The organism is Pseudomonas sp. S2_H10, from assembly GCF_054668285.1.
In genome coordinates, this window is sequence record NZ_CP162754.1 from 6,662,991 (window position 1) to 6,720,661 (window position 57,671).

46 protein-coding genes and 2 pseudogenes (2 of these 48 cut by a window edge) are annotated in these 57,671 nt (G+C 61.4%); 21 read left to right on the forward strand and 27 right to left on the reverse strand.

Annotation, left to right across the window (positions count from 1 at the left end; translation table 11 throughout):
- The 5 genes from AB4O16_RS30235 to AB4O16_RS30255 form a co-directional block, all read left to right on the forward strand.
- Positions 1-367, forward strand: partial view of a lactonase family protein gene (locus AB4O16_RS30235; protein ID WP_460156608.1) — the final stretch only. The gene continues 803 nt to the left of window position 1, outside the view; 367 of the gene's 1,170 nt are visible here — the last part of the coding sequence; the start codon falls outside the window, past its left edge; it ends in the stop codon at positions 365-367.
- A 155-nt stretch (positions 368-522) separates the two neighbouring features.
- Positions 523-702, forward strand: a complete 180-nt coding sequence (locus tag AB4O16_RS30240; RefSeq protein WP_460156609.1) for a hypothetical protein — start codon at positions 523-525, stop codon at positions 700-702.
- Positions 703-905: 203 nt separating this feature from the next.
- The gene (locus AB4O16_RS30245) at positions 906-1,031 is read left to right on the forward strand and encodes a hypothetical protein (protein ID WP_256678246.1); all 126 of its coding nucleotides are present in this window, start codon (positions 906-908) and stop codon (positions 1,029-1,031) included.
- Positions 1,032-1,146: 115 nt separating this feature from the next.
- Positions 1,147-1,359 carry a hypothetical protein gene (locus AB4O16_RS30250; RefSeq protein WP_460156610.1) on the forward strand — a complete coding sequence of 71 codons (213 nt, stop codon included), beginning with the start codon at positions 1,147-1,149 and terminating at the stop codon, positions 1,357-1,359.
- On the forward strand, positions 1,356-1,613 hold the full coding sequence (locus AB4O16_RS30255) for a hypothetical protein (RefSeq protein ID WP_460156611.1): 258 nt from the start codon (positions 1,356-1,358) through the stop codon (positions 1,611-1,613). Before AB4O16_RS30250 ends, AB4O16_RS30255 begins: the two co-directional genes overlap by 4 nt.
- A gap of 113 nt (positions 1,614-1,726) precedes the next feature.
- On the opposite strand, the gene AB4O16_RS30260 is transcribed toward AB4O16_RS30255, so the two are convergent.
- Genes AB4O16_RS30260 through AB4O16_RS30270 form a run of 3 tightly spaced genes read right to left on the reverse strand, consistent with a single transcriptional unit; the run spans position 1,727 to position 7,202 of the window.
- Entirely contained in the window at positions 1,727-2,323 is a 597-nt protein-coding gene (locus tag AB4O16_RS30260; RefSeq protein ID WP_460156612.1) for a glutathione S-transferase, read from the reverse strand.
- On the reverse strand, positions 2,320-5,961 hold the full coding sequence (locus AB4O16_RS30265) for an AAA family ATPase (RefSeq protein ID WP_460156613.1): 3,642 nt from the start codon (positions 5,959-5,961) through the stop codon (positions 2,320-2,322). The genes AB4O16_RS30260 and AB4O16_RS30265 overlap by 4 nt, the downstream gene beginning before the upstream one ends.
- A complete protein-coding gene (locus AB4O16_RS30270) occupies positions 5,958-7,202 on the reverse strand; it encodes an exonuclease SbcCD subunit D C-terminal domain-containing protein (protein ID WP_460156614.1) in 1,245 nt (414 codons plus the stop codon). Before AB4O16_RS30270 ends, AB4O16_RS30265 begins: the two co-directional genes overlap by 4 nt.
- A 284-nt stretch (positions 7,203-7,486) precedes the next feature.
- Between AB4O16_RS30270 and AB4O16_RS30275 the strand changes: the two are divergent.
- Positions 7,487-8,029: pseudogene (locus AB4O16_RS30275) on the forward strand (ATP-binding cassette domain-containing protein); the annotation flags it as partial.
- 520 nt (positions 8,030-8,549) lie between these two features.
- Entirely contained in the window at positions 8,550-9,905 is a 1,356-nt protein-coding gene (locus tag AB4O16_RS30280) for a lytic polysaccharide monooxygenase (RefSeq protein WP_460156615.1), read from the forward strand.
- Positions 9,906-10,018: 113 nt separating this feature from the next.
- Here AB4O16_RS30280 and AB4O16_RS30285 read toward each other — a convergent pair whose 3' ends face one another.
- The 7 genes from AB4O16_RS30285 to AB4O16_RS30315 all read right to left on the reverse strand — a co-directional run bounded on the left by AB4O16_RS30285 (position 10,019) and on the right by AB4O16_RS30315 (position 17,509).
- Positions 10,019-11,668 carry a BatD family protein gene (locus AB4O16_RS30285; protein ID WP_460156616.1) on the reverse strand — a complete coding sequence of 550 codons (1,650 nt, stop codon included), beginning with the start codon at positions 11,666-11,668 and terminating at the stop codon, positions 10,019-10,021.
- Positions 11,665-13,392 (reverse strand): VWA domain-containing protein, encoded by a 1,728-nt coding sequence (locus AB4O16_RS30290; protein ID WP_460156617.1) that lies wholly within the window; start codon positions 13,390-13,392, stop codon positions 11,665-11,667. The genes AB4O16_RS30285 and AB4O16_RS30290 overlap by 4 nt, the downstream gene beginning before the upstream one ends.
- Positions 13,389-14,471: a vWA domain-containing protein gene (locus AB4O16_RS30295; protein ID WP_160386580.1), complete on the reverse strand. Its 1,083-nt coding sequence runs from the start codon at positions 14,469-14,471 to the stop codon at positions 13,389-13,391. Before AB4O16_RS30295 ends, AB4O16_RS30290 begins: the two co-directional genes overlap by 4 nt.
- Entirely contained in the window at positions 14,464-14,958 is a 495-nt protein-coding gene (locus tag AB4O16_RS30300; protein ID WP_460156618.1) for a DUF4381 domain-containing protein, read from the reverse strand. Before AB4O16_RS30300 ends, AB4O16_RS30295 begins: the two co-directional genes overlap by 8 nt.
- A complete protein-coding gene (locus AB4O16_RS30305) occupies positions 14,955-15,899 on the reverse strand; it encodes a DUF58 domain-containing protein (protein ID WP_160386576.1) in 945 nt (314 codons plus the stop codon). Before AB4O16_RS30305 ends, AB4O16_RS30300 begins: the two co-directional genes overlap by 4 nt.
- Positions 15,900-15,904: 5 nt before the next feature.
- Positions 15,905-16,864 carry an AAA family ATPase gene (locus tag AB4O16_RS30310; RefSeq protein ID WP_110659607.1) on the reverse strand — a complete coding sequence of 320 codons (960 nt, stop codon included), beginning with the start codon at positions 16,862-16,864 and terminating at the stop codon, positions 15,905-15,907.
- 291 nt (positions 16,865-17,155) lie between these two features.
- Positions 17,156-17,509, reverse strand: a complete 354-nt coding sequence (locus AB4O16_RS30315; protein ID WP_460156619.1) for a hypothetical protein — start codon at positions 17,507-17,509, stop codon at positions 17,156-17,158.
- 514 nt (positions 17,510-18,023) lie between these two features.
- Here AB4O16_RS30315 and AB4O16_RS30320 point away from each other — a divergent pair.
- On the forward strand, positions 18,024-22,919 hold the full coding sequence (locus AB4O16_RS30320) for an NAD-glutamate dehydrogenase (RefSeq protein WP_460156620.1): 4,896 nt from the start codon (positions 18,024-18,026) through the stop codon (positions 22,917-22,919).
- A 185-nt stretch (positions 22,920-23,104) separates the two neighbouring features.
- Here the strand turns inward: AB4O16_RS30320 and AB4O16_RS30325 are convergent, their stop codons facing one another.
- The 4 genes from AB4O16_RS30325 to pdxR all read right to left on the reverse strand — a co-directional run bounded on the left by AB4O16_RS30325 (position 23,105) and on the right by pdxR (position 26,470).
- Complete coding sequence (locus tag AB4O16_RS30325; RefSeq protein WP_460156621.1) at positions 23,105-23,815, reverse strand: ATPase; 711 nt, start codon at positions 23,813-23,815, stop codon at positions 23,105-23,107.
- A 228-nt stretch (positions 23,816-24,043) separates the two neighbouring features.
- On the reverse strand, positions 24,044-24,454 hold the full coding sequence (locus AB4O16_RS30330; protein WP_460156622.1) for a cupin domain-containing protein: 411 nt from the start codon (positions 24,452-24,454) through the stop codon (positions 24,044-24,046).
- A gap of 165 nt (positions 24,455-24,619) precedes the next feature.
- Positions 24,620-24,913, reverse strand: coding sequence for an antibiotic biosynthesis monooxygenase family protein (locus tag AB4O16_RS30335; RefSeq protein ID WP_460156623.1), 294 nt, complete (start codon positions 24,911-24,913; stop codon positions 24,620-24,622).
- Positions 24,914-25,036: 123 nt separating this feature from the next.
- Positions 25,037-26,470, reverse strand: a complete 1,434-nt coding sequence (gene pdxR / locus AB4O16_RS30340) for a MocR-like pyridoxine biosynthesis transcription factor PdxR (protein WP_160386564.1) — start codon at positions 26,468-26,470, stop codon at positions 25,037-25,039.
- A gap of 82 nt (positions 26,471-26,552) precedes the next feature.
- Between pdxR and AB4O16_RS30345 the strand changes: the two genes are divergently transcribed.
- The 5 genes from AB4O16_RS30345 to AB4O16_RS30365 all read left to right on the forward strand — a co-directional run bounded on the left by AB4O16_RS30345 (position 26,553) and on the right by AB4O16_RS30365 (position 29,356).
- Positions 26,553-26,678, forward strand: coding sequence for a hypothetical protein (locus AB4O16_RS30345; protein ID WP_256678244.1), 126 nt, complete (start codon positions 26,553-26,555; stop codon positions 26,676-26,678).
- Complete coding sequence (locus AB4O16_RS30350) at positions 26,675-27,118, forward strand: carboxymuconolactone decarboxylase family protein (protein WP_160386562.1); 444 nt, start codon at positions 26,675-26,677, stop codon at positions 27,116-27,118. Before AB4O16_RS30345 ends, AB4O16_RS30350 begins: the two co-directional genes overlap by 4 nt.
- Before the next feature lie 69 nt (positions 27,119-27,187).
- Positions 27,188-28,165: a LysR substrate-binding domain-containing protein gene (locus AB4O16_RS30355; RefSeq protein ID WP_460156624.1), complete on the forward strand. Its 978-nt coding sequence runs from the start codon at positions 27,188-27,190 to the stop codon at positions 28,163-28,165.
- 90 nt (positions 28,166-28,255) lie between these two features.
- Positions 28,256-28,768 (forward strand): GNAT family N-acetyltransferase, encoded by a 513-nt coding sequence (locus AB4O16_RS30360; protein WP_460156625.1) that lies wholly within the window; start codon positions 28,256-28,258, stop codon positions 28,766-28,768.
- A 93-nt stretch (positions 28,769-28,861) separates the two neighbouring features.
- Positions 28,862-29,356, forward strand: a complete 495-nt coding sequence (locus tag AB4O16_RS30365) for a hypothetical protein (protein ID WP_160386559.1) — start codon at positions 28,862-28,864, stop codon at positions 29,354-29,356.
- Between the two features lie 115 nt (positions 29,357-29,471).
- Here the strand turns inward: AB4O16_RS30365 and AB4O16_RS30370 are convergent, their stop codons facing one another.
- The 12 genes and pseudogenes from AB4O16_RS30370 to AB4O16_RS30425 form a co-directional block, all read right to left on the reverse strand.
- A complete protein-coding gene (locus AB4O16_RS30370; protein ID WP_160386557.1) occupies positions 29,472-31,832 on the reverse strand; it encodes a tetratricopeptide repeat protein in 2,361 nt (786 codons plus the stop codon).
- A gap of 225 nt (positions 31,833-32,057) precedes the next feature.
- Positions 32,058-34,571 (reverse strand): spermidine synthase, encoded by a 2,514-nt coding sequence (locus tag AB4O16_RS30375; RefSeq protein WP_460156626.1) that lies wholly within the window; start codon positions 34,569-34,571, stop codon positions 32,058-32,060.
- Positions 34,572-34,777: 206 nt separating this feature from the next.
- Positions 34,778-36,358 carry an arylsulfatase gene (locus AB4O16_RS30380; protein ID WP_160386553.1) on the reverse strand — a complete coding sequence of 527 codons (1,581 nt, stop codon included), beginning with the start codon at positions 36,356-36,358 and terminating at the stop codon, positions 34,778-34,780.
- A gap of 72 nt (positions 36,359-36,430) precedes the next feature.
- Positions 36,431-37,459, reverse strand: coding sequence for an HAD family hydrolase (locus AB4O16_RS30385; RefSeq protein WP_460156627.1), 1,029 nt, complete (start codon positions 37,457-37,459; stop codon positions 36,431-36,433).
- Positions 37,456-38,883 carry a hypothetical protein gene (locus tag AB4O16_RS30390; protein ID WP_460156628.1) on the reverse strand — a complete coding sequence of 476 codons (1,428 nt, stop codon included), beginning with the start codon at positions 38,881-38,883 and terminating at the stop codon, positions 37,456-37,458. Before AB4O16_RS30390 ends, AB4O16_RS30385 begins: the two co-directional genes overlap by 4 nt.
- Complete coding sequence (locus AB4O16_RS30395) at positions 38,880-40,460, reverse strand: VWA domain-containing protein (protein ID WP_460156629.1); 1,581 nt, start codon at positions 40,458-40,460, stop codon at positions 38,880-38,882. The genes AB4O16_RS30390 and AB4O16_RS30395 overlap by 4 nt, the downstream gene beginning before the upstream one ends.
- Before the next feature lies 1 nt (position 40,461).
- A complete protein-coding gene (locus tag AB4O16_RS30400) occupies positions 40,462-41,454 on the reverse strand; it encodes a vWA domain-containing protein (protein ID WP_160386545.1) in 993 nt (330 codons plus the stop codon).
- Positions 41,441-42,031: a DUF4381 domain-containing protein gene (locus AB4O16_RS30405; protein WP_460156630.1), complete on the reverse strand. Its 591-nt coding sequence runs from the start codon at positions 42,029-42,031 to the stop codon at positions 41,441-41,443. The genes AB4O16_RS30400 and AB4O16_RS30405 overlap by 14 nt, the downstream gene beginning before the upstream one ends.
- Positions 42,028-42,966: a DUF58 domain-containing protein gene (locus tag AB4O16_RS30410; protein ID WP_160386542.1), complete on the reverse strand. Its 939-nt coding sequence runs from the start codon at positions 42,964-42,966 to the stop codon at positions 42,028-42,030. The genes AB4O16_RS30405 and AB4O16_RS30410 overlap by 4 nt, the downstream gene beginning before the upstream one ends.
- A complete protein-coding gene (locus AB4O16_RS30415) occupies positions 42,966-43,946 on the reverse strand; it encodes an AAA family ATPase (RefSeq protein WP_460156631.1) in 981 nt (326 codons plus the stop codon). Before AB4O16_RS30415 ends, AB4O16_RS30410 begins: the two co-directional genes overlap by 1 nt.
- An 8-nt stretch (positions 43,947-43,954) precedes the next feature.
- Positions 43,955-44,902 carry a SphA family protein gene (locus AB4O16_RS30420; RefSeq protein ID WP_160386538.1) on the reverse strand — a complete coding sequence of 316 codons (948 nt, stop codon included), beginning with the start codon at positions 44,900-44,902 and terminating at the stop codon, positions 43,955-43,957.
- A 12-nt stretch (positions 44,903-44,914) separates the two neighbouring features.
- Positions 44,915-45,058 (reverse strand): annotated as a pseudogene (locus AB4O16_RS30425) (DUF1254 domain-containing protein); the annotation flags it as partial.
- A 476-nt stretch (positions 45,059-45,534) separates the two neighbouring features.
- Here AB4O16_RS30425 and AB4O16_RS30430 point away from each other — a divergent pair.
- From AB4O16_RS30430 to AB4O16_RS30445, 4 genes are all read left to right on the forward strand, one after another.
- Positions 45,535-48,090: an S-type pyocin domain-containing protein gene (locus AB4O16_RS30430; protein WP_460156632.1), complete on the forward strand. Its 2,556-nt coding sequence runs from the start codon at positions 45,535-45,537 to the stop codon at positions 48,088-48,090.
- Entirely contained in the window at positions 48,090-48,566 is a 477-nt protein-coding gene (locus tag AB4O16_RS30435; RefSeq protein WP_460156633.1) for a DUF6392 family protein, read from the forward strand. Before AB4O16_RS30430 ends, AB4O16_RS30435 begins: the two co-directional genes overlap by 1 nt.
- A gap of 98 nt (positions 48,567-48,664) precedes the next feature.
- Complete coding sequence (locus AB4O16_RS30440; protein WP_460156634.1) at positions 48,665-49,183, forward strand: bacteriocin immunity protein; 519 nt, start codon at positions 48,665-48,667, stop codon at positions 49,181-49,183.
- Complete coding sequence (locus AB4O16_RS30445; protein ID WP_460156635.1) at positions 49,071-49,754, forward strand: S-type pyocin domain-containing protein; 684 nt, start codon at positions 49,071-49,073, stop codon at positions 49,752-49,754. Before AB4O16_RS30440 ends, AB4O16_RS30445 begins: the two co-directional genes overlap by 113 nt.
- Here AB4O16_RS30445 and AB4O16_RS30450 read toward each other — a convergent pair.
- Positions 49,696-50,127 carry a YciI family protein gene (locus tag AB4O16_RS30450; protein WP_460156636.1) on the reverse strand — a complete coding sequence of 144 codons (432 nt, stop codon included), beginning with the start codon at positions 50,125-50,127 and terminating at the stop codon, positions 49,696-49,698. The two genes, AB4O16_RS30445 and AB4O16_RS30450, sit on opposite strands and share 59 nt — an antisense overlap.
- 405 nt (positions 50,128-50,532) lie before the next feature.
- Between AB4O16_RS30450 and tpx the strand changes: the two genes are divergently transcribed.
- The 4 genes from tpx to AB4O16_RS30470 form a co-directional block, all read left to right on the forward strand.
- Entirely contained in the window at positions 50,533-51,033 is a 501-nt protein-coding gene (gene tpx / locus AB4O16_RS30455) for a thiol peroxidase (protein ID WP_150716365.1), read from the forward strand.
- Positions 51,034-51,210: 177 nt separating this feature from the next.
- Positions 51,211-52,527, forward strand: a complete 1,317-nt coding sequence (locus AB4O16_RS30460) for an MdtA/MuxA family multidrug efflux RND transporter periplasmic adaptor subunit (RefSeq protein ID WP_460156637.1) — start codon at positions 51,211-51,213, stop codon at positions 52,525-52,527.
- On the forward strand, positions 52,524-55,628 hold the full coding sequence (locus AB4O16_RS30465; RefSeq protein WP_460156638.1) for an MdtB/MuxB family multidrug efflux RND transporter permease subunit: 3,105 nt from the start codon (positions 52,524-52,526) through the stop codon (positions 55,626-55,628). The genes AB4O16_RS30460 and AB4O16_RS30465 overlap by 4 nt, the downstream gene beginning before the upstream one ends.
- Positions 55,625-57,671, forward strand: the 5' portion of a protein-coding gene (locus tag AB4O16_RS30470) for an efflux RND transporter permease subunit (protein WP_460156639.1). It continues 1,061 nt past the right edge of the window; the window shows 2,047 of its 3,108 coding nt (coding positions 1-2,047); its start codon is at positions 55,625-55,627; the stop codon falls past the right edge of the window. Before AB4O16_RS30465 ends, AB4O16_RS30470 begins: the two co-directional genes overlap by 4 nt.

Here is a 57,671-nt window from a genome sequence, read left to right on the forward strand (position 1 = left end):
GCGGACGCAAATGGTCGATCTGGCCGCCGGGCAGCCGGTTACAGACAAGGCTGCGGCGGCGTTGCATGCCTCGGCTGATGGCAAGTTCCTCTACGTCAGCAACCGTGGCACGGCCAATCAACTGCTGGTGTTTGCCATCGATCCAGCCACCGGCCACCTCAAGGAACTGCAACGCCGGGCGGTGGAGGGCGATCATCCGCGGGAATTCAGCCTCGATCCGAGCGGTAAATTCCTGTTGATCGCAAACCAGAAGAGCAACCAGATTGTCGTCGTCGAACGCGATGCCAGGACCGGTCTGCTGGGCAAAACGGTACAAAAACTGCCGATGGACGCCCCGAGCGATCTGAAGTTTCTACCGCGTCAATAAGCCGCAGGCCCCGGTTGATGGGGCCTGCCTGCTTTTATCAATGACGCTGATATTTGGTACTGCTACAAAGCATTTCAAGGCATGAACCCTCGAGGCGTAAGTTTGCTTCACGGCCCCATCGGGCAAGCAAGCCAACTGAATCGAGGAATACCGCCATGAACTTCAACATCTTCTCTGTCATCGCCGCTTCCGCCATCTCCGCCACCGTTGCGCTGCCAGCCAGTGCCAACACTGAAATCAGCGACAGAAAAGCCCACACCCAGAGCTACACCCAGAAATACCTGCAACAAAGCGCCAACTTCTACGCCGCGCTGGATCACAAAACCCAAGCCTGAGCGGTTATCCCTGCCTTTATGCAGGAGCGAAGTCACTGATGATCGACAGCACTTGTGTTGAAAACGATCAGAGTGATGTCGCTCCTGCATAACGCATTCGCGACAGTATCAGTTTGCCATCAACGTCGCGCTTGATATCACATTGCCGCAGGTTTAAATTGACGCTGATTTTTTGACTCCTCCTCACGGCAAGGATCGGCAGCATGGTGACGCGTCTGGCATTGGTTCTTCTGTTTCTCTATTCGACCCCGATTCTGTCGGCAGCGGACGCTGTTTCCAGTGAACCTGAGGCTGCGCGCGAGCGCTTGATGAGTTTTATTGAAGACTGAAATAGTCTGGTTCAATGATCAACGAAGCTGATGGTCACTATGGATATCCCTGAGTGGTTACCCAGGCTTTTTTGATCGATTCTGTGGGCATTGAAACACGCCTGCGGAGAACATCATGGCCAGCGCAATTCTCACTTCTGCCAAACACGGCGCCTATGTGGCGATCGGTCTGTACCTTGCCATGGTGCTGGTGGTCAGCCTCTCGGCCCAATCGCAATTCACCTTCGAAGCACCGATCCAGGTCGCTCATCCCGGTATCCAGTTTGAACACCGCGCGCAAAACACGAGCGTCGATCAGGCTGAACTCGCAGGAGTCGCCGGCGCATGAAAGGGTGCAAGCTTTTGATCATCGCCTTCCTGGCACTCATCACCAATGGCTTTTCCTTGCTGGGGATCGGGCAAGGCTCGATAGGCGGTGTGGCCCGTGCCCTGGAGGCCAACCACAACATTGCACGCAATATCGAGACCGCCAAGGCCATGGGGTTGCTGGCAGGCAATCCGCCGGTCAGGAATGAAGGGGTGGTGTTCGGCCCGTTCCAGGTGGATTGTTCGGCGATCGGGATGTGCGGGGTGTTGGCCTGAACCTTCGAGACACCGCTGACCCTTGTAGGAGCCGGCTTGCTGGCGATGGTGTGTCAGGCACCACAACGTCAACTGACACTCCATCGCCAGCAAGCCGGCTCCTACAGGGGGAGTTATTTCTTCATGATCGATGTGAACAGGTCCGACTCCAACAGCCGCTGTAGCCATGCCCGCAAGCGCAGGTAAGGCGTCTGCGCGAACCACTCGCGGTCCACATGCGCAAACTGCCGTACGAAGGGCATCAACGCCACGTCGGCCAGGCTTGGATGATCGGCCAGCAAGTAGTCGCGTCCCTCCAGCAACGCCTCCAGCCTTCGCAAAAACACCTCGCCCTCACCACGATAAACCTCCATCGGCTGCTCGGGATAACGCTCGGCGTACTTGTAGCGATTCAAGTGCAGCTTGAACACCTGGTCGTTCTGCTCGATCAGCGGGGCGATTTGCGCCGCTGCGTCAGGATCATCCTTGAGCAGCCAGTCCTGCGGATCATTCTGTGCCAGCGCCCAGCGCATGATGTCGAGGCTTTCGTCGATCACCCGGCCATCGGCGCTCAGCACTGGCACCGTGCCTTTGCCCGACAGCGCGAGCATCTCGGCGGGCTTGGCTTTCAGGCTGACTTCGACGATGTCCACGGCCACGCCCGAATAACGCAGGGCCATGCGTGCACGCATGGCGTATGGGCAGCGGCGGAAGGAGTACAGCGTGTTCATTTCACCTCCAGGGTGCTCAGGCCGTTGCCCTGGCGACGGACCTGGATCTGCACCGGAATCCGTTCATGCATTTCCTGTACGTGGGAAATCACCGCGACCTTGCGGCCCTGGGCCTGCAAGCCGTCGAGGGCGTCCATGGCCAGTTGCAGGGATTCCGGATCGAGGCTGCCGAAGCCTTCGTCGATGAACAGCGACTCGATTTTCAGCGTGCTCGACGCCATCGACGCCAAGCCGAGGGCCAGTGCCAGCGAGACCAGGAAGGTCTCGCCACCGGACAGCGAGTGCACCGAGCGCAGTTCGTCGCCCATCTCCGTGTCCATCACCAGCAAACCGAGCATGCTGCCGCCGCGCTTGAGGCGATAGCGGCGCACCAGCTGGCGCAGTTGCACGTTGGCGTGGTGCACCAGCAAGTCGAGGTTGTAGGCCTGGGCGATCTTGCGGAAGGTGTCGCCGGTGGCGGAGCCAATCAAGGCATTCAGGCGTGCCCAGCGCTGGTATTCGTTGTAGGCATCGGCAATCTGCTGGGCCAGGGCCTGGTTGGCGTTCTGCCGACGTTGATCTTCGGCCTGTTCGGCGCGCAGTTCGGCGCAGTGTTGCTCGCTGGTGGCGGCGAGGTTTTGCAGGTCGGCCAGCGCACTGGCCAACTGCTCGGCATCGAGGTTGCCGTTGTGTTGTGCCTGATGAGCAACCAGGCGCTTGTCCCGCTCCTGCACCAATACCTTGGCCTGTTCGATGGCTTTTTCGCTGTCCTGCAATTGCTGGCGCAGTTCGCTGACCTGGGTGTCGTCGACGCGCAACAGGTCTTCGAGGCCGCCGTCATCCAGCTCGGGATGGCGGGCACGCCAGTCACCGATTTTCCCGGACAGGTCACGCTCTTCGCCTTCCAGTGCGTGCATACGCTCTTGTTGGGCCTTGAGTTCGGCGGCGATTTGCACGGACTGCGTGAGCACGCTTTGCAGCGTCTGTGTCGTACCGGTTTCGGCGCTGCGTGCCTGTTCCACGGCCTGTTCCAGTTGCTGTTGCCAGTGCTCGGCGCTGCTGTGTTCGCCGAGTAGTTGCCCGAGGGTGTGCTGGCTCGCCTGTTGCTGCTCGGCCAGCCCGGCGAATTGCTGTTCGGCGGCCTGCAATTGCTGCACGCGACTTTGCTGGCGATCCTGTTCCTTTTCCAGGTTTTGCTGGCGCTGCTGCTGCTCGGCCAGTTCTTCCTTCTGTTGCTCGAGTTGCGCCAGGCGCTCGGCGATCCGTCGGTCGAGCTGCATGAAGGTCGCGGCCGGCTCGACGCGCAGTGCTTGCAGGGTATCGGCCGGTAACAGGTTGGCGAATGCGCCGAGCTCTTCGTCCAGGCGCTGGCGATCATTGTTCAGTTCGCGCTGTTGATTGCTCAGGTGCTGGGCCGCTTGCTGGTGCGCGCTTTCGGCATGACGCAGTTGCTGGGTCAGGCGTGCGGCGTCCTGTTGCAGGGTGAGCAGCGCGCTCTGGCGTTGCTCGTCCTGGCTGATGCTCTGGTTGAGCTGACTGTTTTGCTGGATGAGCCAGGCATCGCGTTTAGCGGCATCCTGATTCAGCAGTTGGGTCGCCAGCGGATGCGCTTCCAGACTTGGGGCGATGGCTTGCTGCTGGGTCGCCAGATGCTCCTGCTGTTGCAGCAGTTCCTTTTGCTGGGCGATCAGCCCGCCGACTTCGGCGCGCAGGTCGGTGAGTTTTTCCTTGAGCAGGTCGACGGCCTTCTGCGCGTTGGCCTGCTCGCTTTCATCAAAACGGCCGAGGCTCTGCAGCAGGGCTTCTGGCTGATGATACGGATGTTCGTTGCTGCCGCAGACCGGGCATGGCTGATCGTCCTGCAGCTGCGCGCGCAGCTCTTCGACACTGGCACTGCGCGCCAGACGCTGGCGCTCCAGCAGTTCGCGCGTGACGTTGAGGGTCTGTTCGGCAACGCTCAGGTCAGCCTTGGCCTTGACCCCGTCCTGGGTCAGGCGTTCGCGTTCCTGTTGCGCGGTGAGCTGGCGCTGTTGCAGCTCGGCACCGCGTTTGTCCAGGTCCTGCTGGCTGGCCCACAGGCGTGCAAGGTCTTCGACGGCGCGCAGTTGCTTGCGGTTGTCCTGCAACAGACTGCCCAGAATGCCGATCTGCTCGGCGACAGCGTCCGGTTCGGCGCCGGCCTCCTTGAACAGCACCTCCAGTTGTTGCTTCTGCGTGGTGAGCGCTTGTTCGGTGCTCGCGGCGTTTTGTTCGAGGCTGGCCAGTTCGGCCTGGCCCTGATTCAGTCGATTGCCGATCAGCATCAACTGTTGCAGGCGATCACGGTAGGCATTCCAGGCATCGCTCAACGGAGCCAGATGGGTGCTTTGCTCCAGTCCGGTGGCGATTCGCTGCAAGTCCTCAGCGCCACGGGCTTGCTGATCGAGCAAGGTCTGAATCGTGCCCTGGCCCTGGGTGCAGGCCTGTTGCGCCTGCTGCCTGGTTTCGGCGCTGAGGGCGGTGTCCTTGACCAGGCGGGCGAGGGTGCTTTGCGCTTCGAAGGCCTGGCGCAGCAACGGCGCGCTGGTGGTTTGCCGTTGTTGCGCTTCGCTCAAGGCGATCCGGGCGGCGCTGAGCTTTTGCTCAAGCTGCGCCTGACGCTCGCCGAGTTCGCCGTACTGCTGCGCATGCCGGGTAATGTGCGCCGCCAAGGGTGTCAGCAGCGCGTCGACCTCGGCTTTACGGGCGAACTGGTGACGTTGCGGGGCGAGTTGTTCGAGGCGGGTGAGCCGCAAGCGCTCACTGGTCAGGGCTTGCCAGTGGCTCTGCGCCGATTGCAGTTGCTCGGTCGCGGCCAGATGCTCGTCTTGCAGGCGACGCAGGTCCTTGAGCCAGGTGTCCTGCAGTTCAAACTGCTTGAGCTGTGCTTGTTGGGTCTTGAGCTGCTGCTGCGCCTGGTTGAAACGCTCATCCAGTTCCGCACGGGCTTCGGGCGACAGCGGCGTCACTCCGCTGGCCTGATCCTGCAGCAGCTTGTGTGCCTCGCGGGCTTCCTTGGTCTTGTCGAAGGCACGACGACCGAGGCGTGTATAGAGCGCCGTGTCGGTGAGTTTTTCCAGCAGTTCGCTGCGGTCGTTGTCGTCGGCCTTGAGGAAAGCGCTGAACTCGCTCTGCGCCAGCAGCACGGCGCGGGTGAACTGTTCGAAATTCAGGCCCAGCGCGGCTTCGAGCTGAGCCTTGTATTCGCCTTTTTGGCTGGCGAGCAATTGATCCTGGTCGATGTCGCGCAAGCTCTGGCGGCTGGCCTGCAGCTTGCCGCCGGCCTTTTCCCGGGCGCGATTGGCTTCCCAGCGCGCGCGGTAGCGGCGGCCGTCGACGCCGACGAAATCCACTTCGGCGTAACCTTCGCCCGTGCCGCGACGCAGCAGGGTGCGCGGGTCGCCGGTGCCGATTTCACCATCGGCGTCCGGCACCTTGGCGTCGCGGCCGGTGTTGTTCAGGCGCGGTACGGCGCCAAACAGCGCCAGGCACAATGCATCGAGCAAAGTGCTTTTGCCGGCGCCGGTGGGGCCGGTAATGGCGAACAACCCGGCACTGGCCAGGGGTTCAGCGGTGAAATCGATTTCAAACGGCCCGGCCAGCGAGGCGAGGTTTTTCAGGCGGATCGCAAGGATTTTCATGGCTGTTCGCTCTCCATCTGCACGTCCTGCAACAGCTCGGCAAAGTCCTTGAGGGTCTGCTCGTCGACCTCGCTGCCGTAGTTGTCCTGCCAGGCACGGCTGAACAGTTCCTGCGGCGTGAGCTGGTCCAGTTCGATCAGCGTGCTGCCTTCGTCGGCCCCGTCCCGTCCGCCGTTGCCGGCGTACTCGGCGGCGATGCGCACCAGGCGCACGGCCTTGCCTTGCAGGGCGGTTTCAACCTGATTGCGCAGGTCGGGCTGAGGCTCGTCGAGGCGCACCCGCACCTCCAACCACGGCTGGCGCTGGATGTCGGCCAACAGGTCGATGTTCGGCAGGTCCGCCAGTTGCAGCAGGATCTCGCTCAACGGCGCCGGGCCGATGCGTTGCAGGTTGACGGCACGGGGGATCAGTTTCGGCTCGACACTGACCAGGGTTTCGCCGTCGAGCTGGATGTCGAGGATCTGGTGCTGATAGCCGATCTCGGAGAACGACAGTGGAATCGGCGAACCGCTGTAACGGATGCGCTCTTCGCCGTTGACCTTCTGCGGCTTGTGCAAATGACCGAGGGCGACATAGCTGATGCTCGGCCCGAACAGGCTGGCGGGCAGGGCTTCGGCATTACCGATGATCAGGCTGCGCTCGGAGTCTTCCGACACCGAGCCGCCGGCCATGTGCGCGTGGCTGATGGCGATCAGTGCCTGGCCTTTCTTGCGCTTGGCGTTGGCGGCCTCGATCAGCCACTCGTGGACCTGTCCAATGCCGCGCAGGTAGTTGTCACCCAGATGCGCGCCGGTGACTTCGGCAGGGCGCAGGAACGGCAACGCCAGGCACCAGGCGACCGTTTTACCCTTGGCATTGGGCAGCGGTAACAACAAGCGCTCGGCGTCCAGTTGCCCGTCATCGAGCCACAACACACGACCGAGCGCATGAGTGCGCAAGCGCCGCATCAACGGCGCCGGCAGTTCGATCCGTGAACCGGAATCGTGGTTGCCGGCGATCATCACGATGGTCAGCAAGGGCTGCTGTTCGTGGGCGCTGACGATGAAGTCGTAGAGGCGTTCCTGGGCTTTGACCGGCGGATTGACCGTGTCGAAGATATCGCCGGCGATCAACAGCACGTCCGGTTGATCCAGTTTCAGCTGGCGCAACAGCCAGTCGAGAAAACAACCGTGTTCGAAATCGCGATCCTGGCCGTGCAGGTTTTGCCCCAGGTGCCAGTCGGAGGTGTGAAACAAGCGCAAGGCGGACTCCGCTACAAAATAGGTGATGGCCGCGTGAAAAATGAAGGCGGCGAAAGGGGGGAGAGTTTACTGGCAAAAGGTCGGGAATGCAGAAGGCAAAAATCCGCCGGGTGCTGTTGCTCACCAACAGGGAGTGGTTCAGTGCCTATCCGGCCGAATGAAAAGGAAGTGTCATGACTCAACGGTTACTGCAACTTGATCATGTGTCGTTCAACCTGCCCGACGGGCGTGTGCTGTTCGATCACTTGAACCACACCTTTAGTACCAGGGCCACCGGCATCGTGTTCGGTTACGCGGCGCCGATCAATTTGACGCTGACGGGGCCTATGCGCATGGCAATCCTGGGCGCCAATGGCAGCGGCAAGTCGACCCTGTTGCGAGTGATCGCCGGCCAACTGCCGGTGCGCCAAGGCGAACTCATCCGCAGTTGCCATGTCGGCTGGCTGGATCAACACGCCGGATTGCAGTACCCCGAACGCACGGCGGTGCAATGGCTCTACGAGAGCAATCCTGAGTTGCCCGAAGCCGAGGCACGAACCCGTTTGGCGCAGATGGGGATTGATGCTGACCGTGCGATGCTCAAGACCTGCCGGTTGAGTGGCGGCGAACGCCTGAAAATAGCGCTCGCTGCCCAGTTGCATGCACGGCGGCCACCTCAGTTGCTGTTGCTGGACGAACCGGATAACCATTTGGATCTGCCCAGTCGAATAGCGCTGGAGCAAATGCTCAATCAGTATCAAGGGGCATTGATCGTGGTTTCTCATGATTGCGCTTTTTTACAGGCCATTCATCTGGACGCCGAGTTGCATCTCAAAAGCCAGGGTTGACCGTGTCAAAGATATCGCCGGGGATTAGTAGCACCAGGCAACTCGATGTGCCTGAAAAATAGTAGAGGAGCGCTTCGCGCCCCAACGGGGCGATGCGGCGTTCCGACAAGCCCCCTCGCCACAACAGCTCATTCATCCATCGAGCGGGACTATTTCGGATAAAGCGGCGGCAACCCACTGTCACCGACCGGATCCTGCACCCGTTCGGCCATCGGGATCGCCTTGATTACCCGCCACAACTCGTCGCCTTGCCAGTGCTGGCCGGTTTCGCTGAAAGCGCGCCGTTCAGGCCACAACGCTTTCAGTCGGCAGGAAAACTTGCGACCGTCTGTCCCTACTGTCAGATCTGTCAGTAGGCGTTCTGGCGAGCCCGGTATTTAATGGATTCGAGCATGGAGCCTTACGGTGCAATCGACAGGGTGTGCCTTTCAACAGAAGGGAGGCGAGGTAGGTCGTGCGGTGCCTGAAGTGGTTAGGGCGTTACATGTGATTATCGAAGCTACCTTAATGGAGAAACACTATGTCACAGGGTCGCCCGAACGCTATCAGTAGAAGTAACAGTCCGAAACATGGCCACGTTTTTTCCCCCTCTTCACGGGCTCATTTCGAATGGCTCGCGGGGCGACTCGACGAAGGGGCTCTGAATCAACGCGAGTCCGGCAAGTTTTTTCCTCTAACTGCCGGCGGAGTCAGGGATGTTTTTGCCAAAGATGACGACGCCAACGTCCCGCCGCCTCGGGATGGAAAAATTGCCAGTGCAGATCAACTGACCGGCGCATTACTGGATGAACCAGGAAGTCACTGGCAAAAACATGATGTGAGAAGTGGCGAAACGCTGGATATTTCCTGGCATTTCAGCGCGAAGCACGCTACTCGGCGCTGGAACTATTTCATGACGAAGGCAGATTGGGATCCCGACGAGGTCTTGTCGCGCAGCCAGTTTGAAGAAGTGCCGTTTTACACAGCGCAAATCAACCTGCAACCGCATTGGGCCCATGGCGAGCAAATGTTGCCCACTTCACCCACCACGCATGCCGTCCCACTACCGAAACGGGATGGGTACCAGGTCTGTCTGGCGGTTTGGGAAGTTGCCAACACTTCGATGGCTTTTTACCAAGTGATTGATCTGAATTTTCTGCCACCGGATGGCGGGGGTGAACTCCCCGATACACCGACCGGACTGGTCGCAGTCAAGGTCACTGACAAGCAGGTACTGTTGCAATGGAATGCAGCAACCGGCCCGTTTCCGATCGCTTCCTACCGCATTTTGCGTAACGGAAGCTTTCTGGTTGATCTAGACGCTCCGAATCTTGCTTTTGCAGATAACGGCGTGGCGCCTGAAAACCAGTACAACTATGCCATCAGCGCAGTCGATGATAACGGCAATGTCTCGGCGCCGAGCCGGCCAATTCAAGTGCAGACCTTGCCAGAAGGTGGAGAGGGACCTACCGCACCGACGAACCTGCACAGCATGAGCCAGACTGCGCAAAGCATCAGCCTGATGTGGGGTGCCTCCACCGGCAGTGCGCCAATAATGGATTACCTGATCGAACGGGACGGCATTCACATCAAATCCGTGAGCGCCGCTCAGACCTCTTTTGACGATTCTGGCCTTTCACCCGACACCCAATACCGTTACGCGGTGAAAGCCCGCGACCTGAACAACAAGCTTTCGTTGTCCAGTAACGTCCTGAGCGTCAGAACCCTGGGTGGCGGGGGCGAGTATCCGGCGTGGAAGCTGGGTACTGTGTATGCAAAAAATGACGTGGTACGCCACATAGGACAGAACTGGTCCTGCATTCAGGCACATACGGCACACGTAGAGGAGTGGGCGCCAGGAGAGGGCGACAATGTGCTTTGGAAAGAACACGCCTGATCTGTTGACGGGTTCATTGTGAATGGCTGAAAGGCGTTAAAGATCGCAGCCTGCGGCAGCTCCTACACGGCGGATAACCTGTAGGAGCTGCCGCAGGCTGCGATATTTTGATTTTACTTCGGATACAGCGGCGGCAACCCGCTGTCACCGACCGGGTCCTGCACCCGTTCGGCCATCGGGATCGCCCTGATTACCCGCCACAATTCGTCACCCTGCCAATGCTGGCCGGTTTCGCTGTACAGCGCGCCGTTCAGGCCGTCGAGGGCGTTGGACAGCGGTACGAAGCGGGCGGCCATGTCGGCCAGGGTTTCCGGTTGTTGCCGGGCCCAGGCGTCGAGGGCCTGGCGGGTGGCGTGGGAGTCGTTGGCCTGGCAGGCGCGCTTGAGCTCGTCGAGCACGGTGCGCGGGCTTGGGCCGGTTTGAGCGACACGCGCCACCGCCGGTTGCCAGCGGCCACGCCACCAGAGGCCGAAGCCGAGCAGGGTGGTGCAGGCCAGAACCAGGGTGCTGAGCTTCCAGCGCCAGAGGGCTTCGCTGTCGGCGCTGGCGTCGACCGGCAAGGCACCGGCCGGGGTATCGACCACGAGGCTCGGGTTGGCCGCCACATGCAGCGTGCGGGCGGGCAGGCTGCTGTGTTCCAGATGGTCTTCGAAGGTGTTCCACCAGACCACGTCGACGCTGGGTAGCTCGATGGCGCCGGTCCGTGTCGGCACCAGGGCCTCGCGGTCTTCACGACTGCCGACCAGGCCGCGTTCGCCGTTCTGGTTGCCGAGCACCGGTTGATCCGGATAGCGGCGCAGGCCGCCGACATCGGTGCCGGGCAGCGGTGGCAGCTGGGTGCTGGACAAACCTTCGGCCTTCACCGTCAGGCTACGGGTCAATGAATCGCCGACCTGGGCGTGGTCCGGTTCCGGGTTCCAGCTTTCGCTCAGGGTCAGGCTGCGTGCGGGCAGCCAGGGCGCGTCCGCCGGGTAGGTGATGGGTTTGGCCTTGACCGTCAACAGCAGTTCGGCCGAGGTGACGCGCATCAGCTTGCCGGATTTCGGCCCCTGGGCGCTGTCCTGTGAGGGCTGAGCGTCGACCAGCGCAGCGTTGAAGACCTGTGCCGGAATGATCAGTTCGCCACTGTGTTGCGGGTAGATCGCGTAGCGCATTTCGATCACACCGTGGCGCAGGCCATCGATATCTTTTTCGTAGGTGCGCGAGTCGCCCAATTGTTCGATGCGAGCGTCAGGTATCTGCGGCGGCGGCAGGCTGCTGTCGTCGTACAGCGACACCGAATGGTAGATGCGCAGGGTCAGGACTGCCTGGGCCTGAACATACACACTGGTTTGATCGAGGCTGGCATCGATGAACACCGGCGCGCGTTTGTTCGGGTTGTCCGGTGTCTCGCTCTCGACCACTTGCAGAGTGATCGGCTGGCTCTGCAGTTCGCCCAGTTGCAGTGGCGGAATCACTACGCTGCCGTTCTGCCGGGGCAGAAGGGTGACGATCCAGCGTGTGGTGGCCCGGTTTTCACCGCTGAGGGTGTTCAGCTGGTTGACCTGGCGTGTGCCGCGCACTTCGAACAGTGGCTCCAGCGGTGCCAGGTCGGGTTTGCCGAACTGAGTCACGTCGGCGGATTCCAGGGTCAGCTCGACCGTCTCGCCCGAGCTCAGGCGACTGCGGTCCACACTGGCGGCCAGCTCTGCTGCCTGTGCCTGGGCAGTGCAGAACAACAGGCCATGCAGCAGCGCGAGTAGTAAAACGGTGAAGCGGGTCATCGAGTGTCTTCCTGATCCTGATGTTGTTGCTGTTCGTACCAGAATTTGCGCCTGAGCAGTTCACCGGGGTCATCCGGGATCTGTCGCAACCATTGCTCCAGTGCCTGCTGCTGTTCACCTTCGATGCTGTCGGTGGCCGGGCGCAAGGGCGGTGTGGTGTGTTGCTCGTCGCCCAACTCACTGCCCGGCACTTCGTTGGCCCCGGGCTTGGGCGGCGACGTTGACGGCGCTTTGTCAGCGCCGGTTTGTGGTTCCGGCGTCTGCGGCTCGTCGCTGTCCGAAGTCTGCGATGCGACACCGGGTGGCGTCTGTTGTTGCGTGGCCTGGGGTTCTTCGCGGTCCGGTTCCGGGGCGGGCGGTTTGTTTTTCTGCTTGAGCAGATCTTCCACCAGCGCCTTGTTGGTCAACGCCGGGCGCAAGTCCGGTTGACGTTCCAGCGCCTGTTCGTACGCATCCAGGGCGGCTTCCAGTTCACCGCTTTTAGCCAGGGCATTGCCCCGATTGTAGTGGGCATGGGCATCGTTGCCTTCAGCGAACCGCTCGGCGGCGCCGGCGTAGTCACCGGCTTCATAGAGTGCCACGCCTTGCCACTGGTGGTCCTCGAAACGCCGGGCGGCTTCGGCCGGGCGCTTTTGCTTGAGCAAGTGCAGGCCTTGTTGATCGGGACGCAACCACAGGTCGGCGAGGTCGAAGGCATAGCTCGGTTGAGGCAGCGCCAATAGCAGCGGCAGGCACAGCAGCCAGCCGCGGCGACCCGCGCAGGCCGCAAGCAGCAGGAGTGGGAGCAACAGCCAGTAACCTTGATCGGCCCAGGTGTCCAGACGCAGGGTCTGGCCGTCGTTGCGCAGGCTGCGTGGGCCGTCGAACAGGCCGAGGGCATGCAGGTCACTGTCGTCCAGGCGCGCCTGGCGATAGCGTCCGTCCAGGTCGTTGGCAAAACCTTTCAAGCCTGGCTCGTCGAGACGCGGCACGAGAATGGCGCCTTGTTCATCCTTGAGGAAACTGCCGTCCTCCTGGGTGATGGGCGAGCCTTCGGCGGTGCCGATGCCGAGCATCAGGAATTGAGTCGATTTGCCGTCGAGCGCGTGACGGATACCCAGGCGTTCCTGTTCGGTCAGGGACGAACCGATCAGCAGGATCCGGCCGTCGCCCAGAGCCGCTTGCTTGAGCAGCGCCAGGGCCTTGGTCACAGCCAGGTCGGCGCGATGGCCAGCCTCTGGCATCAACGACGGTTTGAGCGCATCCAGCAGATTGCGGCTGGTGGAAAGATCATCCGACAGTGGCACCAGCGTGTGGGCACTGCCGGCGTAGACGACGATGGCGGTTTGCGCGTCGCTGCGAATCTGCAGCAGATCGAACAGCTTGCGTCGGGCCTGTTCGAGCCGGTTGGGCATGACGTCGGTGGCGAGCATTTCCGGGGTCAGTTCGAGAATCACCACCAGCGGGTCGGCAGGCTTCTGACTGGTCTGTTCGACGCGCTGCCAGCTCGGACCCAGCAGGGCGAGCACGGTCAACAGCCACGCGAGACCGAGGGCAATCCACGGCAGTTTACTGTCACGGCCACTGCCGCCACTGAGCAGGGTCGCGTGAAAGGCCGGCGGCAGAATCATTTGCCAGCGCCCGGCGCGCTTCTTGCGGTGCCAGAGCTGCCAGAGCAACCAGCCAAGCACCGGCAGCAACAGCAGCCACCAGGGGCGGAACCAGTAAGGCCACAGCATGCTCATCGACGCCTCCGCAGGCGCAGGCGCTTGAGGCGCTGGCGCCAGTCAGGCAGCAATTGGGCCTGCAGGAACAGGTCCCTGGTAAACAGGCGTTGCAAGGGGTTGTCCGGCCAGAGTACGGGGGCCACCAGCAGCATGCTCAACCACAGCGCCAGGGCCAGCGGCCAGTGGTACAAGGCTTGAGTCGGGCGGGCCTGGGTGGGTTGCTGGGCCACGGGCTCCAGTTGGTCAAGGGTGTCCTTGATTGCCTGTAGTTCCTTGCCGTCGCGTGCCCGGAAGTACTGGCCACCGGTGGCCTCGGCGATTTCCTTGAGGGACGGCTCGTCCAGGTCCAGGCTCGGATTGACGCCGAGAAAGCCGACCGTGCCACTTTGCTCCGGATCGGCCCCGATGCCGATCGGATAGATTCTCACACCTTCCCTGGCTGCCAGGCGTGCCGCGGTGAGCGGGTCGATTTCACCGCCATTGTTGGCGCCGTCGGTCACCAGTATCAGCACGCGGCTGGTCGCCGGACGCAAACGCAGGCGCTTGAGGGCCAGGCCGATGGCGTCGCCGATGGCGGTGTTTTTCCCGGCGATGCCGATGCGTGCCTCATCGAGCCAGACGCGCACGGTGCGGCGGTCGAAGGTCAGCGGTGCCTGCAGATAGGCCTGGCTGCCGAACAGGATCAGGCCGACCCGGTCACCTTCGCGGCTTTCGAGAAAGTCGCCGAGCAGATGCTGGACCAGTGCAAGGCGACTCACCTCTTCGTCCTGCCACTGCATGTCAGGGAAATCCATGGACCCGGAAACGTCCACCGCCACCAGCAGGTCACGGCCGCTGGCGGCAATCGGCAGGGGTTCGCCGAGCCACTGCGGGCGCGCTGCCGCGACCAGCAGCAACAGCCACAGCAAAATGAACGGTGCCTGCTGACGCCATGCTGGCAGATTGGCCCGGGCGCGTCGCCCGGCGAGGCCTTCCAGATCGCTGAGGAAGCTGACCTTGAGTGCCGGTTCGCCACTGTCGGCCACCGGCAATACGATGCGCATCAGCCACGGCAGCGGCAGAAGGGCAAACATCCACGGCCAGGCGAACTCAAACATGCTTGCGAATCCATGTGTCGACGGCCTGGGTCAGGCCGGCGATGGCCTTGTCGTCGAGCTTGCACTCGGGTTTGTAGGCGCCCTCGACCAGCACCATCCAGCGGGTCAACCCCGCCGCCGGGCAACGGTTGTCGAGGAACGCCAGCCATTTGCGGCCGTTGAGGGTATGGCTCTGGCTGTAAGGGTAGTGGTTGCGGCACAGGCGCTTGAGCAGGCCGTTGAGTTGCTGCAGCCAGGCGCCGGCCGGCGCACCGTCGTAGGGCTTGGGCATCAGCGCCAGCTCCGCCAGGGCGGCAACGCGCACCGGGTCGAGCGGCTGCTCGGCACGTACCACGGGGCTTTTTCTCGGAATAAAGCGACACAGCTTCCACAGGCCCAGACCGATCAGTGGCACCACCAGAAGCAGCAGCCACCAACCCGGTGCCGGAGGCCAGAACTCCACCGGTGGCGGGGATATCAGCGGTTGCAGTTGATCGAGGCTGCTCATCGGCCTTTCCCCGGTTTCTGTGGGTTCAGGTATTCGCGCAATTGTTCGACCATCTCGCTTTGTGTGCTCAGGGGCATCATCAGCACCCGCAGTTTCTGTGCGAGCAGCTCCCAGCGAGCGATGCGTGCTTCGGCCTGGGCCCGGTAGGTCTGGCGCAGGTCGAAGTTCAGCGTGTCGAGCTCCAGTTGCGCACCGCGCTCGGCGAAACGTAAAAGGCCGGCGGCGGGCAGGGCATGATCCAGCGGATCGGACAACGGCAACAGCAACAGGTCGCAATGGCGCGATAGCAGGCTCAGCTGTTGCTCGGCGCTGTCGGAAAGGGCGCGTTCGTCGCAGATCACGATCACCAGGCTGCCCGGGCGCGACACTTCCCGCGCGCGGCGCAGGGCAATGCCAAAGGCGTCGCGGTCCGGCTCGCCTTCGGTGGTCAGCGACTGATTGACCCGCACCAGCCGGTTGAGCAGCTGCAGCAGGCTTTGCTTGCTGCGCCGAGGCTTGATTTCGTAGTGCTCGTTGTCGCCGTAGACCAGCCCGCCGACCCGGTCGTTGTGCCCCAGGGCAGCCCAACCGATCAGGCTTGCGGCCTGGGCGGCCAGCACCGACTTGAACATCAGGCCCGAGCCGAAAAACAGCCGGCGGCTTTGTTCGACCATGATGAAGATCGGCCGCTCACGTTCTTCGTGGAACAGCTTGGTGTGAGGTTCCTGGGTACGGGCGGTCACGCGCCAGTCAATGGTGCGCACATCGTCGCCGGCCTGGTAGACCCGCACCTGATCGAAGTCGACGCCACGGCCGCGCAGTTTCGAGTGGTGCAGGCCGATCAGCGGGCTGCGCTGGCTCGGCGTGGAAAACAACTGCACTTCGCGTACACGATGGCGCATCTCGATCAGGTCGGCGAGGCTGACACGGATACCCGGCTCGGGCGGCAGGCTGGTGTTCATCGGGGTCAAGCGACGGCTACGACGTCGAGAATCCGCTGGACCACGCGGTCCTGATCGATGCCGGCGGCTTCGGCTTCAAAGGAAAGAATGATGCGATGGCGCAGCACGTCGAACAGCACGGCCTGGATGTCTTCCGGGCTGACGAAATCACGCCCGGCCAGCCAGGCGTGGGCGCGGGCGCAGCGGTCCAGGGCAATCGAGCCGCGCGGACTGGCGCCGTAGGCGATCCATTCGGCCATCTCGGGGTCGAACTTGGCCGGGATGCGGGTGGCCATGACCAGTTGCACCAGGTATTCCTCCACGGCGTCGGCCATGTACAGACCGAGGATTTCCTTGCGCGCGGCGAAGATCGTCTGTTGGGTCACCCGACGCTCAGGCTTGGCTTCGCCGTTCAGGGCTTCGCCGCGGGCCTGTTGCAGGATCTTGCGTTCAACCGTCGCGTCCGGGAAACCGATCTTCACGTGCATCAGGAAGCGGTCGAGCTGCGCTTCCGGCAGCGGGTAGGTGCCTTCCTGCTCGATCGGGTTCTGCGTGGCCATCACCAGAAACAGTGGCGACAGCTCATAGGTGCTGCGCCCGACACTGACTTGCCGCTCGCCCATGGCTTCGAGCAGCGCCGACTGCACCTTGGCCGGGGCACGGTTGATTTCGTCCGCCAGTACCAGGTTGTGGAAGATCGGGCCTTGCTGGAACACGAAACTGCCGGTTTCCGGGCGGTAGATTTCCGTGCCGGTAATGTCGGCCGGCAACAGGTCGGGGGTGAACTGGATGCGGTGGAACTGAGCCTCGATGCCTTCGGCGAGTTCTTTGATGGCCTTGGTCTTGGCCAGGCCAGGGGCGCCTTCGACCAGCATGTGGCCGTCGGCGAGCAGGGCGATGAGCAAGCGCTCAACGAGCTTTTCCTGGCCGAGAATCTGCGTTGAAAGAAAGGTTCGCAGCGCGAGCAGCGCTTCACGATGTTCCATCGATGACTGTTCCTGCAAAAGGGTGGCCGAGGACGTTCGGAATGCGCCAGGGCCGGGGGCGTTACTTTAATCCATCGCGGGGGGCGGCGACTAACGGCATTTTGCGCAAAGTGCGGGAAATGGGTGGGGCAATCGCTGGATTTTTACAGCGGGGGAGTTTTGGGTCGACAGTTCAGGCCCCATCGCTGGCAAGCCAGCTCCCACAGGTTTCAGCGGTTTGAATGCGATTTGTGCAACACATCAATCACTGTGGGAGCTGGCTTGCCAGCGATGAGGCCCATCCGAACGCCATTAAACTTCGCTAATGAAGGTGCCAGTACCCTTGAGAATGTTCTTCAAGGTCAACTCAACTTCCACCAGATCCCCGGCATCGGTGCTATGAGTGATCTCCAGCACATCATCCCCATTCAGCGCATCGGCATCCGCCGCGGCGATTTCGATCTTCAACAGGGCAGGGCTCAGGGTGACCTTCACGCCGTCGAGGGTCGAAGGCTCGCCATCGAGGGTGATTTCCAGTTCGTCCTCGTCCGGGTAGCGGCTCATCAGGAACATTTCGCCCTGGTCGCTGTGGCAGCAGAGCATGGCCATGTTGTCTTCTTCGTCGTCGCAAGGGTTGACGATCAAGAGGGCGGTTTTCATTTTCATGGGAAATTCCTGGCTCGACGGGCGTGGTAAACGCAACAAAGGGCGATTCTGCCAGCCTGCGCATATTTCTGCTCGTGCGAGTGTCGATGACCGGGTCGTGAACGGGCAGTGTGTTACTGGTCATTTCTGGTACGGATGTCCCGTAAAACCGGATGGATAACCGTCGTTTTCCTGTGCGAATGCTAGTGTTGTTCGATGCGCATGCCTTGAGCAGCGTACCGATGACCGAATATGTCGCAGCACCGCAAGCATGGGCCTTGCCGCACTCGTTAAGCTGCGCAACGGATGAGCACCCGTAAAGACATTGCGCCGCACCCGGCCCAGTCGTTTTTGCAGATGCCCATTCACGGAAGGTGAATGTGACCTGAGTGTCCCGTCCAGCTTCACCCACCTGTCACCCTGTTTCCTCTGCCCGAGAATCAGGAGCCGGGTGACGGCTAGCTTTGAAACGTAGCCCCGAAAGGGGTTTCACGCGACGCTTTCATCAATAACAAGCCCAAGCGGAGTACCACAGATGGCGTTCTTCACCGCAGCCAGCAAAGCCGACTTCCAGCACCAACTGCAAGCGGCACTGGCGCAGCACATCAGTGAACAGGCACTGCCACAAGTGGCGCTGTTCGCTGAACAATTCTTCGGCATCATTTCCCTTGACGAGCTGACCCAGCGTCGGTTGTCCGACCTTGCTGGCTGCACCCTTTCTGCATGGCGCCTGCTTGAGCGCTTTGATCACGCGCAGCCGCAAGTGCGCGTCTACAACCCCGATTACGAACGCCACGGCTGGCAGTCGACCCACACCGCGGTCGAAGTGCTGCACCACGACCTGCCATTCCTGGTGGACTCGGTGCGTACCGAACTGAACCGCCGTGGCTACAGCATCCATACCCTGCAAACCACCGTGCTCAGCGTGCGTCGTGGCAGCAAGGGCGAGCTGCTGGAAATCCTGCCTAAAGGCACCCAGGGCGATGACATCCAGCAAGAATCGCTGATGTACCTGGAAATCGACCGCTGCGCCAACACCGCCGAGCTCAATGTCCTGAGCAAAGAGCTGGAGCAGGTGCTCGGTGAAGTCCGCGTGGCCGTCGGCGATTTCGAGCCGATGAAGGCCAAGGTCCAGGACATCCTGAGCAAACTGGACAACAGCCAGTTCGCCGTCGATGCCGACGAAAAGAACGAAATCAAGAGTTTCCTGGAATGGCTGGTGGGCAACCACTTCACCTTCCTCGGCTACGAAGAGTTCGTGGTCAGCGATGAAGCCGATGGCGGCCACATCGTCTACGACAAGGACTCCTTCCTTGGCCTGACCAAGCTGCTGCGTGCCGGCCTGACCTACGATGACCTGCGCATCGAAGACTACGCCGTGAACTACCTGCGCGAACCGACCCTGTTGTCGTTCGCCAAGGCCGCGCACCCAAGCCGTGTGCACCGCCCGGCTTACCCGGACTACGTGTCGATCCGTGAAATCGACGCCAACGGCAAGGTCATCAAGGAATGCCGTTTCATGGGCCTGTACACCTCGTCGGTGTATGGCGAGAGCGTGCGGGTGATCCCGTACATCCGCCGCAAGGTCGAGGAAATCGAACACCGCTCCGGCTTCCAGGCCAAGGCTCACCTGGGCAAGGAACTGGCGCAGGTGCTCGAAGTGCTGCCGCGCGACGACCTGTTCCAGACCCCGGTGGACGAGCTGTTCAGCACCGTGATGTCGATCGTGCAGATCCAGGAGCGCAACAAGATTCGCGTGTTCCTGCGCAAAGACCCGTACGGTCGTTTCTGCTACTGCCTGGCCTACGTGCCGCGTGACATCTACTCCACCGAAGTGCGCCAGAAGATCCAGCAAGTGCTGATGGATCGCTTGAAAGCGAGCGACTGCGAGTTCTGGACGTTCTTCTCCGAGTCCGTGCTGGCCCGCGTGCAGCTGATCCTGCGAGTCGACCCGAAAAACCGTCTCGACATCGACCCGCTGCTGCTGGAAAAAGAAGTGGTGCAGGCCTGCCGCAGCTGGCAGGACGACTACGCCGCCCTGACCGTCGAAAGCTTCGGCGAAGCCCATGGCACCAACGTGCTGGCTGACTTCCCGAAAGGCTTCCCGGCCGGTTACCGCGAGCGTTTTGCAGCCCACTCGGCTGTGGTCGACATGCAGCACCTGCTGAGCCTGAACGAAAAAAATCCGCTGGTGATGAGCTTCTACCAGCCGCTGGGCCAGGTGTCCGGCCAGCGCATGCTGCACTGCAAGCTGTACCACGCCGATACCCCGCTGGCGCTGTCCGACGTCCTGCCGATCCTGGAAAACCTCGGCCTGCGCGTGCTGGGTGAGTTCCCGTATCGCCTGCGTCACAACAACGGCCGCGAGTTCTGGATTCACGATTTCGCGTTCACCGCCGCCGAAGGCCTGGAGCTGGATATCCAGCAACTCAACGACACGCTGCAGGACGCCTTTGTCCACATCGTGCGTGGCGAAGCCGAGAACGACGCGTTCAACCGCCTGGTGCTGACCGCCGGCCTGCCATGGCGCGACGTCGCGCTGCTGCGTGCCTACGCCCGCTACATGAAGCAGATCCGTCTGGGCTTCGACCTGGGCTACATCGCCAGCACCCTGAACAACCACACCGACATCGCTCGCGAGCTGACCCGGTTGTTCAAGACCCGTTTCTACCTGGCGCGCAAGCTGTCCGGCGACGATCTGGAAGACAAGCAGCAACGCCTGGAACACGCGATTCTGGCTGCCCTGGACGACGTTGCAGTGCTGAACGAAGACCGCATCCTGCGTCGCTACCTTGACCTGATCAAGGCCACCCTGCGCACCAACTTCTATCAGACCGATGCCAACGGCCATAACAAGTCGTACTTCAGCTTCAAGTTCAACCCGCACTTGATCCCTGAACTGCCCAAGCCTGTACCGAAGTTCGAAATCTTCGTCTACTCGCCGCGCGTCGAAGGCGTGCACCTGCGCTTCGGCAACGTGGCCCGTGGCGGCCTGCGCTGGTCCGACCGTGAAGAAGACTTCCGTACCGAAGTCCTGGGCCTGGTAAAAGCCCAGCAAGTGAAGAACTCGGTGATCGTGCCGGTGGGTGCGAAGGGCGGCTTCCTGCCGCGTCGCCTGCCACTGGGCGGCAGCCGTGACGAGATCGCGGCCGAGGGCATCGCCTGCTACCGCATCTTCATTTCCGGTCTGCTGGACATCACCGACAACCTGAAGGACGGCGCCCTGGTGCCACCGGCCAACGTCGTGCGTCATGACGACGATGACCCGTACCTGGTCGTGGCCGCGGACAAGGGCACTGCAACCTTCTCCGACATCGCCAACGGCATCGCCATCGACTACGGCTTCTGGCTGGGCGACGCGTTTGCGTCCGGTGGTTCGGCCGGTTACGACCACAAGAAAATGGGCATCACCGCCAAGGGCGCGTGGGTTGGCGTACAGCGCCACTTCCGCGAGCGCGGCATCAATGTCCAGGAAGACAGCATCACCGTGGTTGGCGTCGGCGACATGGCCGGCGACGTGTTCGGCAACGGCCTGTTGATGTCCGACAAGCTGCAACTGGTCGCTGCGTTCAACCACCTGCACATCTTCATCGACCCGAACCCTGAGCCTGCGAACAGCTTCGCAGAACGTCAGCGTCTGTTCGATCTGCCACGTTCGGCCTGGTCGGACTACGACACCAGCATCATGTCCGAAGGCGGCGGCATCTTCTCGCGCAGCGCGAAGAGCATCGCGATTTCCCCGCAGATGAAAGAGCGCTTCGACATCGCGGCCGACAAGCTGACCCCGACCGAACTGCTGAACGCCTTGCTCAAGGCGCCGGTGGATCTGCTGTGGAACGGCGGTATCGGTACTTACGTCAAGGCCAGCACTGAAAGCCACGCCGATGTCGGCGACAAGGCCAACGATGCACTGCGCGTGAACGGCAACGAACTGCGCTGCAAGGTCGTGGGCGAGGGCGGCAACCTGGGCATGACCCAGCTGGGTCGCGTCGAGTTCGGCCTCAATGGCGGCGGTTCCAACACCGACTTCATCGACAACGCCGGTGGCGTGGACTGCTCCGACCACGAAGTGAACATCAAGATCCTGCTGAACGAAGTGGTTCAGGCCGGCGACATGACCGACAAGCAACGTAATGAGTTGCTGGCGAGCATGACCGACGAAGTCGGTGGTCTGGTGCTGGGCAACAACTACAAGCAGACTCAGGCCCTGTCCCTGGCGGCCCGCCGCGCATTGCCGCGGATTGCCGAATACAAGCGTCTGATGAACGACCTGGAAGGCCGCGGCAAGCTGGATCGCGCCATCGAGTTCCTGCCGGCCGAAGAAGCCATCAACGAGCGCGTCGCTGAAGGCCATGGCCTGACCCGTGCCGAGCTGTCGGTGCTGATCTCGTACAGCAAGATCGACCTCAAGGAGCAGCTGCTGGGCTCCCTGGTGCCGGACGACGACTACCTGACCCGCGACATGGAAACCGCTTTCCCGCCAACGCTGGTGAGCAAGTTCTCCGCGGCCATGCGCCGTCACCGCCTGAAGCGCGAAATCGTCAGCACCCAGATCGCCAACGACCTGGTCAACCACATGGGCATCACCTTCGTTCAACGACTCAAAGAGTCGACCGGCATGAGCCCGGCGAACGTGGCCGGCGCCTACGTGATCGTGCGTGACATTTTCCACCTCCCGCACTGGTTCCGTCAGATCGAGAACCTGGACTACCAGGTTTCCGCCGACGTGCAACTGGAGCTGATGGACGAGCTGATGCGCCTGGGCCGTCGCGCCACGCGCTGGTTCCTGCGTGCCCGTCGCAACGAGCAGAACGCTGCCCGTGACGTCGCGCACTTCGGTCCGCACCTGAAGGAGTTGGGTCTCAAGCTCGACGAGTTGCTCAGTGGCGAGATCCGCGAAACCTGGCAGACCCGCTATCAGGCGTACGTCGAAGCCGGGGTGCCGGAGTTGTTGGCACGCATGGTGGCGGGCACTTCGCACCTGTACACCCTGCTGCCGATCATCGAGGCTTCCGACGTGACCGGCCAGGATCCGGCCGAAGTGGCCAAGGCCTACTTCGCCGTGGGCAGCGCGCTGGACATCACCTGGTACATGCAACAGATCAGCGCTCTGCCGGTTGAAAACAACTGGCAGGCCCTGGCCCGTGAAGCGTTCCGCGATGACGTCGACTGGCAGCAACGTGCGATCACCATCTCGGTCCTGCAACAGGGCGACGGCACCCAGGACGTGGAAACACGTCTGTCGCTGTGGATAGCGCAGCACGAGAGCATGATCGAACGCTGGCGCGCCATGCTGGTGGAAATCCGTGCCGCGAGCGGCACCGACTACGCCATGTACGCGGTGGCCAACCGCGAACTGCTGGACCTGGCGTTGAGCGGTCAAGCGGTCGTGCCTGCCGCTGTCGCCGCCGAGCTGGAACCGGCTGCCTGATCAGGCGTTGAATGAAAAAAACCCGCATCGAGAGATGCGGGGTTTTTTTTGGTCTGCAGGTTTTGAGGTGTCTGGGCGGGCCACATCGCCAGCAAGCCGGCTCCTACAAGTTTTGCGTCGGTCGCATATTGTATGAACAACACATCCCTGTAGGAGCCGGCTTGCTGGCGATGAGGCCATTCGTCTTAATACACCTTCTTGTCCGGCATGTTGTTTGTCATCGACACATTACTTGTCGGTCTGGTCAGTAAATTATTGAGTGACTGGTCAAAGTTTTGCAGCGCCCTTACTTGCACGCTCTGTTGTTCATTAATATCGGCAACTATGTCCTCGCTGCGTTTGAAGTCGGCCCATACCGGACTGAGTGCCTTGGCGTCATGACCTTGTGCAGTACCGATGTAGTTAAAGTTCTTGTCGTAGAAGTCCGCACTGACATCCGACTGGATATCCGAACTGCGCGATGTGATCAGTTGACTGCGGGTGTCGACCACGGCCATCACATCCGGTTTCGCCGCCCTGAGGCTCTGCATGTCCGGATACACGGTCACCGAGCCGAACTGGCGCTGCAGGGAGGCCTTGACCCAATCCACGGCCATGTCCGGCCTGGAGGTGCTCACGTAGGCGTCATGAATCGGCTGTACCAGCAGGCTCTGGCCGAAACCGGTGCCAGCGTTGGCCTGGTAGTCGCGAAGATAGGCGCGGTTGTCCTGGGTATTCTGGCTGTAGACAATGCCCAGCGAGACATCGCTGCCGTTGGTGATCAGGGTGCTGGCGCTGCGACCTACCGGCTCGGTGAAAATGCCATTGAGCGAAGGCCCCCCCGTTGGCGCGGTGGGAATCGAGCAACCGGTTAAAACAACAGCCATGGTCAACGTACTGGCAAGTGCAAGTTTCATGGTGTTTCTCCAGTGAAACAATTCAGTCGAAAGTTGAAGTTACCGGTGCTGTGCCGGCGGTGACTCCAGACTAAACCCAGGATGTTTTATTTAAATAGCCAATTTCCGTGCTTATCCAGTGACCAATAGTTTTGTTCGGTTTAAACGTCTGCGGTTAATTGCCTCGGGAAATAAAAAGGCCCGAATTCGTGATTCGAGCCTTTTTATTTATGGCTGTACGTTCAGCCATCAGTGTTCCAAGGGGATCAACACTTTCTCGTCCGGGGCCAAGACCATGAACACCAGCAACTTGGCCGGCTGGGTCGCGCTGGCGTTTTTCGACACCAGGTGTTCCGACCCCGCCGGCTCGTACCAGAACTCGCCGGCCTTGTAGGTTTTCGCCGGCTCGCCTTTGACCTGGGAAACGATTGCGCCCGAAAGGACATAGGCCATGGCGGTGCCATCGTGTTTGTGGGCGATGGACGACTGACCGGGCTGGTAATCGACTTCAATCATCAGCGCTTTTTTGCCGGGGGCGTTTTTCAGCATCTCGTCCTGCAGGACGGTGACCTTTTCCGAAGGGTCGTGGGCAAAGGCCGATGCGCTGAGCATCAGGGCCAGGGCGGCAAAAGGGGCAGCACAGACGCGCAACATATTCATGGTTCTTACCTGCGGTGGGTGAGTTGTCATGAACAACAGTAGTGCGCAAGCGCCAGCGATCAAACAGCCAATATTCGGGAAGGCGAGGGGACCAATCAAAGAAAATGCGGGGCCAATGGCGAAAAAATGTGGCGAGGGAGCAAGCGCCCTCGCCACAGGAATGGGTCAGACGATCGGGAAACTGTTGAAGTCCACGGCATTGGCCAACTGACTGTCGATCAGGTTGATAAAACCCTGGACCTGCGGGCAGTTGAAATGCGATCGCATGGCCTCTTCCGATTGCCAGCGCGCGCTGACAGTCCAGCGATTGGTGTCCTCGGGGCAGCGGTCGACCATATAAGTATCGCAGCCCGGTAGTTCACGCAGGGTTTCGACAATCTTTTGCAGTTGCCTACCCAGTTCATCCGAGCGGCCGGCGGCGGCCTGTACCTGTACGGTATTGATCACTTCTTGGGACATTGCTCACACTCCTGAATCAGGCCGGACGAATCCTGCTCATTGAGGGATAACGCCTATGCAGGATAGGCCTGCCCCCCGGGACCGCCAATAGCCAATCGCCGGATAAAGCCGCAGGCCAATCCGTCAGGCCACCTGCTGCAGGATGTCGCGCAAACGGTCCAGGGCGATGTCGATGTCGAGGGTCTCGATGGCGCCAAAACCGAAGAAAAGCCCGGCCCTGGGCGCTTGCTGATAGAAAAAGCTGTCGATGGCATAGAGCCCGACTTCGACTTTTTTCGCCAGTTCGATCACCAATGGAATATCCATCGGCACCTTGCACATCACCACCATGTGGAATCCGGCGGTGGACGGCACCGCCTCGAACCAGGGCGAAAGGTCACCGGCCATGCGCGCCAGGATCCGCTCGCGGCGCCCGGCATAGATCGTATGGCAGCGGCGGATATGCTTGAGCAGGCAGCCTTCGGCGATGAACTTGGCCAGCGCCCATTGTGGCAGGGTCGAGGTGTGCAGGTCGGTGAGCTGTTTGGCGCGCACCACGGCTTCCAGGATCGCCGGCGGCAGGATCGCATAGCCGAGCCGCAGTTCCGGCAGCAGGGTTTTGGAGAAGGTCCCGACATAAGCGACGATCCCCCGTTCATCCATGCTTTGCAGGGAATCGGTGGGGCGGCCTTCGTAGCGAAACTCGCTGTCGTAGTCATCTTCGATGATGATCGCGCCCAGTTCATGGGCCTTGGCCAGCAGTGCGACCCGGCGCGCCTGACTCATGGGCATGCCGAGGGGGAACTGGTGTGAAGGGGTGACGTAGATCAGCCGCGTGCCACGGGGAATCCTGTCGACCACGATGCCTTCGGCGTCCACCGGTACGCCCATCACCGTGGCGCCATGGGTGCCGAACAGCAGCCGCGCCGGCGGGTAGCCGGGGTCTTCCATGGCGACCAGGCTGCCCGGGCTGATCAGCACCCGGGCGATCAGGTCCAGCGCCTGCTGTGCGCCGTTGCACACCACGACATCTTCATCCTGGCAATTGACCCCGCGGGAGAACGCGATGTGCTGCGCAATGGCGTTGCGCAGGGCCGGCAAGCCCTCGGGCAGGCTGTAGTAACCCTTGGAGCCGGCGATCTGGCGCAGCGCATGGGAGGTGCAGCGTCGCCAGTCATCCTGGGGGAACTGGCCCTTGCTGGTGGCGCCGCCAATGAAGTCGTAGCGCAGCGAGCCTTCCAGGGTCGGATGACGCAGAAATACCGGCAGATTGCGCCAGGACTCGATCACGTCAAAGCCGCCAAGCTCGGTGTGGTTCTGTTTTCTCTGCACCTTCGAAGTGCGCGCATTGACGTAGGTGCCTTTGCCAACCACCCCGGTGAGGAAGTTTTCGTAGGTCAGCTGGGCGTAGGTGTCGGAAATGGTCTTGCGCGAAATGCCCAGTTGTTCGGCCAGCAAACGGCTGGGCGGCAGTTGCGTCCCGGCGCTCAGGCGACCGGACTCGATGGCGCTGCGCAGTTGGTTGTACAGCTGGCCGGCCAGGTCCTTGCGGCCGTTGATGACAACATGTAGTTCCATGCCGGCGAGGCTCCGAGGCTGTTGAGGCGCATGTGCGTCGCGCAAGATTACCCTTATCCGCTCATTTGACAGAAGTTGCGCAGTGGAAAAACCGGCAATTGGTCTGGCGGCGGTGGTCAACGGGGAAATCGCGCAATTGGATCTGTCATGCCGGCGTGCCGGCGGCTACCGTGAAAACACACCACAGCTGCACGAGATCGCTCCATGACCCTCCGCCTGGATTACTACAGCGCGTCCCCCAAAGCGATGAAGGCGATGATCGCCATGGAGGCCCTGACCAGCAGCCTGAGCATCGAGCAAGGCCTGCTGCACCTGATCAAGATTCGTGCCTCACAGCTCAATGGCTGTGCCTTTTGCACCGACATGCACTCGGTGGATGCACGGCGCCTGGGCGAAAGCGACCGGCGTCTGTATTCCATTGTGGTCTGGCGTGACAGCAACTTTTTCAATCCGCGGGAAAGGGCCGCGCTGGCCTGGACCGAGGCGGTCACCTTGCTCTCCGAAAGCCACGTGCCGGACGATGTCTACGCGCTAGCCCGGGAGCAGTTCAATGAAAGCGAGATGGTCGACCTGACCATCGCCGTCACCACCATCAACAGCTGGAACCGCCTGGCCGTGAGCTTTCGGCAAACACCGGCGGCTGAATGATTGTCACAGCAGGTTCATGAACGATGCGCAGGATGGAACTGTCAGTGTCAGATCGACAGGGAGTCCTCGATGTCATTCATGGAAACCAGCGCCCACCAAGGGCGTACCGAGTATCGTGCAGCCGACGATAAAAACACCTCCTGGCGCCAATTGGCAGCGGGTATCGAACCCGAACTGGCGCTGTGTTTCACCGTCAGCGCCCGTTGCGGTTGTTTCATGCAGGCCGCCCGCAGTCTCAACATCAAGGCCACCCGCCTGCGCAGGCAACTGGTGCTGTTGGAGGCGCAGCTCAAGTGTTCGCTGTTCAATCATTCGGACAATGGATTCAGCCTCAGCCGCGATGGCTTGCGCTTGCACGCACAATTGATCGCCCTGGCCCATGAACGCGATTTGCCGGTGATCGAGCAGCCGTTGATTCGTCTGGCCGTGGCCGACTCGATCCTGCACGACATACTCGGGCGTGACCTGGTGGCACTGCTGCGGCGCAACGCCAGCGTGCGCCTGGACATCATCACGCTCGACAGCGAATTGGCCTTGCAGGCGGTCAGCGCCGACGTGGTGGTGTGGCTGGGCGAGACCGGAACGCCGTTGCCGGGGCCGAGCTTTGCCACGACCGAACCTCGGCTTCTGGCGCAGCTCGAGTACTTGCCGCACATTGCCAAGCGCTACTCGCGGGTGGCTTCCAGGCCGGAATGCCTGGATGACCTGGCCGACTTTCTGCTGGTGCAATGGCAGCAGGACAGCCAGGTTGAAAGCTTCCGGCCATGGAATGCCCAGGTGGAACAGCGCCTGGCCGGGTCAGTGCAGCTGCAATCCTGGGAGCTGATGCTGGAGATGATCCGCTGCAGCGCCTGCATCGGCCTGCTGCCGCACTACATGAGCCACTTCGACCGCGGGCTGATTGCCTTGCCGGGCCTGTTTGGCCAGCCGATGCGGCGTCAGGTGTGGATGGCGGTGAACGCCGAGTCACAGGGTGAAGCGCAGGTAAAGATGATCGTCGAGTTGATCGAAAACACCTTCGCCGAGCGTCGCGAATGGTTCGAATGAAGATGTGTCGGCAAGCTGCAATCCCTGTGGTGAGGGGGGTTCGTTCGGGATAGAGTAAGTGGCCATGTCTGCTTCAAGGATGATTCACCCATGACCGCCTCCGAACCCGTTATCACCCTCGAACGCTTCAACGAATCCCACATCGAAGGCATCACGGCGCTGTACAACGATCCGGCAGTCGCCCGGCAAACCCTGCAAATGCCGTTTCAGTCCAGCGAGCTCTGGCGCAGTCGCCTGGCGCCGGATAACGAGCGTCTGGTGAAAGTGGTGGCCCTGCATCAAGGCGCGGTGATCGGCAACATTGGCCTGGAGCAATTCACACGCATTCGTCGCAGCCATGCCGGCAGTTTCGGCATGGGCGTTGCGGTGGCGTGGCAGGGCAAGGGCGTAGGCTCGAAGCTGCTGGCGACGGCACTGGATATCGCCGACAACTGGATGAACCTGCAGCGCGTCGAGCTTTCGGTGTTTGCCGACAACGAAGCGGCCATTTCCCTGTATCGCAAGTTCGGCTTCGAAACCGAGGGCCTGTTGCGTGATTACGCCGTGCGCGACGGCGTGCTGGTGGACACCTTGAGCATGGCGCGCCTGCGTCGCCCAGGATGATCGCCTGGGCCTCGCGCTTTTAATCGCACGCTGGCAACGCGTATCTGCCATTCTGAAAGTCCGCAGTACTGCTTCAACCAAAGGAACACCGCAATGGACGACGTACAGCAACTGGGCGAAATGCTTCGCCACTACGCAGAAAGCGAAGCGCACAAGAAGCAACTGTTTGAGTCCCGGTCGGCCGAGTGGGCAGCGCGTATCGGTGAGCTGTTCGATCAGATCGGGCAATGGCTGGAGCCGGTGCAGGCGCCCGACCTGCTGGAAGTGAGACGCGAAGCGTATGTCGCCTCGGGTCCGAGCATTCCCGTCGAGACATCGCCATTCAAGACCGAGAAACTGTCCATTGTGATTGCCGGCAAACCGGTGGAGTTTGTCCCGGAAGTGATGGGCGCGGGTGGCCAGATTTCATTGGCGGTGATGGGCTTGACCGCGGCGCGTTTCGGCAGTGTCTCGCTGGTTTGCCAGCCACCGTCCACCAGTTGGCAATGGCGCAAGACCAATGGGTTGAAGGACCCGGATGTGTTCCCGTTCGAGGCGAACTTTCTCGCGCAGCAGCTGCAGGTCCTGATTCCCCGGGATCGTGCCTGACCACTGTAGGAGCGGGCTTGCCCGCGATGGCGGACTGTCAGGCGACATCGATGTTGACTGTACCGACCCTTCGCAGGCAAGCCCGCTCCTACAGGTAGTCGCTTTGAGCGCGGCATCATTTCAACGCCGGATCCCCCATGTTCATTTTCTTCCAGCCCTGCAACAGCACTTGCGCCTTGGGCTCCCGGCCGTTGTCCAGGTAGTACTGGATCAACGACAAGCGGGCATTGCGGTTGGCCGGTTGCACCTTCAACAGCCGCTCCAGCTCCTCGCACGCTTCATCAATTTTACCGCTGTCATGCAGGGCCACCGCCAGCACGTAGCCGAACTGCCCGCTCTGTGGTTCCAGTTTCGCGGCCTGGCGCAGGTACGGCATGGCTTGAGCCGCCTGGCCCGCACGAATCAGCGCGAGGCCCTGGGTGTGTTGCAGCAGGCCTGAGTCGGGGTGGTCCTTGAGGCTTTGCGCCAGCAGGGCATGGCCTTCCTGACTGCGGCCGTTGGCCTCCAGCCACTGCACCAGCGTCACCAGCGCCGGGAAGAAATCCGGGTCGCGTTGCAGGGCTGCGCGCAGGAAACCTTCGACTTCGGCATTGCGACCGCTGGCCTGATACAGCATCGCCAGGTTGAGGTTCGCTTCGGCGCGCTCGAGCAGGTTTTTCTGTACGGCCTCGTACTCGGCGATGGCTGCATTCCAGCTGTCCTGAGCCGTGCCCAGGCCGTTGCGCGCGACGCTGAGCAAATCCCTTGCGGCGGCGATGCGCACGGCCCTCACAGGGTCGTTCAACAGGGGCGTCAGCAGGGGGGCGCGTTCCGGCGGCGGCAGGAAGGCGCTGATCGCGCGAATGGCGCTCTCACGCACTTGCGGTGCCGGATTGCCGAGGTCCTTGGTGGCCAGTTTCAACGCCTGTTCGCTCGGGTACGCCGGCAGCTCGGCGAGCAGCGTCGCCCGTTGGATGGCCGGCAGATTGCTGCGTTGCAGTTGCTCGAACAAGGCCTCGGCAGCACCGGCCTGACCGTTGCGAATCAGCCACAGGCTTTCATCGTAGCGGGGCGCTTGCAGTGCACTGGCGTTGGCGCTGTTCCACAGCTTGAACTGCTCGGTGACCTTGTCGCCGGCCTTGCCCTGGTGACAGGTCAGGCAGGCGTCGGGCGTACCGAGTTTTTTTGCTCGCTCCGGGTTGGGAATGCTGAAGCTGTGGTCATGCCGGAAGTCGTTGCCCATGTAGAACTTGCCGGGCATATGGCAATCCACGCACTGCGACCCCGGTTGGCCCATGGTGTGGCGAGTGTGTTCGATGGAATCGTAGTTTTTCGCTTGCAGGCCCTTGCCGTCGACGCCTTCCACGGTGGTTTTGCCGGCAGTGTTATGGCATTGCAGGCAGACGCCGTTGCCTGGCGCCTTCAACTGCGTGCTGTGCGGGTTGTGGCAATTGCTGCAACGCACACCCTTGTCGAACATTTTGCTCTGGGCGAAGGAGCCGTGTTCGAACACTTCGTCCTTGATCTTGCCGTCCAGCGCATACAGCTCACGGGTCAGGACACTCGGCAGGTAGTCGTCCATCAGGCGCTTGCCGACCGTGTAACCGTCGTCCAGTGGCGCGCGGCGCGAGTGGCAGCGGGCGCAGGTTTCGATTTCGGTGGTGGCGTTCTTGTCCTTGAGGTCGACGGCGAAACCGGCATGGATCAGGTCGGTTTTCTTCGCCGTCCATTCCAGGTGACTGGACGCCGGGCCGTGACAGGCCTGACAGCCGACACCCAGGCTGTTCCATTGACTGTCGAAAGTGTTTTTCGCCGCATCGAAATTGCGCTTGAAACCGGTGGTGTGGCACTCGACGCACATGAAGTTGGCGTTCTGGCTCGGCTTGCTCCAGTGCAGCGGGTTCTTGAAGTTCACACCCTGGCCCGGATAGAGATGAAACCAGCGGTGCTTCTCGGTATCCCAGGCCACGCCGAGGGCCTGCAACCGGCCTTCGCCGACCTCGATCAGATATTGCTGCAGCGGTGCGATGCCAAAGGTGTAGGCGACCTTGAAATCGGCATTCTTGCCATCGATACCCGGCGTGTTGACCCAGAATTCGTCGCCCTTGCGCGAGAACACCGTGGTCTCTTTTTCGGCCTTGAAGGTGACGTTGTTGAAGTCGCCGAGCAGGGTGTCGGCGCTGGCTTGCTGCATCGCCAACTGGTGATGGGAGCCTTGCCAGTCCTTGACCTGCTCGCCGTGGCAACCCTGGCATTGCTGCTCATCGACCATTTTCGCCGGTGCGACAGCGACCGGCTGCGGTTTGGCCGGTTCGGCCACAGGCGCGCTGACAGGGACAGGCTTGAGTGGCGTGGGCGTACTGCTGAGCAAAAACCAGCCGATGCCCGCCACCGCCAGCAACAAGATGCCGATGGTGACAGGGAACAGATAACGGTTGATCAGGTTCGGTGGCGAATCAGGGTTTGGGGTTGCAGCTTTATTTTTTTGGTTCGGCATTACGACTTCCATGGTCCAGGTGCGATTGCCGTGCGGCGCGCGTTGAAGCTTGGTGCAGCTTTGCCGGATGGCCGGCGTGTGTCAAATGACGGATGCTGTGAAGCGGATGGCCCCATCGCGAGCAAGCTCGCTCCCACAGGTTTCGGTGTCGATCACTACATTTGGACACGACATAAACCCTGTGGGAGCGGGCTTGCCCGCGATGGCGATCTGTCAGGCGCTGCATCACTCCCCGCCAAACCAGCGGTAATACGGATTCCCCGCATCCCCGCGCATCACTTCGCGCATGTCCCTGGCCCAGGCATCACGGTCACCGTCGTAGGCATGCAGGCTGGCGCGGTAGAACTGCATCAGGCGTTGCTGCTGGGTATTCATGCGCTCGATGAACCCGGCGTCGGCGTTCAACACCGTGGGCGGCTGATGCAGGTCGAGCAGGGCGGGCAGCACTCGGGTAATTTCCTTGGCCCGCACCCACGGCGCGTATTCGATCTTCGGCTGATCGTCCGTCACCGCTTGCGCGTCGCCGGCGAAGCGTTCCAGCCCCGCCCGGTCGGTCACCCAGGTCGCCAGCAATGATGCGGCCGACCCGATGCCGACATCCTGCAAGGTGCTGCGCACGCTGTCCTGCTGGAAGCGTGCGTTGATCTTCGCCACATCCAGTTCAATCGGCTCCATCGACCCCACCAGCAGCATCTCGTGGAATTCGCTGGTCCACAGGGTCGCGTAAGGGAACACATCAAGGAAGCTTTGCACCAGTGAGCGCGAATCGTCGATGTTCTGCGTCGGCAGCGGCAACCATTGGGCGACCAGGCCCTGTTTGTGCAAACGGCTGGCGGCCAGTTGGTAGAAGTCCCGGGAATACAGGTTGACCACGCCGGCAGCGGAGGGCGGTGGCGGTTCGAGGGTGATCAGGTCGTAGCGTTGCGGATTGCGCAGCAGTTCCTGGCGACCGTCACGCAAGCGCACGTCGACACCCGGGTCGGAGCCGGCATTGAAGTTGCCCTTGAACAAAGGTGCCGCCTTGACCACCGAAGGCAGCAGTTCGGCGACCACCCGCTGTTCCAGGCCGGGGTAGCGGGTCAGGGCGCCAGCGGTGATGCCGGTACCGAAGCCGATCACCAGCGCCGAACGCGGTTCACCGTTGTGGATCAACAGCGGCAACAGGGCCTGGATACGCATGTAGCGCAGCGACGGCATGGCATCGCCGGTGTTGGACACACCCTGGATATACAAGCGCTGGAAGGTGTTGCGGCCCTTGCCCTGGCTGACCACGGCGACCGTGCCGCCGCGTCCTTCCTCATAGAACGTCAACGTACCGTTGCGTGCACCGGGCAGCAGGCTGGCAAGTTTGTCGACCGGGGTGAACACAGCGAAGGCCACCGACAGCAGGCCTATGGCGACCACCGCCTGGCGCCGGCCTTTCTTGACGCCGTGACCCTTGCGAACGGCAACGTAGGCGATGGCGGCAGCGATCACGGCCAGCAAACCCAACGTGCGCACCAGCCCGAGCAGCGGGATCAGGACAAAGCCGCAGAGCATCACACCGACAATCCCGCCCAGGGTGTTGAACGCGACGACTTCGCCGACATGCCGGCCCACGTGTTCGCGACCGACACTCAAGCGCAAGGCCAGAGGGAAGGCCGCGCCCAGCAGCAGGGTCGGCACAAACACGATGCACAGGGCGGCGACCGCAAAACGCGCGCTCATGCCGGTGAGCTCATTGGCACCCAGCGCCAAGACCCAGCTTTCCGCCAGGCTCTGGCCCAGCACCAGCCAGCGTCCAAGCACGGCGATTTCCAGCAGGGCGATCAGGCCGGCGCCGGCGATCAACAGGCCGAACACGCCCCGGGGATCACGCAGGCGATCGATCCGACGGGCCAGCAACATGCTGCCCAGAAACAATCCCGTGAGGTAGGTCGCCAGCACCACGGCGAACGCGTAGGTGCGGGTACTCATGAATTGCACGATCGATTGCGACCAGACCACTTCGTAGCCCAGTGCCACGCCGCCGGCGATCGAATACAGCCACAGGGCCAGGCGATCCGGGGCTTTTTCACTGTGATGTTGCACCGGCGCATCGACGGCTGCCCCGCGCTGGCGCTGGAACCACAAGGCCCCTGCGGCCGCCAGCAGGTTGAGCATGGCGGCGGCCAGCGCGCTGCCGCGAACACCGAGGGTGGCAATCAGAACGAACGCGGCGAGCAGGGTGCCCGCGATGGCCCCGGCGGTATTCGCCGCATAAAGCTGCCCGCCGGCCTTGCCCAGATGTTGCGGGTCAGAGGCCAGGGAGCGCACCAGCACCGGCAGGGTGCCGCCCATCAACAGCGCGGGAATGCCCACCAGCGCGAACGGCAGTACCCAGGCCAGCAACCCGACGTGTTCTTCCAGCCAGGCGAACGGGCTCGCCGCCAGGCTCATGGCGAAGGTCGCGCCGACACCGAGCACGGCCACCAGCACTTCCAGGCCGGCGTAGAGCAGGAACGGTTGCTGCATCCGGTCCGCCCAGCGGCCGAACAGCAAGCCACCCAGGGCCAGCCCGGCAAAAAACGCGCTGATCCCGGTGGTGATGGCATAGACCTCGACGCCCACCACCAGCGACAGCTGCTTGATCCACAGCACCTGATACACCAGCGCCGCGGCGCCGGAGACGAACAGCAACAGGGCGGGGATCAACAACGCAGGGGAGGCGACTTGAGGGGCAGGTATGGCCGACGACTTGCTGGCGACACGTGAGGTCATTGCGGATTGCCTTTGCAATTCAAGAAAACTGCGACTGTGCGGGCCTCATCGCGGGCAAGCCCGCTCCCACACTGGATCTTCGGTACGACAAAATCCCTGTGGGAGCGGCGGTGCGGCGATCCGACTTGCCCGCGATTGGGGCCAATACAGTCACAAGTCGAAAACAGTACCGCTCGCCGGTGAAGGCGAGCGGCGGTCCAGCGGTCTTACTGTGCAGCTTTCATTTTTTCAGCGATTTTGGCGTCTACCGCAGCACGGATCTGGTCGATGCTGAAGCTGGCCGGTCTCTGGCTAGGTGGATATTCGATGAAGGTCTGCAGGAACGTCGCCGATTTTTCGACGGCTACAGCCGCCAGGTAGACGTTCTTGGTTTGCCAATCGTAATACTGATCGGACACCACGTCGGCACGTTCGTACGGGTCCATGCGCAGGTTGAAGATCTTCGGTACGCGCAAGCATACGAAGGGTTCGCTCCAGACCTTGAAGCCGCCCGGTGCACGCTGTTCGCAGAACACGGCTTTCCAGTTGTCGAAACGCATCGACACCAGCACGCCGTCATCGTTGAAGTAGTAGAACTCCTTGCGCTCACCCTTGGGCGCCTGGCCGGTCAGGTAGGGCAGTTGGTTGTAACCGTCCAGATGCACCTTGAAGTTGTTGCCGCCGGAAGTCGGAGCCCAACCCTTGAGCAGCTTGTTTTTCACGTCGGCATCGCCAGCGGCAGCCAGCAAGGTCGGGAACCAGTCCATGCCCGAGAACATCTCGTTGGACACTTCACCCGGCTTGATCTTGCCTGGCCAGCGGACCATCGCCGGAACGCGGTACGCGCCTTCCCAGTTGGAGTTTTTCTCGTTACGGAACGGCGTGGTTGCCGCGTCCGGCCAGGAGAACTGGTTCGGGCCGTTGTCGGTGGTGTAGACGACGATGGTGTTGTCGGTGATTTTCAGGTCATCGAGGGTTTTCAGCAGTTTGCCGACGTCGCCGTCGTGCTCGATCATGCCATCGGCGTAATCGTTGCCGGGCATGCCGCTCTGGCCCTTCATCGATTCACGCACGTGGGTGAACAAGTGCATGCGGGTGGTGTTCATCCAGACGAAAAACGGCTTGTCCGCCTTGGCCTGCTTCTCGATGAACGCTTGTGCGGCGGCGGTGGTTTCGTCGTCGATGGTTTCCATGCGCTTGGTGTTCAGCGGGCCGGTGTCTTCGATCTTGCCATCGGCGAAGCTGTGGATCACGCCACGCGGGGAGTAGGCCTTGACGAACGCAGGGTCGTCCTTGGGCCAGTACGGACGCTCGGGTTCTTCTTCGGCGTTGAGGTGATACAGGTTGCCGAAGAATTCGTCGAAACCATGGTTGGTCGGCAGGTATTCATCCTTGTCGCCCAAGTGGTTCTTACCGAACTGACCGGTGGCGTAGCCCTGGGACTTGAGTGCCTGGGCGATGGTGATGTCGCGTTTTTGCAGGCCGACCGGTGCACCCGGCATCCCGACTTTCGACAGCCCGGTACGCAGCGCCGACTGTCCGGTGATGAATGTCGATCGCCCGGCGGTGCAGCTGTTCTCCGCGTAATAGTCGGTGAACATCATGCCTTCTTTGGCGATGCGGTCGATGTTCGGAGTCTTGTACCCGACCACGCCCATGGAATAGGCGCTGATGTTGGTCTGGCCGATATCGTCGCCGAAGATCACGAGAATGTTGGGCTTTTCAGCGGCCCCGGCGGTTGCCGAAAACGCCATGACCGTAGTCGCCACCAGGGCGAGTTTCGGTATCCACTTACGTATGCGAGTCATCTGACTGGCTCCTTATGCTCACTTGCGTCGCGTACTGCGACAAACGTTTATTGCGGTCCTGCATTACGTCTTTTATTGCACTTGCTCGGTTGTGGCGGCATCGAACGGGTAGATCCGACGCCATTCGGACGCCATGTCGACGACCGTCCAGCCACGTTTGTTCGCTTCGTCCAGGGCTTTGTCCAGGCGGCCGATCTGCGACTCCCGGTCGTAGGCCCATTCGCGTTTGGCGTCGGTGTGATGCACCAGGCCCATGAAGCGTTTGCCGGGACCGGCGGCGGTCCACTGCAGCATTTGCAGGTCGCCGTCGGAGTTGCCGAAGGCGAGGATGGGCCGACGCCCGATCACCGCGTCGATGCTCACCGGTTTGCCCGGGCCATCGTCGTTGTGTGCCAGTTTTGGCGTGCGCAGGATCGACGCCTTGCCATCCTTGTAGTCAAACGTTGTGACGAATGTGGTGCCGATGACCTGCTCGGGTGGAACGCCGTAGACCTTCTCGGCGAAGGCGCGCATGAACCCGGTGTCGCCGCCGGAAACGATGTAGGTCTTGAAGTCCTGGCCGCGCAGGTAGTCGAGCATCTCCAGCATCGGCTGGAAGATCATCTCGGTGTAGGGCTTGCCGGTTTTCGGATGGCGGGCCTGGGTCAACCAGGTCTTGGCGTAGTCGTCGAAGGCTTCGGTGGTCATGCCGGAGTGGGTCGCAGCGACGATTTTCAGCAGGCCTTCCATGCCGGTGGCGGCCAGGGCCTTGTGATCGTTTTCCAGCACTGCTTGGAACGGTTGGGTGGTTTTCCATTCAGGGTGCTGCGGCGCAGTGCGCTTGACTTCCTCGAGGGCGAACAGCAGCTCGAAGTACATCGGCTGCTCGCTCCACAAGGTGCCATCGTTATCGAAAACGGCAATGCGGTCCTCGGGTTTGACGAAGTCCTTGCTGTTCTGGTCGGTGACAGCCTGGACGAATTCGATGATCTGCTTTTTCGACGGGCCATCGTTCCACGAGGGCAGTGGCTCGGCGGCCTGCACCAGCAACGGCAGGCTGAGCGCCAGCGTCAGCAGGAAACTGAATGCGCGGTGATGGCGCAGCGATATCGAATTTGTCATGGGAAATCCTTCTCGTGAACGGGGTTGAGCGGATGAAGTGCAGAAGAGACGCACTCGCTGTTGCGCCCGGCCTGACTATGCAGCGTAGACAAGGATTCCTTGATTTGGCGCAGCGCCTGATCTTTGGTGGGCTCACGGCCGTAGCAAGCGCGCAGGAACGTTTGCAGGCGTGGGCCGAGGTTCGTCAGTTTGAGGCCCTTGCGGCTGCGCCGGGTCCACAGGTACAAGGCGCTGAGTTGCGTCGGTTTGCCCTCGATCTGCGCCGGGATTTGCCGCCACGCGTAGTCGGCGGAATCGAGCCAGGCGGCGTGTCGGGCGCGGCGTCGAACCTGCCAGTTGAGGTAGATGCGATGCACGGGCGGACGGCTGAACCAACCCAGTGCCACCACCGCCAACACCAGTGCCAATAGTCCGAACCAGTGCCCGGAAAGGTGCAGGCGATTCTGTTGGCCGAGTTTTTTCAGGTCTTCGGTGATGGAAAAAACCGGCTTGTAGGCGCTGTTGGCCGCCGCGTCGAAGGTCACGGCAGGCACTGTGGCCGTGCGGGTTTTCTGGCTGCCGGCGTCCCACCATTTCAGTTCGACGGCTGGCAGGCTGTAGTGGCCTTGCTGGTCGATGCGGTAGGTCACGCTGTCGATGCGCTGGCCACCATTGAAGTTGCCGCGACCGTCATCCAGATTGCGGATCTGCGGCGCTTTCGGGTAGCGGCTCAGGCCCTTGATGGCGTCCAGCGTCGGTGTCGGCAGTGCCATGGCCAGGGCACCGTCGGCCTGCAAGGTCAGTTCCCGGGTGATGCTGTCGCCGACCTTCAGCGGCGTGGCCGAATGGATGGTCTTCTGGGTAAACCGCAGTCCTTGAGCCACCAGTACCGCCTCACCGGGCTGGAACCCCGGTGGTTGCGCGGCGTTGAAATGCAAGGGCTGGCTCTGGGCGCTGAGTGCCTGACTGGCCTGCCCCGGTGTGGCTTGTACCGTCAGCGCCGGAATGTCGAAGCCCTGGGCCAGGTTCGGGGTGATCAGGTAGCTGTAGCGCATGCCGCTGAAGGATTGGCCGTCGAAGGTCTGGTTGATGTGCTCGGCATGGCCGTCCGGCGGCATCACCAATGCGCCGGGCAGTTTCAGGTCGGGCAGGTCGGGGGCGCTGGTGAACCAGGTGTCGGTGAAGACATCGAGTTGCAACTCGACCAGGCTGCCGACCATGACGGGGTCGGCGGGTTGCAGGGTGGCCTGGACTTTCAGTTGAGGTTCATTACCCCAGGCTGCGAGGCTGATCAGGCATAGAAGCAAGGTGCCAATTGCTGCGGTGGTTGATCTGACGCCATCGCGGGCAAGCCCGCTCCCACACTGGCTTTGTGTGAGCCACAGATCCCCTGTAGGAGCTGGCTTGCCGGCGATGGCCGCGACTCGGTCTCGAAGACAGCTCATGGCTTGGCCCCCGCCTGATCCTGCAGGCTGAATTTCTGCTTGAGAAATTTCGCCGGCGATGTGGTGAGGTTCTGCAACCACTGCTCATCCGATGCCGCTTGCTGGGTCTCGACCTTTTTGCTTTGGCCTTTGCCCGGGGCCTTGTCCATCTTGATGTCGTCGGGCTTGACCTCCGGCGCGTTTTTCTCGGCGCTTTCGGTGTCTTTCTCCAAGGCGATAGCCAAGGCCAGGTTGGCCGTGGCTTCGGGGAACTGTGGTTGCAACTTCAGCGCCTGCTGATAGGCCGCGATGGCCTGATCGAACTTGAATCGGCGCACGTAGATGTTGCCCAGGTAGAAATACGCCTGCGGCGTGTCGAGGCGCGCGAAGCTGGCCAGGGCCAGGTCGAAATCCGCCGCGTTGTAGGCGGCAACGCCTTTCCAGTACGGATCGACAAACAGCGCCGCCGCCTGAGGGTAGTGCTGATGTTCAAAGGCCCAGCGACCTTGCTGGTCACGGGTAAAAAAGGCATCGGTCAGCGCATTGGCCTGTGCCGGCGCCGGTTGCAGACCCAGGCCCACCGCCAGCAGCAAGCCAGCCATCCAGTTCACGCTCCAGCCCCTGCGGACGCTGAAGAAGGCGATCAGCAACAGCGGCCAGCACAGCCAGTAACCGGCGTCTTTCCAGTGCAGTTCGCGCTGCTCGTCACTGGCTGACTGGAAGTGTTGCTCGGCGTGCAGTTCGATCCAGTCCAGGTCGTCATCGTTGAGGGTCAGGCTGCCCAGCGGGGCATCGACGGCCGAGGCCAACTGCTTGAGGGCGTCCTGGTCGAAACTGCCGAGTTGCGGGCGACCGTTGCTGTCGATGCGAGGCTGGCCGGCGGCATCGTGGATGATCCCGCCGTCGGTGCTGCCAGCCGCCAATATCAGCACCTGCAATGCGCTGTCCGCCAGTTGCTTGTCCAGGCCCGCCAGCGCCGAGGTGTCGGCGCCATCGGTGATCAGCAGCAGGGTGCCGGGGGTTTTTTCGGCGGCGAGCAGGCGCTTGGCCTGTTCGATGACCGCGCTGACGTTTTTCCCCGGTTTGCTGATCAGGTCGGTGCTCAGGGCCTGGATGAAGGTGTCGAGCAACGCCGGGTCGTCGGTGGCGGGCAACACCAGGTGCGCGCTGCCGGCGTAGGCAATCAAGGCATTGCGCGAACCGGCGCGGCGCTGGATCAGGTCGTGGAGCTTGTGCTTGACCGCTTCCAGGCGACTGGGCGGAACATCGCTGGCGTCCATGGAGGGCGACAGGTCGACGGCAATAATCAGCGGCGCGCGGTTTTCCAGAAAGTCCGGCCGATCCTGTTCCCAGGTCGGCCCGGCCGCCGCAACGGAACCCAGTACCAGCATGGCACAGAGCAGGTGCACCGGACGCAGGCGTTGATGGTCCTGCGCAGTGATCAGCAGGTGCGGCAGCAGGTGCGCGGCGATGTTGCTGCGCAAGCGCCGCTGCAGGTCCTGATTGCGCCGCCACAGCAACGGCAGCAGGGCGCCGAGGAGTGCGAGCAACAGCCACAGGGGGCGCAGGAAATGGAAGTCGCTGAGGTTGATGTCCATGTCAGGCCTCCTGCCGTTGGCGCGCGAACATCAGGCGCGGAAGGAGCAGGGCGCCCAGGTGATAAATCGCCAGCAGGGCGATGGCGGCGCCCAGCGGCCACCAGAACAGATCGCGTTTGGGCTGATGGCTGAGGGTCTTGACCTCATGCGGGGTGAGTTTGTCCAGGGTGCTGTAGACCTGATCCAGGGCGGTGCGGTCTTCGGCGCGGAAGAAGCGTCCGCCCGTGGCCTGGGCAATGTCCTGCAAGCCTTGCAGGTTGACCTTGGCTTCGCCCTCGGCATTCGGGTCGCCAATGCCGATGGTGTGGATCACCACGCCTTTGGCCGCGGCCATGGCGGCGGCGTGGTCCGGGGTGATGGCGCTGCTGGTGTCGTTGCCGTCCGTGAGCAGGATCAGCACTTTTTCCTGTTCGTGGGCCTGGTCCAGCAGTTTCAGGCTCAGGCCGATGGCGTCGCCGATGGCCGTGTTGGGGCCGGCCATGCCGATGCCGGTGTCGTCCAGCAACAGTGACAGGCTGGCGTGGTCGAGGGTCAACGGCGCCTGCGGATAGGCCCCGGTGCCGAACACGATCAGACCGATTCGATCTTCTTTGCGCTTGTCGATGAACCCGTGCACCACTTCCTTGACCGCGGCCAGGCGATTGATCTTCTGGCCGTTGGCGTCGGTGAAATCGGTGGTTTCCATCGACTGGGAAATGTCGATGGCCAACATCAGGTCGCGCACTGGCTGCTGGCGTTCGATGGGTTTTTCCACGAACACCGGCCGGCTCGCCGCCACCAGCAATAATGTCCAGACCAGCAGATTGAGGAACAACTGCCAGCGGTTGCTGCGGGTGCCGGCCTGGCTCGGTGCCTGGCCGACGGCACGGCTCATCGCCGCGAAAAACGGTACGCGCACAGCGCTGCGCGCTTCACGGTAATCGGGCAGGTAGCGATAGCCAAACCACGGCAGCGGCAACAGGATCAGCAACCAGGGGTAATCAAGCTGCCACATGATGACGCTCCACCCAGGTTTTGCAGGTGTTGAACAGTTGCTGGCGCTGGTCGTTCGGCAGGGCCTGCAATGTTGCGTCAGGCGCATAGGCGAGCTGCGCCAACTGTTGGCTGAAGTCGGCGGGCAGCGGCTGTTTGCTGTGCCGCTGCAAAAACGCCTGCCAGTCCTCATTCCCCAGCGCCGCAGGCCCCTGTAGGAGCTGGCTTGCCAGCGATGGCGGTGTTCCAGCCGATATCAATGTTGAATGTGAGCGCCTTATCGCTGGCAAGCCAGCTCCTACAGGGTTTGTGTGTTGTCGGGAGGGCATCGAGAGGGCCACGCGTTTGAGCAGCTCCGGAAGTTCGCGCAACGCGCTCAGGTCACTGCTGCGCTGCTGCAATTCCTCCAGGCGCAGTAACGCCTCGCGCCGATAACGATCGCGCCGCCATTGCCAGTACCGCCGTGCGCCTGTGACCACCAGTGTGATGATCAACAGTGCGAGCAACGCCCACCAACCCCAGGTTTGCGGTGCGTAACTGACCGGCGCCGGCAGGGCCATTTCCTTGAGTTGGTCGATGCTCGGGATGTCGGGATTCATCGACGCCCTCCGGCGAGTTTGCCCAGTTCGGCGCGCAGTTGTTCGTGGGCCTCTGTGGCCGTGCTGAACATCATCAACGGCACCTGGCTGCGGCGCAGCAATGTCGCGACGTCCTTGAGCCGGCCGCTGAGAAAATCCCCGAGTGGCTGGTGCACCTGTTGCCGATCCACCGCCAGCTCCACCTGCAATTGCCCCTGGGTGATCAGCAAACGACCGTTTTTCGGCAGGTTCAGTGCCAGCGGGTCATAGACCTGCATGGCGATCACATCGTTATGGGCCGCCAGTTGCCGCATCAGTTGCAAGGTGCGTTCGCCGGCGCCCGCGAAGTCGCTGACGATGCAGATCAGGTGATCGTGACCGGCCACGGCCAGGCAATGTTGCAGGACCTTGTCGAGCTGGTCCTCGCCTTCGGCGTCCGGGTTGGCGGCATTCAGTTCCTGGTTCTGCCGGGCGATGCGGCTGCACAGTGCTTCGATGCGTTTGCGACTGCGCAGCGGGGCGATGCTGTCGATGCGTTGATCGTTGAACACCAGTCCGCCGACGCGGTCGCCGGCGTTGAACACCATCCACGCCGCCAGGGCGCCGAGCTCGGCGGCGACGGCGGATTTGAAGCTGCGTTGCGAGCCAAAGAACATCGACATGCGCTGGTCGACCAGGATCAGCGCCGGGCGGTCGCGCTCCTCGGTGAAGGTTCGAACCACCGGTTTGCCGGTGCGCAGGGAGGCGCGCCAGTCGAGGTGTCGCAAATCGTCCCCCGGCTGATAGCGGCGCAGCTCATCGAAGTTCAGGCCCCGGCCACGCAAACGCGAAGCGTGGTTGCCGGCCAGGATGCTGCCCTGGGGCTGACGCGCCAGAAAACTCAGGTCGCGGGCCTTGAACTCCAGTGCCATCAATTGCGCCAGAGAGACATACACCAGGCCATCGACGCTGTTCATCAGGCCGGAACCGCCACTTTATCGAGCAGGCGGTCGAGCACCTGGTCGGCGCTGACGCCGTCGGCCACGGCGTCGTAACTCAGTTGCAGGCGATGGCGCAGCACCGGGTGCACCACGGCGCGGACGTTGTCCGGCGACACGAAGTCCTGCCCCTGCAACCAGGCATCGGCGCGGGCGCAGCGATCCAGTCCGATGCCGCCACGCGGGCTGGCGCCGATGTTGATCCAGCGGCCGAGGTCGGCGTCGTAGTCGGCCGGGTGGCGAGTGGCGTTGATCAGATCGATCAGGTAGCGGTCGATGGCCGGCGATACGTGCACGGCGCTGACTTCACGGCGCGCGGCGAAGATCACGTCCTGAGACAAAGAGAAGCCCTGCACCGCAGCCGTCCTGGCGCCGAGTGCCTGTTCTTCTTCACGCAGCAGACGCAGCACCTGGCTTTCGTTTTCCGCGCTCGGGTAATCGAGCAGCACCTTCATCAGGAAACGGTCCATCTGCGCTTCCGGCAGCGGATAGGTGCCTTCCTGTTCGATCGGGTTCTGGGTGGCGACCACGATGAACAGCTCGGGCAATGCGTGGCTGTTGCCGGCCACGGTGATCTGGCGTTCTTCCATGGCTTCCAGCAATGCCGCCTGGACCTTGGCCGGCGCACGGTTGATCTCGTCGGCCAGGATCAGGTTGCCGAACAGGGGACCTGGCTGGAAGCGGATTTCGTTCTTGCCTTCGACCTGATGCAGCACCTCGGCGCCGGTGATGTCCGACGGCAGCAAGTCCGGGGTGAACTGGATGCGACTCATCTTTGCGTCCAGGTGCCTGGCCAGTGACTTGACCGTGCGCGTCTTGGCCAGGCCAGGCAGGCTTTCGAGGAGCAAATGCCCGTTGGCCAGCAAGCCGACGAGCATCTGCCGGATCACCTGGTCCTGGCCGAGCACCGCTTCGGCGATGCTGGCTTGCAGGGCGTTGAGGTCGTTGAGTGCGCTCATGCGGTCTCCTAGAAAAATGCCAGGGTCATGTTGACGCTGATGCCATTGCCTTCAGGGCGGTTCTTGGTGTCGAACTCCGGCACCCAACGCAAATTGAAGTTGGCCTGGGCGTCGGCGAACTTGCCGGTCCAGCCCACGGCCGGGCCGGCACCGACGGAGCGGCCACGGAAGCCGCTGGTGGCGCCAGACCCGGAGTCATCATTGATCTGCTGGATGTATCCGGCGGCCACACCGGCGGCCCAGCCATTGCCGAAACCATGGGTCCAAAGGGCGTCGAGGGTGAACAGGTCACCGTTCTGATAATCCGTGGCGTCGTTTTCGCTGTAGAACTCAAGTCCACTGGACAGGGTGAACTCACCGCCCTTGCCGTCCAGGTGAGTGAAGGCCACGGTGGGCATGAAGGTGTAGGTGTTCTGCCCGGGGTTGGCCAGACGGTCGTCGTTATAGGCCCCGGTCGGCACGTAGATCGGCAGCGAGAACGAGATGTGGTTGAGTTCGTCGAAGTGATAGCCGGCGGCAATCGGTGTCACCAGCATGTCGGCGAACTGGGTGCCGCTGTCCGAGGTGCCCAGGGTTCTGCCGCGAGGGCCGGTGATACTCGCGGTGATGTCGGTGTACTGCACCGGAACGCCAATGGCCGAGGCGTAGTTCCAGCGACCCTTGCCGGTGTCCCAGACATGGGTGAAGTTGGCCATGGTGTAGGACACTTTCATGTCCAGCCCGTTACTCACCGCGCCAACGATCGGCACCTGGGCACTGCCCTTGAGGTCGCCGTCGTACCAGATGCTGGTCAGGGACATCACCCAGCCGGGCTCCGGCGGCACGATACCGGCGTTGGAAATCACTTGTTGTCCGGTGATGGGGCGGCCGACGCCACCCTCGACCGCCAGTACCAAGGGGCTACCGCTGACCATGCACAGCGCCAACAGGGGGCGCACTACAAAAGGCCTGATCATGACTGACTCCACTTATTTTTTTGAGATGACCGGTGTCGGCAGCGCAACTTTCCATTGGCCGCTGGTGACTTCCGGTTTTGGCAGATAAAGGCGCAACACGCCGTAGAACGGACGGTTGGGTGCCGAGAGACAATTGTTCTGAAAGTCAGCCGAAGGCCTTGCGGCGGGCGACAGGGTGGACGGGCTGCGGGAGTGTGCCCGGGCATAAAAGCCGGGCGAATGCAGATTCGCCGATAGACAGGCGCGCATCTCAATATTCTTCGACATGATTCCCCCGATTCCCTGGTGGCTCATTGGGTACTCGACCTTATTTTTGGCCGTTACTCCGTAATCCTTTTCTGAACGAGCCGTAGGACGCGTCAGATAGAGTTAAGCATCTAAACATGGGTTAGCCAGTCGAATGAATTAATTCTTTCGTTTTGTGTGCGGATTCTCGTTGTTTTTGTGTACTAAAAAGTTAATACGGATCAGTGAGTTGGGAGCATAAGCTAAAAGCACTGACACGGTTGAGAGTGGTTCTAATCCATCCGATCGCTCATTGATCCCGTAAGCCAGTCGCATCCTATACATATGTACCGCACCTGACCGCTGCCCTGTAAACAAGCTGTGCCCTACAGACAAGGAGAGACTGTATGGCACAGCGAACATTGCACGATGGATCAACAGGGGATGTGGTCATCAGGTCGGGGCCACCGGCTTCCGGTGGCGGCGGGGGCGGTGGTGGTTCAGGCGGCAACCGGGTCGGCGCGTCAGGGGCCTTTGGCGGTGTCAGTCAACGTACAAAAGACGCCAGAAGACGGGTCAAGCAAGCGTTTCTTGCCGCTGAGGCTCGCAAGCGCGCCGAGGCCGCAGCCGAGGCAGAACGGGCTCGGGAACAGGCTCGCGTGCAAACGCGAGAGCAATTGCTCGCAGGCTGGATACCTCGATACACCAGCGTCAGGGCAGCTATCGACCAACGCTTTTCTGCAAAAAACCTGCAACTGGCGCCCTCGCTCGAACAAGAAATCCTCGCGGCTCGACAGCACCATGACAGAGGTTCGAGCAGCGAGCGTTGGCAGCTGTATTTAATCAGCAAAGAAAAAAGCGAAATAGACGGGTTGATTACCCGCAAAACATCAGAACTGATTGAAAGGAAGGCGGCCGCCCATTCTTTCGATGGGCACGATGCGCTTTCGCGTTCGACGAATGATTACCTGGCGCGGCTGGATCAGTTCGGCGACGGGCTCGAGAGTGGTCATCAGATCTGGGAAAACGCCTACAACGCCGCCCACGAAGCGAGATTGTTGTCGGCACAAATCAATGCGCTCTCGGAAAAGTCCAGCGTTCTGTCCCGGTACCATGCTGAACAGAGCATTGTCTGGCGGGAGAGGGAAGCCCTCTGGGAGCGTCAGCGTCAGTACGCCGTGCTGCGTGAGGCGCGCGTTCGGTTCAAGCAGCAGGCTGATGCCGATGCACGGGTAGAACGGGTCAATCAGGCGAATACCCTGCGGTTGCCGGGTACGGCGTCGATGGCTGCTGCTTCGGTGCTGTTCAACCCCAATGGGGTATGGATTGCTGGAGCGGCTGATGCCTTGGCACTGGCGGTAACGCGGTCAATAACTGCATTGGGGGGTGTCCTGGTGACGCTCACCGTTGGGCAAGTTGGCATATTTATCGGGGGAATGGCCTACTCGTCCGAGTTAGGGAATGGGGAGTTAACCCCCGAACAGCGGACTCGTTTGTTTCACGCCATCGCCGTTCCGGCGCAGGCTCTGGATCTGCACGACAGTCGCGAGTTGCAAGCGCTGGCTGATGCGGGCGGCTCGGTAGAGGCGGAGTTCCGGTTAAAGCCCGTACCGGTAGCGGAAGGCACCGCGGTCATCGTCGTCGGCACCGGGGGCGAGATAGATCCTCGGGTTCCCGTGTTGAATGCTGTGCTGGACCCCCTTACCGGTCACTACAGCGCTGAAATCCCCGGATCACCCACCCGGTACCTGCAGTTCGCGCCCGAGGCCATGCCCCAGGCAGCGACGGTCAATCCGGCTCGGTTGACAGTGACGGAGCCGCAGGTCCAGGACATTCCGGCGGGTGTAGATTTACGCATTCAGGATTGTATTGTCTGTGTGCCTGGCCTGGCGCCCATTTATCTGTCCTTCAGCGTGCCACCCATGGGTACGGGCGTTGTCACCGGGACAGGGCAAACGGCGGCGGTCGACTGGTGGAACGCGGCCAGCCTGGCCAACGGTGCCGGCATCCCGACACAAGTCGGCGAGCAGTTCCGCGGGCGCGAATTCAAGTCGTTCGAGGCCTTCGACGAAGCGCTGTGGCGAACGATAGGAGAGCATCACCAACTTGTCTCGCCCTTCGATGAGGTGAACCAAAAGCGCATCGAACAAGGTTTCGCCCCCTACGCGCCAAAAAGCACATGGGTGGGTGAAAACCGAGCGTTCGAACTGCGTTATCAGGAGCGGCCGGAGTTTTGGTCTGATCCTTTCAATCTCGACCAGATCAGCATCAAGGCACCCCGCACAGCCGAGGGCTGGCTGGGGATCGTTCCTGCGGATGTGCCCTGGCCGATCCCCCCGGCCGCAACATGGAAACCCCTGGTGCCGCCGGGCAGCGAACACCTCGGGTCGACGACGTCGCCAACCACGCCAATCGATCCCTTGGTTTATCCCGGCAACCCGGCCATCCCGGTCCTACCGCAAAACGAGACCTTTCCGGCTGTTGATGAAGGGGAGATTGGTGGGAGTATTCCGGGGTTTCCGGGGGATATGGATTTACCGTCATCCGGACTGGTTTTCGTTGGCCCGCCGGTTGTGCCGTTGGAGGTTGGGCCGTACAACGAGCTAAGTGGTCGCAGTAGGGGAGATGGGTTGGATATTGACCATATTCCATCGCGGAGAGCGTTGGAGGAGTACCTTCTAGAAAACTTCGCCGATATGACACCGCGTGAACGTAGGGATTATGTTCAGCGAGCCCCGAGCATAGCGATACCCGCTGAAGTGCACAGAAAATTCAGTGAAACCTATGGTGGGCGTAATACCGCAATAAAACGCTCTCACGATGCATCTGATCTGAAACAAGCTGTGGATCAGAATTTTGATGCGATTAAAATCGGGTTGCTTGATTCGGGTATGGATGAAGGCAGCATCGAGATTGGGCGCGAGCAGTTGCATATTCTTCATAAACAACAGGGGTGGTATTAATGGAAGCGGCAAAGGTTGTGGAGCTTATAGAGGGGGTTGGTCACACTCAAGAATCATTGTTGGCGAACGGAGTTATTCCCGCCCAATCTCTTGCTGAGCTTTATCCCGGTTGTGACCGATCGGATCTCGAGATAGAAAATGGAATAGAGTTGACATTCTGGTATGAAACAAAAGTGTTGGATAGTTTGTTTGTAACTTTGATGAAGACAACACCTGGCACGTTGAAATATGAAGGCGAACTTCCTGAGCCTTATAAGTTGGTAATGACCCAGTCCGACGTCCACGCGCTTTTTGGCGAGCCAATGGAATCAAGAGGCCCAATCAAAATGCCTCAGCCGATGGGCCAAACAGGTGGGTGGGAGTCCTATCCACTGGATCCTGCTGTTTATCCGGGCAAAAAGGTCGTATTTCAATACACGGCTGCAATGGAAGTTAAAACGCTGGTCTTTACTTTGATCGACAAAGATCACGACTGATTGTGAATTTTGGAAAGTTTTGAACGATCCCTGCGCACCTGCTCTCAAGGATTGAGCAGGTGCCATTGCTGCGAAATACATACAAGGAAGAACCCAAGATGGAACTTAAACCAATACTCCAGGAGTACACCGCAACGGAATTCCAGGCACTGGTCGACAAGATCTGGGCCGTGGATCTACCCAAACATGCCCATAACCAGTTGATCAATCACTTTGACCGAATCGTTGGTCATCCCAAGGGGGCGGACTTGTTGTTTTATCCTGATGACGTTACCAACATCAATGATCCGGAATCGGTTGTGCATGAGGTCAGGGACTGGCACGACAGGCAGGGTATGACAGCGTTCAAGCAAGAGCCTGTGTCCATACCTGTTCCGTCGATACCCAACACTCCTGTTGCGCGCAGCCTCGCAAAAGTTCAAAAAATTGCTGCAGACGTGGTCATATCGGAAAGGGCTATTGAAACGACGTTTGATCTGCTTGGACAAGGTATCCAGCAATTGCATGATCAGTCAGGCGGCACACCTGACATTCCGGGTCGTTGCCGAATTTACCTGGCGGAACACTTGCGCCGAACCGACCGATGGAAACCTTTGTGCTGCGGTGCTGCGCTTTGAGTTTTCAAGTCGTGCGGATACTCAGATTCATGCTCACAGTGTGGCACTCGTGGAATTGATGCCGCTGGAGGGGCAGGATTGGCTGTCGTTGGCGGCGAGCCAATCGAAGATAGAGGTCCCTTTCAGAATGGGCGCGACGATAGTCCGCGCCAATCCTGGAAAGATGTTCAAGGGCTTGCGCGAGGTCAAAGCCCTGGTGCAGGTATACATTGCCCCGGTCCTTGGTATTCATGAGTCGGTCAGGGTGAGGGCGGTGCAGCATGATCCGCAACTGAACACATTCAGTTTCGCCACTGATGGCGCGATACCGATGACCATCTGTCTGACAGCCCCGACCACGCTTGAAACCAGTACGCCCGAAGCTCAAACCTCATCGCGCCGCGTGGGTTTTGTGCAATCTTCGCCGGTGCCGATACTCGAACCCATGACCGGCGAAGAGGATGTCCCCCGATTCGACGATTACATCCTGGTTTTCCCCGCCGACTCCGGACTTGACCCACTGTACGTTACGCTCAGCACTTCTTCACTTGCCCGAACACTCGCTCTTCCTGCTCACGTAGCTCGGGCGTGAGTTGCGCACCGAAGTCCTCCAGTTCGAACACCTGGCGAATCTCGATCTCGATCTCGGCTTCGGTGCCGGGCATCGGGTTGGGGCAGCGCTTGACCCATTCGATGGCTTCTTCCTTGGACTTCACCTGCCAAATCCAGAAGCCGGCGATCAATTCCTTGGTCTCGATGAAGGGGCCGTCGATGACGGTGCGCTTGTCACCCGCGAATCGCACGCGGGCGCCTTTGCTGCTCGGCTGCAGGCCGTCGCCGGAGAGGAGAATCCCGGCCTTGACCAGTTCTTCGTTGTAGTTGCCCATGGCGGTCAACAGTTCCTGGCTGGGCATCACGCCGGCTTCGGAATCGGCGCTGGCCTTGATGATGATCATGAATCGCATGGTGTCGTCTCCGTTGCAGTTGAGTGGCTCGATTTATAGTCGAACGACGCTGGAGCAATTCGACAGAGTATTAACAAAAGTTTTCGTCCATGACGTGTGCCTTTCGTCCTGAACCTCGGGAAGCGGCGGGTGAGGGCGTACTCTGTACTTTTGCCGAGTTGTTCGGCTGACACACGAACCCTGTGGGAGCGAGCCTGCTCGCGAAAGCGCAATGTCATCCAATATCGCTAGTGACTGATCTGACGCCATCGCGAGCAGGCTCGCTCCCACAAGTTTGTGGGTTGTATCCAGTTTTGTGCCCTGTTACATGACAATTCATGTTTGACCATAGGTCGTCGGACAATTTCGTGGTTAACTTCGGCCTCGTCAAAATTCTCCACCACAACGTTCAGAAGGACTCCGTTCATGGCTCAAGTCACTCTCAAAGGCAACCCTGTTCAAGTCAACGGCCAACTGCCACAAGCCGGTTCCAAGGCGCCAGCCTTTTCCCTGGTTGCCGGCAATCTGTCCGACGTCACCCTGAAAGACTTTGCCGGCAAGCGCAAAGTGCTCAACATCTTCCCAAGCGTCGACACCCCGACCTGCGCCACCTCCGTGCGCCAGTTCAACGCCAAGGCCAGCGACGTGGCCAACACTGTCGTACTGTGCATCTCCGCTGACCTGCCGTTCGCCCAGGCGCGTTTCTGCGGTGCCGAAGGCCTGGAAAACGTCCAGAACCTGTCGACCCTGCGCGGCGCCGAGTTCATCCAGGACTACGGCGTGGCCATCGCTGACGGCCCGCTGAAAGGCCTGACCGCCCGTGCCGTGGTCGTGCTGGACGAAAACGACAACGTGCTGCACAGCGAGCTGGTTGGCGAAATCGCTGACGAGCCGAACTACGAAGCGGCACTTGCCGTTCTGAAATAAGTAAAGCATTACAATTGTTAACGGCCTGGCTCTGTCCAGGCCGTTTTCATTTGTGTTTCAGTGTCTTGGATAAATCTCCTGCTACGTAAGCCAAAGGTAAATTGCCGGTAAAGGCGCTTTGCTTAAGACCCGCCAGTGCTTATCGTTCAGCCTCATGTAAAAAAGCCCACGCGCCCAATGGTTGATCACTCAATGCAATCCTCCGCTTCCCGTAGTCCTCGTCGCTGGCTGTTCGGCCTGCTTGTCCTGCTGGTCATCGCCGTCCTGTGCTGGAAATTCTGGCCCGGCAGCGCTGCACCCAAAGAGGCAGCGGGGCAAAAAGCCGTCGCCGGGCATACCGGCCGGTCGGGGGGGACGCGTCCGGGGTTCGGTGGGGCGTCCGGGCCGGTACCGGTGCGCGTGGCGCCGGCAGTCACCGGTGATTTCCCGCTGTACTTCAAGGCGCTGGGCACGGTCACGGCGCTGAACACCATCAATGTGCGCAGCCGCGTCGGCGGTGAGCTGGTCAAGATCTCTTTCGAAGAAGGGCAGATGGTCAAGGCGGGCGACCTGCTGGCCGAAATCGACCCACGCCCTTACCAGAACGCCTTGCTCCAGGCCGAAGGCACCTTGCTGCAGAATCAGGCGCAGCTGAAAAACGCCCAGGTCGACGTCGAGCGCTATCGCGGCCTGTACCGCGAAGACAGCATTGCCAAACAGACCCTGGACACCGCCGAAGCGCTGGTTGGTCAGTTCCAGGGCACGGTCAAGACCAATCAGGCCGCGGTCAACGATGCCAAGCTCAACCTTGAATTCACCAAGATCCGCGCACCGATCACCGGACGCGTCGGCCTGCGTCAACTGGACGTCGGCAACCTGGTAGCAGCCAACGACACCACGGCACTGGCGATCATCACCCAGACCCAGCCGATCAGCGTGGCTTTCACCCTGCCGGAAAACAGCCTCGACACCGTGCTCGCGCGTTATCGCAGCGGCGCCAAATTGCCGGCCGAAGCCTGGGATCGCGGTGACACCAAACTCCAGGCCACCGGCGTGCTGCAGAGCCTGGACAACCAGATCGACGTGACCACCGGCACCCTGAAATTCAAGGCCCGTTACGAGAACCGCGACCAGTCGCTGTTCCCCAACCAATTCGTCAACGTGCGCCTGCTCGCCGATACCCTCAAGAACGTCGTACTCGCGCCTTCCGCCGCGATCCAGTTCGGCACCAACGGCACGTTCGTCTATGCCCTGGACGGTGACAAGAAGGTCAAGATCCGTCAGTTGAAAGTCGGCGCCAGCGATGGCGTGAACACCGTGGTGACCGAAGGCCTGTCGGCGGGTGACCGGGTTGTACTGGAAGGCACCGACCGCCTGAAAGACGGCAGCGAAGTGGAGGTGGTCAACGACAGCCAGGATGTGCCGACCACCCCCACCGAACACCTGCAAGGCAAGTCGGCGGCCAACGCGGCAGAGCCTGCGACCACTGACAAGGCGAAAAAGGGCGGCGCATGAATCTCTCGCGGCTGTTCATCCTTCGCCCGGTAGCCACCACGCTGAGCATGCTGGCCATTATTCTGGCCGGCGTGATCGCTTACCGGTTGCTGCCGGTGTCGGCCTTGCCCCAGGTCGATTACCCGACCATTCGCGTCATGACCCTGTACCCCGGCGCCAGTCCGGATGTCATGACCAGCGCGGTCACCGCGCCGCTTGAGCGCCAGTTCGGGCAGATGCCCGGCCTGACGCAAATGGCGTCCACCAGTTCCGGCGGCGCGTCGGTGCTGACCCTGCGCTTCAGCCTCGACATCAACATGGACGTGGCCGAACAACAAGTGCAGGCGGCGATCAACGCCGCGACCAACTTGCTGCCCAAGGACCTGCCGGCACCACCGGTGTACAACAAGGTCAACCCGGCCGATACACCGGTGCTGACCCTGGCCATCACGTCCAGGACCATGTTGCTGCCCAAGCTCAACGACCTGGTCGATACGCGCATGGCGCAGAAAATCGCCCAGATCAGCGGCGTCGGCATGGTCAGCATTGCCGGCGGTCAGCGCCAGGCCGTGCGGATCAAGGTCAACCCCGAAGCGCTGGCCGCCAACGGCTTGAACCTGTCGGACGTGCGCACGCTGATCGGCGCCTCCAACGTCAACCAGCCCAAGGGCAACTTCGACGGTCCGACCCGGGTCTCGATGCTCGATGCCAACGACCAACTGACGTCGCCCAAAGACTACGCCAACCTGATTCTGGCCTACGCCAACGGCGCGCCGTTGCGACTGAAGGACGTCGCGGAAATCGTCGACGGCGCGGAAAACGAGCGCCTGGCGGCCTGGGCCAACGAGAACCAGGCCGTGCTGCTGAACATCCAGCGCCAGCCCGGCGCCAACGTGATCGAGGTGGTGGACCGGATCAAGGCCCTGCTGCCGAGCATCACCGACAACCTGCCGGCCGGCCTTGAGGTCACGGTGCTGACCGATCGCACCCAGACCATCCGCGCCTCGGTCAAGGACGTGCAGCACGAACTGCTGATCGCCATCGCCCTGGTGGTCATGGTCACCTTCCTGTTCCTGCGTCGCGCCAGTGCCACGATCATTCCGTCGGTGGCCGTGCCGCTGTCGCTGATCGGTACGTTCGGCGTGATGTACCTGGCCGGGTTCTCGGTCAACAACCTGACCCTGATGGCCCTGACCATCGCCACCGGTTTCGTGGTGGACGATGCGATCGTCATGCTGGAGAACATTTCGCGTTTCATCGAGGAGGGCGACAGCCCCCTGAACGCCGCGCTCAAGGGCGCCAAACAGATCGGTTTCACCCTGATTTCCCTGACGTTGTCGCTGATCGCCGTGCTGATCCCGCTGCTGTTCATGGCGGACGTGGTCGGGCGCCTGTTCCGCGAATTCGCCATCACGCTGGCGGTGGCGATCCTGATTTCCCTTGTCGTGTCCCTGACCCTGACGCCAATGATGTGCGCGCGCCTGCTCAAGCGTGAACCCGGGGAAGAGGAGCAGGGGCGTTTCTATCGTGCCAGCGGTGCGTTCATCGACTGGATGATCGCCGCCTACGGACGCAAGTTGCAGTGGGTGCTCAAGCACCAGCCGCTGACCCTGATGGTGGCCATTGGCACTCTGGGGCTGACGGTGTTCCTGTACATGGTGGTGCCCAAGGGCTTCTTCCCGGTGCAGGACACCGGCGTCATCCAGGGCATTTCCGAAGCGCCGCAATCGATTTCCTTCGCGGCCATGAGCGAGCGTCAGCAGGAGCTGGCCAAGGTGATTCTGGCGGACCCGGCGGTCGAAAGCCTGTCGTCCTACATTGGCGTGGACGGTGACAACTCGACCCTCAACAGCGGTCGCTTGCTGATCAACCTAAAGTCGCACAACGATCGCGACCTCAGCGCAACGCAAGTCATCGCCCGCTTGCAACCGGAGCTGGACAAACTGGTCGGCATTCGCCTGTTCATGCAACCGGTGCAGGACCTGACCATCGAAGACCGGGTCAGCCGCACGCAGTACCAGTTCAGCATGTCGTCGCCGGACTCGGAGCTGCTGAGCCTGTGGAGCGGGCGGCTGGTCGAGGCTTTGGCCGACCGGCCGGAATTGACCGACGTCGCCAGCGACTTGCAGGACAAGGGCTTGCAGGTCTATCTGGTGATCGACCGCGATGCGGCGTCGCGGGTCGGTGTGTCGGTGTCGAACATCACCGATGCGCTGTATGACGCCTTCGGCCAGCGGCAGATTTCCACGATCTACACCCAGGCGAGCCAATACCGCGTGGTCCTGCAATCACAGTCCGGCGAGAAAATCGGCCCGGATGCGTTGAACCAGATTCACGTCAAGACCACCGATGGCGGGCAAGTGCGCCTGTCCAGCCTGGCACGCATCGAAGAGCGTCAGGCGCAACTGGCGATTACCCATATCGGCCAATTCCCGGCGGTGATGATGTCTTTCAACCTGGCGCCCGGCGTGGCGCTGGGGCATGCAGTCGAGCTGATCGAGCAGGTGCAGAAGGACATCGGCATGCCGATTGGCGTGCAGACCCAGTTCCAGGGCGCCGCCGAGGCTTTCCAGGCATCGTTGTCGAGCACGCTGCTGCTGATCCTGGCGGCGGTAGTGACCATGTACATCGTGCTGGGGGTGCTCTACGAGAGCTACATCCATCCGATCACCATTCTGTCCACATTGCCGTCGGCGGCGGTGGGCGCCTTGCTGGCGTTGATCCTGAGCGGCAATGACCTGGGCATGATCGCGATCATCGGCATCATTCTGCTGATCGGTATCGTCAAGAAGAACGCGATCATGATGATCGACTTTGCCCTCGACGCCGAACGCAATCAGGGCATGGACCCGCAAACGGCAATCTATCAGGCGGCGCTGCTGCGTTTCCGGCCGATCCTGATGACCACCCTGGCGGCGCTCTTCGGTGCCGTGCCGTTGATGCTGGCCAGCGGTTCCGGTGCGGAACTGCGCCAGCCGCTGGGTCTGGTGATGGTCGGCGGTTTGCTGCTGAGCCAGGTGCTGACGCTGTTCACCACGCCGGTGATCTACCTGTACTTCGACCGTCTCGGTCGGCGCTGGGGCCGCAAGCCTGAGTCCGTGGAAGCGGTAGAGCAGCCATGAACCTGTCGGGACCTTTCATCAAGCGCCCGGTGGCGACCATGCTGCTGAGCCTGGCGATCATGCTGCTGGGCGGCGTGAGTTTTGGTTTGCTGCCGGTGTCGCCGCTGCCGCAAATGGACTTTCCGGTGATCGTGGTCCAGGCCAGTCTGCCCGGGGCCAGCCCCGAGGTCATGGCGTCGACCGTGGCCACGCCTCTGGAACGTTCCTTCGGCAGCATTGCCGGGGTCAACACCATGAGCAGCCGCTCCAGCCAGGGTTCGACCCGGGTGATCCTGCAATTCGACCTGGACCGCGACATCAACGGCGCGGCGCGGGAAGTGCAGGCAGCCATCAACGCCTCGCGCACCCTGCTGCCGAGCGGGATGCGCAGCATGCCGACCTACAAGAAGGTCAACCCGTCCCAGGCGCCGATCATGGTGCTGTCGCTGACCTCGGATGTGCTGGAAAAAGGCCAACTCTATGACCTGGCCTCGACGATCCTGTCCCAGAGCCTGTCCCAGGTACAGGGCGTAGGCGAGGTGCAGATCGGCGGCAGTTCGCTGCCGGCGGTGCGTATCGAGCTCGAACCGCAGTCGCTGAACCAGTACGGCGTGGCCCTGGACGATGTGCGCAACACCATCGCCAATGCCAACGTGCGCCGGCCCAAGGGCTCGGTCGAAGATGACCAGCGGCTGTGGCAGGTCCAGGCCAACGACCAGCTGGAAAAAGCCAAGGACTACGAGTCGCTGATCATCCACTACAACGGCGGCGCAGCCCTGCGCCTGAAGGATGTGGCCAAGGTCAGCGATGGCGTCGAGGACCGCTACAACAGCGGTTTCTTCAACGACGACGCGGCGGTGCTGCTGGTGATCAACCGCCAGGCCGGCGCCAACATCATCGAGACGGTCAACGAGATCAAGGCGCAGTTGCCGGCGTTGCAGGCGGTGCTGCCGGCCAGCGTCAAGCTCAACCTGGCCATGGACCGCTCGCCGGTGATCAAGGCCACGCTGCACGAGGCGGAAATGACCCTGCTGATCGCCGTGGCGCTGGTGATCCTGGTGGTGTTCCTGTTCCTTGGTAACTTCCGCGCTTCGCTGATCCCGACCCTGGCGGTGCCGGTGTCGCTGGTCGGCACCTTTGCCGTGATGTACCTCTACGGCTTTTCGCTGAACAACCTGTCGCTGATGGCGCTGATCCTGGCCACCGGGCTGGTGGTGGACGATGCCATCGTGGTGCTGGAGAACATTTCCCGGCACATCGACGCAGGCGTGCGCCCGATGAAGGCCGCGTACCTCGGCGCCGAGGAAGTCGGCTTTACCTTGCTGTCGATGAACGTGTCGCTGGTGGCGGTGTTCCTGTCGATCCTGTTCATGGGCGGGATCATCGAAAGCCTGTTCCGCGAATTCTCGATCACCTTGGCGGCGGCCATCGTGGTCTCGCTGGTAGTGTCGCTGACCCTGACCCCGATGCTTTGCGCCCGCTGGCTCAAGCCGCATACGCCGGGTCAGGAGAACCGTTTGCAACGCTGGAGCCAGCGGGCCAACGAATGGATGGTCGGCAAATACGCCACCAGCCTCGACTGGGTGCTGCGCCACAAGCGCCTGACGTTGCTTAGTCTATTCGTCACAATTGGCGTTAACATTGCGCTGTATATTGTTGTTCCTAAAACATTTTTGCCGCAGCAGGATACAGGGCAGCTGATCGGTTTCGTACGCGGCGACGACGGTCTGTCGTTCAGTGTGATGCAGCCGAAGATGGAAGTTTTCCGCCGCGCAGTGTTGAAGGACGAGGCGGTGGAAAGCGTCGCCGGCTTCATCGGCGGCAACAACGGCACCAACAACGCCTTCATGCTGGTGCGCCTCAAGCCAATCAAGGAACGCAGCCTTTCCGCGCAGAAAGTCATCGAGCGCCTGCGCAAGGAAATGCCCAAGGTTCCCGGCGCACAACTGATGCTCATGGCGGACCAGGACCTGCAATTCGGCGGCGGCCGCGAGCAGACCACCTCGCAATACTCGTACATCCTGCAAAGTGGCGATCTGGGGGCGTTGCGCGAGTGGTATCCGA

Coding starts and splice junctions, on each gene's coding strand:
- AB4O16_RS30240 (WP_460156609.1), top strand. CDS start 523: ATGAACTTCAACATCTTCTCTGTCATCGCCGCTTCCGCCATCTCCGCC.
- AB4O16_RS30245 (WP_256678246.1), top strand. CDS start 906: ATGGTGACGCGTCTGGCATTGGTTCTTCTGTTTCTCTATTCGACCCCG.
- AB4O16_RS30250 (WP_460156610.1), top strand. CDS start 1,147: ATGGCCAGCGCAATTCTCACTTCTGCCAAACACGGCGCCTATGTGGCG.
- AB4O16_RS30255 (WP_460156611.1), top strand. CDS start 1,356: ATGAAAGGGTGCAAGCTTTTGATCATCGCCTTCCTGGCACTCATCACC.
- AB4O16_RS30260 (WP_460156612.1), bottom strand. CDS start 2,323: ATGAACACGCTGTACTCCTTCCGCCGCTGCCCATACGCCATGCGTGCA.
- AB4O16_RS30265 (WP_460156613.1), bottom strand. CDS start 5,961: ATGAAAATCCTTGCGATCCGCCTGAAAAACCTCGCCTCGCTGGCCGGG.
- AB4O16_RS30280 (WP_460156615.1), top strand. CDS start 8,550: ATGTCACAGGGTCGCCCGAACGCTATCAGTAGAAGTAACAGTCCGAAA.
- AB4O16_RS30285 (WP_460156616.1), bottom strand. CDS start 11,668: ATGACCCGCTTCACCGTTTTACTACTCGCGCTGCTGCATGGCCTGTTG.
- AB4O16_RS30290 (WP_460156617.1), bottom strand. CDS start 13,392: ATGAGCATGCTGTGGCCTTACTGGTTCCGCCCCTGGTGGCTGCTGTTG.
- AB4O16_RS30295 (WP_160386580.1), bottom strand. CDS start 14,471: ATGTTTGAGTTCGCCTGGCCGTGGATGTTTGCCCTTCTGCCGCTGCCG.
- AB4O16_RS30300 (WP_460156618.1), bottom strand. CDS start 14,958: ATGAGCAGCCTCGATCAACTGCAACCGCTGATATCCCCGCCACCGGTG.
- AB4O16_RS30305 (WP_160386576.1), bottom strand. CDS start 15,899: ATGAACACCAGCCTGCCGCCCGAGCCGGGTATCCGTGTCAGCCTCGCC.
- AB4O16_RS30310 (WP_110659607.1), bottom strand. CDS start 16,864: ATGGAACATCGTGAAGCGCTGCTCGCGCTGCGAACCTTTCTTTCAACG.
- AB4O16_RS30315 (WP_460156619.1), bottom strand. CDS start 17,509: ATGAAAATGAAAACCGCCCTCTTGATCGTCAACCCTTGCGACGACGAA.
- AB4O16_RS30320 (WP_460156620.1), top strand. CDS start 18,024: ATGGCGTTCTTCACCGCAGCCAGCAAAGCCGACTTCCAGCACCAACTG.
- AB4O16_RS30325 (WP_460156621.1), bottom strand. CDS start 23,815: ATGAAACTTGCACTTGCCAGTACGTTGACCATGGCTGTTGTTTTAACC.
- AB4O16_RS30330 (WP_460156622.1), bottom strand. CDS start 24,454: ATGAATATGTTGCGCGTCTGTGCTGCCCCTTTTGCCGCCCTGGCCCTG.
- AB4O16_RS30335 (WP_460156623.1), bottom strand. CDS start 24,913: ATGTCCCAAGAAGTGATCAATACCGTACAGGTACAGGCCGCCGCCGGC.
- pdxR (WP_160386564.1), bottom strand. CDS start 26,470: ATGGAACTACATGTTGTCATCAACGGCCGCAAGGACCTGGCCGGCCAG.
- AB4O16_RS30350 (WP_160386562.1), top strand. CDS start 26,675: ATGACCCTCCGCCTGGATTACTACAGCGCGTCCCCCAAAGCGATGAAG.
- AB4O16_RS30355 (WP_460156624.1), top strand. CDS start 27,188: ATGTCATTCATGGAAACCAGCGCCCACCAAGGGCGTACCGAGTATCGT.
- AB4O16_RS30360 (WP_460156625.1), top strand. CDS start 28,256: ATGACCGCCTCCGAACCCGTTATCACCCTCGAACGCTTCAACGAATCC.
- AB4O16_RS30365 (WP_160386559.1), top strand. CDS start 28,862: ATGGACGACGTACAGCAACTGGGCGAAATGCTTCGCCACTACGCAGAA.
- AB4O16_RS30370 (WP_160386557.1), bottom strand. CDS start 31,832: ATGCCGAACCAAAAAAATAAAGCTGCAACCCCAAACCCTGATTCGCCA.
- AB4O16_RS30375 (WP_460156626.1), bottom strand. CDS start 34,571: ATGACCTCACGTGTCGCCAGCAAGTCGTCGGCCATACCTGCCCCTCAA.
- AB4O16_RS30380 (WP_160386553.1), bottom strand. CDS start 36,358: ATGACTCGCATACGTAAGTGGATACCGAAACTCGCCCTGGTGGCGACT.
- AB4O16_RS30385 (WP_460156627.1), bottom strand. CDS start 37,459: ATGACAAATTCGATATCGCTGCGCCATCACCGCGCATTCAGTTTCCTG.
- AB4O16_RS30390 (WP_460156628.1), bottom strand. CDS start 38,883: ATGAGCTGTCTTCGAGACCGAGTCGCGGCCATCGCCGGCAAGCCAGCT.
- AB4O16_RS30395 (WP_460156629.1), bottom strand. CDS start 40,460: ATGGACATCAACCTCAGCGACTTCCATTTCCTGCGCCCCCTGTGGCTG.
- AB4O16_RS30400 (WP_160386545.1), bottom strand. CDS start 41,454: ATGTGGCAGCTTGATTACCCCTGGTTGCTGATCCTGTTGCCGCTGCCG.
- AB4O16_RS30405 (WP_460156630.1), bottom strand. CDS start 42,031: ATGAATCCCGACATCCCGAGCATCGACCAACTCAAGGAAATGGCCCTG.
- AB4O16_RS30410 (WP_160386542.1), bottom strand. CDS start 42,966: ATGAACAGCGTCGATGGCCTGGTGTATGTCTCTCTGGCGCAATTGATG.
- AB4O16_RS30415 (WP_460156631.1), bottom strand. CDS start 43,946: ATGAGCGCACTCAACGACCTCAACGCCCTGCAAGCCAGCATCGCCGAA.
- AB4O16_RS30420 (WP_160386538.1), bottom strand. CDS start 44,902: ATGATCAGGCCTTTTGTAGTGCGCCCCCTGTTGGCGCTGTGCATGGTC.
- AB4O16_RS30430 (WP_460156632.1), top strand. CDS start 45,535: ATGGCACAGCGAACATTGCACGATGGATCAACAGGGGATGTGGTCATC.
- AB4O16_RS30435 (WP_460156633.1), top strand. CDS start 48,090: ATGGAAGCGGCAAAGGTTGTGGAGCTTATAGAGGGGGTTGGTCACACT.
- AB4O16_RS30440 (WP_460156634.1), top strand. CDS start 48,665: ATGGAACTTAAACCAATACTCCAGGAGTACACCGCAACGGAATTCCAG.
- AB4O16_RS30445 (WP_460156635.1), top strand. CDS start 49,071: ATGATCAGTCAGGCGGCACACCTGACATTCCGGGTCGTTGCCGAATTT.
- AB4O16_RS30450 (WP_460156636.1), bottom strand. CDS start 50,127: ATGCGATTCATGATCATCATCAAGGCCAGCGCCGATTCCGAAGCCGGC.
- tpx (WP_150716365.1), top strand. CDS start 50,533: ATGGCTCAAGTCACTCTCAAAGGCAACCCTGTTCAAGTCAACGGCCAA.
- AB4O16_RS30460 (WP_460156637.1), top strand. CDS start 51,211: ATGGTTGATCACTCAATGCAATCCTCCGCTTCCCGTAGTCCTCGTCGC.
- AB4O16_RS30465 (WP_460156638.1), top strand. CDS start 52,524: ATGAATCTCTCGCGGCTGTTCATCCTTCGCCCGGTAGCCACCACGCTG.